This window comes from Streptomyces sp. NPDC014861, assembly GCF_043081625.1.
Taxonomy (GTDB): Bacteria; Actinomycetota; Actinomycetes; order Streptomycetales; family Streptomycetaceae; genus Streptomyces.
On the sequence record NZ_JBIBWV010000014.1, the window covers coordinates 89,146 to 144,380 of the forward strand.

Here is a 55,235-nt window from a genome sequence, read left to right on the forward strand (position 1 = left end):
GCAGCGAGGTGACCTGGTCGAGCCAGAGGTCGGCGAGGCGGACCGCCTCCTCGACGGCGGACTTCTCGGCGGGGCCCACGCTGGCGTCCTTGACGCCGTCGGCGGTGCCCTGCGCGACCACCTGGCGGGCGATCTGCTTGGCCATGTCCCAGTTCACGGGACCGCCCTCGTAGCTCAGCATCTGGCCGAGCTGCTGGAAGGCCGCGCCCAGGTCCGTCGGGTTCATCGCCCCGAACATCGCCGCGAACGGATTGTCCGCTCCGCCCTGGCCGCCGCCCATGCCGGGCAGGCCGCCGAAGCCGAACGGGTTCGCCCCGAACGGGCTGCCGGACCCCTGGCCACCTCCGGTGGGGTCCTTCTTCTTGCCTTCGTCGCCGTCCTCCGGCTCCTCCGGCGGAAGGCCGAATCCGAATGGGGTGTCACTCACAGGTTTCCTCGGCTCCTAGGGCCACCGGCTTCTGCCGGCGGCGACTGCCCACTGCACCACACCAGCGTAGACATCCGGGTCGGATATGGGCTCAAGTCTCCGCCGGGCCGTGCCCTGCGGCAGGATGGACGCCACCTGGTACGCACGCGTCATCCCCGTACGTACTGAAGACAACCTCTGGAGTCGGTCGGTGAGTTCCCCAGATCCGCAGGTTCGCGGAGCGCGAAACCACTCAACCCGGTCCGCCGTGCGCGGCCCCGTCGTCGCGGTCACCGGCGCCGCCACGGGTGTCGGAGCCCTGCTGACCAGGCGTCTCGCCGATTCGGAGGAGATCCGGAAGGTCGTCGCCATCGACGAGCGGCGCGGCGAGGTGCCGGAGGCGACCTGGCATGTCCTCGACGTGCGCGATCCGGCCATCGCGGAGAAGCTGCGGGGCGCCGACGTCGTCGTCCACCTCGCCGTCGACCTCGACCTGGAGACCGACTCCGCCGCCCGGACGGCCTACAACGTGCGCGGCACGCAGACCGTCCTCACGGCGGCCGCCGCGGCCGGCGTCCACCGGGTCGTCCTGTGCACCTCGACGATGGTCTACGGCGCGCTGCCGGACAACGACATCCCGCTGTCCGAGGACGCCGAGCTGCGGGCCACCGCCGAGGCCACCGGCGTCGGCGACCTGCTGGAGATCGAGCGGCTCGGCCGCCGCGGCTCCCGCGCCCACCCCGGCCTCAACGTGACCGTGGTCCGCCCGGCCGTCCTCGTCGGCGGTACGGACACGGCGCTGACCCGCTACTTCGAGTCGCCCCGCCTCCTGGTCGTCGCCGGATCACGCCCCACCTGGCAGTTCTGCCACGTGGAGGACCTGGTCAGCGCCCTGGAGTACGCGGCCCTGGAGAAGGTCGACGGCGAGTTCGCGGTCGGCTGCGAGGGCTGGCTGGAGCAGGAGGAGGTCGAGGAGCTGTCCGGGATCCGCCGCATGGAGCTGCCCTCGGCGGTCGCCCTCGGCGCCGCCGCCCGGCTCCACCGGATCGGCCTCACCCCGTCCCCGGCCGGCGACCTCGCCTACACCATGCACCCCTGGGTGGTCAGCGTCGGCCGGCTCCACGACGCCGGCTGGCGCCCGCGGTGGACCAACGAGGAGGTCCTCGCGGCCCTCCTGGAGGAGGTCCAGGGCCGGCACACGGTCGCGGGCCGCCGGCTGGGCCGCAAGGACGCCACGGCGGCGGGCGCCGCGGGCGCGACGGTGGCCCTCCTGGGCACCGCGGCCCTGGTGCGGCAGATGAGGAAGCGGCGCGGCCTGTAGGACCCTCCTACGGAGGGTCCCGGTCCACCGGTCGAAAGCGCTATTCCGGGATGTCGGCGGCGTGCGGCACCATGGACGGCATGACCACGACGCACGACCACCCGGGCGAGCAGGCCGCGGACGACCCGATCAAGCTGCTCGCCATCCGCGACACCCCGCTCTCGGTCGACGAGGTCTTCCGGGCCGTCGGCGACGACGCGGCGGGCGGGACGACCCTGTTCGTCGGCACCGTGCGCAACCACGACGGCGGCGCCGACGTCGACCGGCTGGGCTACTCCTGCCACCCGAGCGCCGGGGACGAGCTGCGCCGGGTCGCGGAGAAGGTCGTGGCGAACTACCCGGTCCGCGCCCTGGCCGCCGTCCACCGCGTCGGCGACCTCGAGGTGGGCGACCTGGCGGTCGTCGTGGCCGTCTCCTGCCCGCACCGCGGCGAGGCCTTCGAGGCGTGCCGCAAGCTGATCGACGACCTCAAGCACGAGGTCCCCATCTGGAAGCACCAGACCTTCTCGGACGGCACAGAGGAGTGGGTGGGAGCCTGCTGAGCGGTCACCCGGAGGCTGGGGGTCCGCCCCGGACGAAGTCCGGGGGAGGGCGGCGGCCTGCTGAGGGCTCACCCCGAGGCCGGGGGAGGCCCGGGGCCTGCTGAGGGCTCGCCCCGAGACGGAAGACCCCGCACGATGTCCGGCCCCGAGGGCAAGGCGACGCGCCGACGCGGCGTAGCCGAACGCCCGATTTGCGTAACCGGCCCCCAGGCCCGAGCGTTGTTGGCACAGATGCATAATCTGCTGATCAACTCACTGGGGATGGGAGGTCGGGATGGCAGCGCTGGCCTGGTTGCTGATTCCGCTTTTCGCAGTCGTCGGAGCGGCGATATGGGGAAGCTGGGTCCAGAGGAGCAAGACCATAGGTGACGTGGCCGAGCTCGCCGGCTACGCCCGCTTCAGGGACGCCATGGAGCGTTCCCACCCGACGACACCTGATTCCGCCCCGCTCCGCCCGGTCCCCGAACCGGCCTCCGCCGAGTCCTGACGGCCCGATCGCCGTCCGGCGGACGGACCGCCCCTGGGGTGCGCGCACAGGCGAGTCCCGTACTGTCGTTCCATGCCACGCCGCACCGCGACGATGCTCGCCTCCACCCTGGTCCTGATCTGCCTGCTCATCGCCGGCGTCCTGATCCCGGTGCCGTACTCGGAGATGAGCCCCGGACCCACGGTCAACACGCTGGGCGAGGCACGCGGCGAGCCGGTCCTCCAGATCTCCGGCCGCAAGACCTACCCGACCGACGGCCACCTCAACATGACCACGGTCAGGGTCACCAGCGCGGACTACAAGATGAACGCCGTCGAGGCGGTCTACGGCTGGCTCACCCACGACAACGTGATCGTGCCGCACGACACCCTCTACCCGGACGGGAAGACGGAGGAGGAGTCGAGCCAGGAGAACGCCGAGGAGTTCAGCCAGTCGCAGGAGAGCGCCAAGGTCGCGGCCCTCGACGAGCTCGGCATCCCCTTCACCACCCGCGTCGTCGTCGCCTCCGTGGTCAAGGACTCCCCGGCGGAGGGCACCCTCCACGCCGGTGACGTCATCAAGGCCGTCGACGGGACGGCGGTCACCGAGCCGGCCGACGTCGCCGCCCAGGTCACCAAGCGGAAGCCGGGCGACCGGGTCGTGTTCACCGTCGTCCCGGCGAAGGAGGCGGCGGCCGCCGAGAAGGCGCACAAGGAGGCCACCGTCACCCGGAAGGTGGCCATCACCACGGTGAAGTCCGAGGAGGGCGACCGGGCGATCGTCGGCATCCAGGCCGGCACCGACCACGTCTTCCCGTTCACCATCGACATCAAGCTGGCCGACGTCGGCGGCCCGAGCGCGGGCCTGATGTTCGCCCTCGGCATCGTCGACAAGCTGACCCCGGAGAGCCTGACCGGCGGCAAGTTCGTCGCGGGCACCGGCACCATCGACGACGACGGCAAGGTCGGCCCGATCGGCGGCATCCAGATGAAGCTGGTCGGCGCGCGGAACGCGGGCGCCGAGTACTTCCTCACCCCGGCCGACAACTGCGCCACCGCCGCAGGGGACACGCCCGACGGGCTCACCCTGATCAAGGTCGACACCATCGACGACGCGACGACGTCCCTGGAGAAGGTCCGCAAGGGCGACACGGCGTCCCTGCCCACCTGCTCGAAGGGCTGAACCGGTACGGGACCCCGGCCGGGGCCCCGTACCCGTACGGCTCAGGCCTCGAAGGTCGCGGCCAGCGCGTCGGCGAGCCCCGGCACCAGGTCCGGGCCGGTCAGCACCTCGGTCGGCGAGTCCTTCTCGCGCAGCCGGATCGCCGCCTCCCGGGCCCCGGTCCGCAGCACGGCCACCGTCATGCGCACCTCCTGCCGGTCCGGGTGCCGGGCCACCCACTTGTTCAGCGCGGCGCCGCTCAGGTCCTTGGGGACCTGGGCCTCCGCCGACGGCGGCAGCATCAGCCGCTCCACCGTCAGGGCGCAGCCGGCGACCCCGTCCGGCCAGGCGATGGTGCCGAGGAACTCGTCCAGCGGCTTGCCCGCCGGGATCTCCTCCTGCTCGATCGGGGTGTAGGCGGTGGTGTCCTGGCCGAGCTTCAGCGAGGGCGCCTGAGCCCGCAGCCGGGCGGTGTCGACGAGGGCGAAGAGGCGGGCGGGGCGGTCCCAGCCGAGACCCGAGGCGTACTCGTCGATCTCGAGCACCGCGCGGGTGAGGGGACTGGAGGCCATCGGCGGGCCCGAGGGGGAAAGGTTGGACATGACCAATATCCTGCCTCCTCTTCCCCCGGAGACGGGAACTAGGTAAAGCCTCAGTAAGTTGCACCAGTGGGCTCTACGATCGCGGGGCCCGCTTTCCGACGCATCAACACCGAGGGGCGCACGTTGGCTTTCCAGATGCCTGACCGTGGCGGAGGCCCGTCCGGGCCAAGGATCAGAGTCGGCCGGCCGTCCCGGCGGGCCCGCACCCTGCTGATGACACTGGGCGTGCTGGCCGTCCTGGCCATGGCGTTCGTGATGTTCGCAGGGTTCTGGACGGACTGGCTCTGGTACCGCTCGGTCCACTACTCGTCCGTGTTCACCACCACCCTGTGGACCAAGATCGGGCTGTTCGCGGTCTTCGGCCTGCTCATGGCCCTCGTCGTCGGCCTCAACATCTGGCTGGCGTACCGGCTGCGGCCGCCGCTCAGCGCGATGTCGCTGGAGCAGCAGAGCCTCGACCGGTACCGGATGGGCGTCGCCCCCTTCAAGAAGTGGGTGCTGCTCGCGGTCACCGCCCTCGTGGGCCTGATCGCCGGCGCCTCCGCCTCGGGCCAGTGGCGTACCTGGCTCATGTGGATCAACGGCGTCGACTTCGGCGAGAAGGACTCCCAGTTCGGCAAGGACGTCTCGTTCTACGCCTTCGACCTGCCCTGGTACCGCTTCCTGCTGGCCTTCGGCTTCGCCGCCGTGGTGCTCTCCCTGATCGCCGCGGCGATCACGCACTACCTGTACGGCGGACTGCGGGTGACCAGCCCCGGCGCCCGCGCCACCGCCGCCGCCACCGGCCACCTCTCGGTGCTGCTCGGCGTCTTCGTCGCGCTGAAGGCCGTGGCGTACTGGCTCGACCGGTACGGCCTCGCGGTGAAGTCCAGCGACTTCAAGGCCACCGGCAACTGGACCGGCCTGCGGTTCGTCGATGCCAACGCCTACCTCCCGGCCAAGACGATCCTCTTCTGCATCGCCGTCATCTGCGCCCTGCTCTTCTTCGCCACCCTGTGGCGCCGCACCTGGCAGCTGCCGGTCATCGGCTTCGGCCTGATGGTCCTCTCCGCGGTGCTGATCGGCGGCCTGTACCCGGCGATCGTGCAGAAGTTCCAGGTCCAGCCGAACGAGCAGGCCAAGGAAGCCCCGTACATCCAGAAGAACATCGACGCGACCCGCAAGGCGTACGCGATCGACGAGACCAAGCTGGAGAACTACTCGGGCAAGTCGACGGTCAAGGCCAAGGACAAGCTGCGCGCGGACGCCGACACGGCGGCCGCCTATCGCGTCCTCGACCCCAACATCGTCTCGCCGACCTTCCAGCAGCTGGAGCAGAAGCGGAAGTACTACCAGTTCCCGACGACGCTCGACGTGGACCGCTACAAGGGCCAGGACGTCGTCATCGGTCTGCGCGAGCTGAACATCCGCGGCATCCCGAAGCGGAACTGGATCAACGACCACTTCACGTACACCCACGGCTACGGCGCCATCATGGCCCGCGGCACCCAGACCGACGCCAACGGCTCCCCGGTCTTCACCGAGTCGGGCCTCCCGACCACCGGTGAGCTCGGGAAGTACGAGCAGAAGATCTACTACGGCGAGAAGACCGACCAGTACTCGATCGTGGGCGGCCCCCAGAAGGAGCTGGACTACGAGGAGAACGGCGAGAAGACCACCAGCTACGAGGGCAAGAGCGGCGTCAGCCTGGGGAGCGCCTTCAACCGCGCCGCGTACGCGGTGGCCTTCAGCGAGCCGCAGATCCTCTACTCCGGAGCCATCGGCGACGGCTCGCGGATCCTGTACAACCGCACGCCCAAGCAGCGCGTCGAGGCCGTCGCCCCCTGGCTGACGATCGACGGTGACGCCTACCCGGCGGTCGTGAACGGCCGGATCCAGTGGATCGTCGACGCCTACACGACCACCAACGGCTACCCGTACGCCTCGCGGACCACGCTCGGCGACACCACGGCCGACTCGCTGACCGTCGGCAACCAGCAGCGCGCCGTCGTCGCCCAGCAGAACCAGGTCAACTACATCCGCAACTCGGTGAAGGCCACCGTCGACGCGTACGACGGCACGGTCAACCTCTACCAGTGGGACACCGAGGACCCGGTCCTCAAGACCTGGATGAAGGCGTTCCCCGGCACGGTGAAGGCCAAGGCGGACATCGACGCGGACCTCCTGGAGCACCTGCGCTACCCGCAGGACATGTTCAAGGTCCAGCGCGAGCTGCTGACCCGCTACCACGTCACCGACCCGGCCCAGTTCTACAGCGGCTCGGACGCCTGGCAGGTGCCGGACGACCCGACCAACAAGGACAACGTGGCCGTGCCGCCGTACTACCTGAGCATGAAGATGCCCGGGGACGCGGAGCAGCGCTTCTCGCTGACCACGACGTTCACCCCCAACGGGCGGCCCAACCTGGGCGGCTTCATGGCGGTCGACGCCGACGCCACCAGCAAGGAGTACGGCCGGCTGAGACTCCTCAGGGTCACCGAGGACGTGCCGGGACCGGCGCAGGTGCAGAGCAAGCTCAACGGTCTGCCCGACGTCGCCACCTTCGTCCGCGACATGAAGGGCGCCGACTCGGACATCCAGTACGGCAACCTGCTCACCGTGCCCCTCGACGGCGGGTTCCTGTACGTCGAGCCGGTCTACGCCCAGGGACGGAACGCGCTCTACCCGCTCCTGAAGAAGGTCGCGGTGTCGTACGTGGACGCCGACCAGCCGGACGGCGACACCACCAAGGACACCACGGTGTTCGAGAACAACCTCACGGACGCCCTCAACGCGGTCTTCGGGGTGGAGGGCACGACCCCGCCGACCACGCCGCCGGGCACCGAGCAGCCGCCGTCCACCCCGCAGCCGCCCGCCTCGGCGGACGCGGCCCTGAAGGCGGCCATCGCGGACGCTCAGGAGGCCTACGACGCGGGCGAGGCGGCCCTCGCGAAGGGCGACTGGGCGGCCTACGGCAAGGCCCAGGAGGACCTCCAGGACGCCCTGGAGAAGGCCGCCGAGGCCGGGGCCAAGATCAAGCCCCAGCAGGGCTCCGGCAGCTGACCTGCGGGATTCACCCCGCGTCGTGATAGTGTTACTTCATCGACGCGGGGTGGAGCAGCTCGGTAGCTCGCTGGGCTCATAACCCAGAGGTCGCAGGTTCAAATCCTGTCCCCGCTACTGACACGAGGGCTCGGATCCATAAGGATCCGGGCCCTCGTCGCGTGTCGAGGTGACGGGGGACACCGAAGGGCGGTACGGAAGGGGCGAGTTGAGGTGTCTCGTGTTTGACTTGTCTCTCTGTGGGCATGTCGACAAAACGCTGAGGTGACCTCAAGGGCTGCGGTATACCGGGTGTGCGCGGGTTGCGGGTGGTGCGACGATGGTATTTATGGGGGACAGGGCAACTCTGTTGGAGACAGGGCGGTTTGTGCAGCGGCACGCCAGAAATGCCGCGGACGAGATCATCGAGGCAGTGCCGGCCGTCGATGAGGTCGTCGACACCGCCGCCCGGACCGAGACCCTCCCGGACGCCGGGCCGGACACCGAGTCCGAGACCGAGGCCGAGACCGAGGGCCGCCACCGGAAGGCCGCCGAGCGCGGTGACACCGACGCCATGAGCGCCCTCGGCGCCCTGCTGCTGCGCCGCGGCGACCTCGACGGCGCCGAGCCCTACCTGCGCGGCGCCACCGCCGAGGGCGACCGCGCCGCCGCCAACAACCTGGGCGTCCTCCTCCACCAGCGCGGCTACCCCGACGAGGCCGCCGGCTGGTGGCGCGTCGCCGCCGTCGCCGGCTCCGCCCCGGCCGCGCACGCGCTGGGCCGCCACCACCGCGAGCGCGGCGACGAGCCCGCCGCAGAGTACTGGCTCCGCCAGGCCGCCGAGCAGGGCCACGCGCTGGGGGCGTACGCCCTCGCCGAACTCCTGGAGCACCGCAGCGACGTCGGCGCCGAGCGCTGGCTGCGCGCCGCCGCCGAGCAGGGTCACCGCGAGGCCGCGTACCGCCTCGCCCTCGCCCTGGAGCGGCGCGCCACCGAGACCCTCCGCGGCCCGCACGCCCTCGGCCCCGCCGCCTCCACCGGCCGCGTCGGCCTCGCGTACGACACGGCGGGCCGGCTCCGCGCGGCCGACCCCCTCAGGACCGGCGACCGCGCCCCCGCCGTCCCCGCCGCGCGCCCCGGGACCGCCTCGCCCCGGACCGGGGAGGACGCGGGCACCGGCCCCCTCGGAGAGGCCGAGCAGTGGTTCCGGCAGGCCGCCGCCCGGGGCCACCGGCGGGCCGCACTGCACCTCGGCGCCATCCTGGAGCACCGCGGCGAGCTCAAGGAGGCCGGACGCTGGTACCTCAGCTCCGCCAAGGAGGGCGAGGCCAAGGCCGCCTGCGCCCTCGGCTTCCTGCTGCGCGACGCCGGCGACGAGGAGTCCGCCGCCGTCTGGTGGCTGCGCGCCGCCCAGGACGGCGACGGCAACGCCGCCAACGCGCTCGGCGCCCTGCACGCCGCCCGCGGCGAGCAGCAGACCGCCGAGCGCTGGTACCGCGCCGCCATGGACGCCGGCGACGTCAACGGCGCCTACAACCTCGGGCTGCTCTGCGCCGCCCAGGACCGCCTCCCGCAGGCCGAGCAGTGGTACCGCCGGGCCGCCTACGCCGGCCACCGCGAGGCCGCCAACGCGCTCGCCGTGCTGCTCCTCCAGGCGGGCGACGCGGGCGGCGCCGAACCGTGGTTCTCCAAGGCCGCCGAGGCCGGCTCCGTGGACGCCGCCTTCAACCTCGGCATCATCCACGCGGGCCGCGACGACGACCGCGCCGCGCTCGCCTGGTACGAGCGGGCCGCCGCCGCCGGGCACACCGAGGCCGCCCTCCAGGTCGGCATCGCCGCCCTGCGCGACGGCGACGAGCAGACCGCGGAGCGGCACCTGCGCTGCGCCGCGGGCGGCGGCAGCCCCGAGGCGGCCTTCCGGCTCGCCACGCTCCTCGACGCCCGCCGCCCCGACCCCGGCCCGGTGGTCCTCGGCGCCCCCGTGGACCAGAAGACCGAGTGCGAGGAGTGGTACGAGCGGGCCGCCCAGCAGGGACACCGGCGCGCCCAGGTGCGGGTCGGCATGCTGGCCGCCGGCCGGGGCGACCTCACCGGGGCCGCCCGCTGGTACCGGGAGGCGGCCGAGGCCGGCAGCCGCAACGGCGCCTTCAACCTCGGGCTGCTCCTCGCCCGCGAGGGCAGCGAGCGCGAGGCCGCCCTCTGGTGGACCAGGGCCGCCCGGGCCGGGCACGGTCGCGCCGCGCTCCGGCTCGCCCTGCTCGCCGCGCGCCGCGGCGAGCTGTCCGAGGGCCGCAAGTGGTGCGCCCGCGCGGTCGAGCTCGGCCCGGCCGAGGTCGCCGAGCGGGCGGCGCGACTCAGCGAGGCCCTGCACCAGGAGCTCACGGCGTAGAAGCGATTTGCTCCTGTCACGGCAAGCCCGTAAGGTGGTGTTCACCGACGCGGGGTGGAGCAGCTCGGTAGCTCGCTGGGCTCATAACCCAGAGGTCGCAGGTTCAAATCCTGTCCCCGCTACTCAGTAGCCCGAAGGCCCGGATCGTCTCCGTACGATCCGGGCCTTCGGCGTTCCCGGCGCGGTCGCGGGTCGCGCGTCGCGGGCATGAGAAAAGGGCGTTCCTTCCGGAACGCCCTTTCGTCGGTAAGGTCGCCGTGCCGCCGGTCAGGCCGCGGCGCAGTTCGGGCAGAGGCCCCGGTACGTGACCTCGACGTTCGAGATCGTGAAGCCGAAGCGCTCCGCGTCCGGCAGGTCCCGCAGCGGATCGCCCGCAGGGTGGACGTCCCGGATCGCACCGCAGCCGGCGCAGACCAGATGCTGGTGCGGCCGGTGGGCGTTGGGGTCGTACCGCTTGGCGCGCCCGTCGGTGGCGACCTCGAGGACCTCACCGAGCGTGACCATCTCGCCCAGCGTGTTGTAGACGGTCGCGCGGGAGATCTCGGGCAGGCGCTCGACGGCGCGGGCGTGGACCTCGTCGGCGGTGAGGTGCACATGGTCGCCGTCGAGGACCTCGGCGACGACACGGCGCTGGGCGGTCATCCGCCAGCCGCGTCCGCGCAGCCGTTCCAACAGGTCGCTCATGAGGGCCAGGGTAACAGCGGGCCGAAACGGGGCGGAGTGGGCATCCACCCCGTGGACCCGGCCGGGGGAGGCGGGGCGGGGTCAGTCCGCCACGCTGTGGGCGGGGAGCCAGCAGCGGATGATGTCGCGGACCGAGACCATGCCGACGGGCCCGAGGTGGTCCAGGACGACCAGGTGCCGGAAGCCGCCCCGGGTCATCGCCTCGGCCGCCTCCTCCAGCGTCCAGCCGGGCGCGGCGAAGACGACCTCGTGGGTGGTGTGGGAACCGGCCGTCTCGCGGTCCGGGTCCTCGCCACGGCCGAGGGAGTTGAGGACGTCGCGCTCGGTGAGGATGCCGATCCCGGTGTCGCCGTCGAGGACGACGGCCGCGCCGACCCGGCGGGCGGACATCAGCCGGGCGGCCTGCCGGAGAGTGTGGGCGGGGCCGATCGTGAGGACCACCGTGCTCATGGCGTCACGGACGAGCATGGATGGAGCCACCTCCTCGGTGGACCGCCCGCGAGGCGGTTCACAAACGCACAAGTGGGGGACTCTCAGAGTCGCACCGGGAGCGGGGCCCGACAAGGGGGCGCACACGGCGCCCCCGGGAGCGGTCGGGGGCGCGCCCGCGCGCCCACCGCCGCTCCGCGCGCCCACGACCTGTCCGGCCGTATCCGGACGGGGTGCGCTACTGCCCCAGGTGCCCCAGCAGCGCCTCGTGGAGCAGGCCGTTCGAGGCCGCCGCGTTGCCGCTGTGCGGGCCGGGGACGCCGTCCAGGCCGGTGTACGAGCCGCCGGCCTCCTGCACCACGATCGCCACCGCCGCCATGTCCCACAGCGACAGCTCCGGCTCCGCGCACAGGTCCACCGTGCCCTCGGCGACCATCATGTACGGCCAGAAGTCGCCGTACGCCCGGGTCCGCCAGCACGCGCGCGTGAGGTCCAGGAAGGCGTCGAGCCGCCCGCGCTCCTCCCAGCCGCTCAGCGAGGAGTACGCGAACGACGCGTCGGCCAGCGAGGCCACCTGCGAGACGCCGATCCGGGTCCCCGCCTCGGGGCCGGTGCCGGTGAAGGCGCCCAGGCCCTTCGCCGCCCACCAGCGGCGGCCCAGTGCCGGCGCCGACACCACGCCGACCACCGGCTGGAAACCGGTCTCGCCCTCCTCCATCAGCGCGATCAGGGTCGCCCACACCGGGACCCCGCGCACGTAGTTCTTGGTGCCGTCGATCGGGTCGATCACCCAGCGGCGCGGACCGGAGCCCTCCACGCCGTACTCCTCGCCCAGGATCGCGTCCTCGGGCCGCTCCTTGTGGAGTCCCGCGCGGATCAGCTCCTCGGCGGCCCGGTCCGCCTCGCTCACCGGGGTCATGTCCGGCTTCGTCTCGACCTTGAGGTCCAGCGCCCGGAAGCGGGCCGTGGTGGCCGCGTCGGCGGCGTCCGCGAGGGCATGGGCAAGACGCAGGTCATCGTGGTAATCGGCCATGCCCGGCACTCTAGCGCCGCCCGGCGGAGCGCCGGTGAACCGTCCATGGACGGCACCCGGCGATCACCCCCGCCCCACCGGCCGCGCTCTTGACAGCGCCCGCGCGCCTGCCGACTCTGGGGGACCACCGTCCGGCCCGGAGTCGCCCATGCCGACCGCCCGCGAGGCCCTCCTCGACGCCGCCCACGCCGCCCTGGCGCGCCATGCCTGGTCCGCCGTGCGGATGGCCGACCTCGCCGCCGCCGCCCGGGTCTCCCGGCAGACCCTCTACAACGAGTTCGGCAGCAAGGAAGGGCTCGCCCGCGCCCTCGTCCGCCGCGAGGCCGACGCCTACCTCGACGGGGCGCGCCGGATGCTCGCCGCGCCCGAACCGCCCGCGCGCACCCTCGCCGCCGTCGCCGAGTGGACCGTCGCACGCGCCGGCGACCGGCCGATACTGCGCGCGCTGCTCACCGGCGCCTGGACCGAGGGCCTGCCCCGGCCCCGCCCCGCCCGGCCGGGCGCCCGCCCCGCCCCCGTACCCGCGCAGCGGCGGGCCGACGCCGGGCCGCCGGCGCCGGGGGAGCTGCTCGCGACGACCGCGCGCTGCGCGGGGGAGCGGTGGGCGGCCGGCTGCGAGCTCGCCCTGCGGCTCGCCGTCAGCCACGTGGTCGCGCCGGCCCTGCCGCCGGAGGGTCAGTGCGCCGAGCCGGACAGCTGGAGTCCGATGACCCCCACGATGACCAGCGTGATCGAGACGATCTTGAGTGTGGAGACCAGATCGCCCAGGAACACCATGCCGTAGATGGCGGTGCCGGCCGCCCCGATCCCGGTCCACACCGCGTACGCCGGACCCACGTCGAGCTTCTTCAGGGCGAGCGTGAGCAGCCCGAAGCTGCCCAGGGCGAAACAGGCGAACGCGATCGTCGGCCACAGCCGGGTGAACCCGTGCGAGAGCTTCAGGCAGACCGCGAAGCCCGTCTCCAGGATCCCGGCGACCACCACCAGCAGCCACGCCATCGTTCCTGCCTCCCACCCGGTCGGATTGCTCGCACTTGTGCGTGTATGTCCATACCGGCCTCGGGGGAGGCGTAAACACCGGGGCCGCCCCGGTGGGACGGCTCAGTCGCCTTCGTGGCGCTCCCGGGTGGCCAGCAGCCGCCGGAGCGAGAAGAGCCGCGCCGGGTCGGCGTGCCCCTCCGCCACCCAGGCGTCCAGGGCGCACTCGGCCTCGTCGTGGCTGCACGCGCGCGGGCAGTTCTCGGTGCCCGGCACGAGGTCGGGGAAGGCGAGGATGACCCGGGACGGATCGACGTGGTGCAGCCCGAAGGAGCGCACGCCCGGCGTGTCGATGACCCAGCCGTCCACCACGTCCAGCGGCAGCGCGAGCGCCGAGGTGGTGGTGTGCCGGCCGCGCCCGGTCACCGCGTTCACATGGCCGGTGATCCGCCGCTTGTCCTCCGGCACCAGCGCGTTGACCAGCGTGGTCTTGCCGACGCCCGAGTGGCCGACGAAGGCCGTCACCCGCCCGTCCAGGTACTCCCGCACCCGGTCCGCCGCCCCGCCGTCGTACAGCTCCTCCCGGTTCACCACCACGTGCGGGATGTCCAGGTCGCCGTAGAGTTCGAGCAGCTTCTCCGGGGACGCCAGGTCCGACTTGGTCAGCACCAGGAAGGGCTCCAGGCCGCCGTCGTACGCGGCCACCAGGCAGCGGTCGATCAGCCGGGGGCGCGGCTCGGGGTCGGCGAGCGCGGTGACGATCGCGAGCTGGTCGGCGTTGGCCACCACGACCCGCTCGTACGGGTCGTCGTCGTCGGCCGTGCGGCGCAGCAGCGAGTCCCGCTCCCCGATCCGCACGATCCGGGCCAGCGTGTCCTTCTCACCGGAGAGGTCGCCCACCAGGGAGACCCGGTCCCCGACCACGGCCGCCTTCCGGCCCAGCTCGCGGGCCTTCATCGCCATCACGGTGCGGCCCTCGACCAGGCAGGTCAGCCGACCGCGGTCCACGGTGAGGACCATGCCCTCGACGGCGTCCTCGTGCTTCGGCCGGATGCTGGTGCGGGGCCGGGTGCCCTTGCGGTTGGGCCGCTGGCGGATGTCGTCCTCGTCGGTGTGCTTGCCGTAGCGCCGCATGGTTCAGGCCCCGAGCATTTCGGTCCACATCCCCGGGAAGTCCGGCAAGGTCTTGGCGGTCGTCGCCACGTCCTCGATCTCCACGCCCGGCACGGCGAGGCCGATGATCGCGCCCGCGGTCGCCATCCGGTGGTCGTGGTAGGTGTGGAAGACGCCGCCGCGCAGCGGGCGCGGGCGGATGCGCAGCCCGTCCTCGGTCTCCGTGACGTCACCGCCCAGGCCGTTGATCTCCCGGGTGAGCGCCGCGAGCCGGTCGGTCTCGTGGAGCCGCAGGTGCGCCACCCCGCGCAGGGTGGAGGGCGAGTCGGCGAGGGCGGCGACGGCCGCGATGCCGGGGGTCAGCTCGCCGACCTCGCCCAGGTCCACGTCGATGCCGTGGATCCGGCCGGTGCCGGTGAAGGTGAGGCCGGCGTCGGTGAGCTCGCAGACACCACCCATCTCGGTGAAGATCCGGCGCAGCTCGTCACCGGGCTGGGTGGTGCGGGCCGGCCAGTCGGGGACCGTCACCCGGCCGCCGGTGACCAGCGCGGCCGCCAGGAACGGCTGCGCGTTCGACAGGTCGGGCTCGATCACGAGGTCCCGGCCGCGCAGCGCGGAGGGGGTGACCCGCCAGACGTCCGGCTCGCCGCCGTGCTCCGGCTCGTCGACCTTCGCGCCGACCGCGCGGAGCATGTCGACGGTCATCCGGATGTGCGGCATCGACGGCAGCCGGCCGCCGACGTGCCGTACCTCCACGCCCTGGTTGAAGCGGGCGCCGGAGAGCAGCAGCGCGCTGACGAACTGGGAGGACGAGGAGGCGTCGATCTCGACCGTCCCGCCGTCCAGGCCGCCGGCGCCGTGCACGGTCATCGGGAGGGCGCCGCGGCCCTCGTCGTCGATCCGGGCGCCGAGCGCGCGCAGGGCGTCGATCACGCCGTGCAGCGGGCGCTCGTGGGAGCGGGGGTCGCCGTCGAAGCGGACCGGCCCGTCGGCGAGCGCGGCGACCGGCGGGAGGAAGCGCATGACGGTACCGGCGTTGCCGACGTCGACCGGGGCGGAACCGCGCAGCGGGGCGGGGATGATCCGCCACGCCTCGCCGGTGCCGTCCGGGCCCACGCCCTCCTCGATCCGCACCCCCAGGGTGCGCAGGCCCTCGGCCATCAGGAGGGTGTCGCGGGAGCGGAGCGGGCGGCGGACCCAGCCCGGCTCTGCGGCGAGCGCGGCCAGGACGAGGGCGCGGTTGGTGACCGACTTCGAGCCCGGCACGGTCACGGTCGCGTCGACGGGGCCGCTCGCGTACGGGGCGGGCCAGAGCTCCTGGCCGGCGGGGGCTGCGGGGTGCGACGGATCGGGGTGCGCGGGGGAAGCTGCGGTCATGCCCTCACTGTACGGGGGTGTCAGAAGCCCAGAAGCCAGGTGGCGCCGCCGATCAGGCAGGAGAGGGACACCGTGTGGAAGAAGGCCAGCCACACCCCGGCGGGCACGTGGGTGAGCCGGGAGAGCTGGTCGGCGTCCGAGTCGGGGGCGCCGCCGTGCCGGCGCTTCGACTGGAGCTCGAAGGGCGGCCGCACCCCGCCGAGGAGCAGGAACCACACCACCGCGTACGCGAACACGGCCCGCACCTCCGCGGGCGCCAGCCAGGACACCAGGACGAAGAGCGCGCCGGTGAGGACGACGGAGAGGATCCCGTACGCGTTGCGGACCATCACCAGCATCGCGAGGAGCAGCGCGCTCGCCGCCCACAGCAGCACGGTGACCCGGCCGGCACCGAGCAGCGCGGCCCCGCCCAGGCCCAGCAGCGGGGCGGCCGTGTATCCCGCGGCCAGGGTGAGGACGACGCCGAGGCCGGTCGGGCGGCCACGGGTGACGGTGAGACCGCTGGTGTCCGAGTGGAGCCGGATCGCCTCCAGGCGGCGGCCGGTGGCGAGCGCGACCAGGCCGTGGCCGCCCTCGTGGGCGATGGTGATCGCGTTCCGCGCGAGCAGCCAGAGACGGCGGGGCACGGTGACGGCGAGCGCGGCGACGCCGGTGGCGATCACCAGCCACTCGGCCGGGGCGGCCTGCGGGCTGAAGAGGTCCATCCTTCGGTCCGCTCCTCTCGGGCTCGGGGATCGTGGCAGTGTGGCACGTATGTGCGGACGTTATGCGGCGAGCCGGCGGCCCGAGGATCTCGTGAGCCTCTTCGGGATCGAGAAGTGGGAGCCGGAGGAGACCCTGGACCAGGACTGGAACGTGGCCCCCACCAAGGAGGTCCACGCGGTGCTCGAACGCCCTCTGAAAGACGCGGGGACGCGCCGGCCGGTTCGCCAGCTGCGCGCCCTGAAGTGGGGACTGGTCCCGTCCTGGTCGAAGTCGCCGGAGGGCGCCGCCCGGATGATCAACGCCCGGTCCGAGACCGTGCACGAGAAGCCCTCCTTCAAGCGCGCCCTCCAGGCCCGCCGCTGCATCCTGCCCGCCGACGGCTATTACGAGTGGGTGACCGGCGCCGCCGAGCGCGACCTGGAGGTGGAGGGGAAGAAGAAGCGGCCCAGGAAGCAGCCGTACTTCGTGACCCCGGCGGACGGCTCGGTCTTCGCCATGGCCGGTCTCTACGAGTTCTGGCGCGACCCCGCGCTGCCGCCCGAGCACCCGGGCGCCTGGTGGGCCACCTGCTCCGTGATCACCACCGAGGCGGAGACCGGGCCGCTCGGCGTGGCCCCCGCGGAGGGCCCCGGCTCGCTCGCCGAGATCCACCCGCGGATGCCGCTGATGCTCACCGAGGACCGCTGGGACGCCTGGCTCGACCCGGCCACCACCGGACCCGACGAGCTGCGCGCCCTGCTCGCCCCGCCGCCGGGGGGTCTGATGCGGGCCTATCCGGTCTCCACCGCGGTCAGCAGCGTCCGCAACAACGGGCCCGAACTCCTCACCGAGCTGGCGGGACCCGAGGTCGGCACGCTGTTCTGAAGCGCTCCCGGCGCGGGCCGGGGCGGCAGGATGGGGACGTGACGAAGATCGAGACCGTTTCCACCGACGCCGGTGAGGCGCGCATCACCTGGCACACGGCCCCGGAGGCCCGCCGCGTCCTGGCCCTCGGCCACGGCGCGGGCGGCGGCATCGAGGCCCGCGACCTGGCCGCCCTCGCCGCCGCGCTGCCTCCCCGGGGCGTCACCGTCGCCCTGGTCGAGCAGCCGTGGCGGGTCGCCGGGAAGAAGGTCGCGCCCGCGCCGAAGACCCTCGACACCGGCTGGCGCGGCCTCTGGCCGGCCCTCGCCGCCCCCGGCCTGCCGGTCGTCGCGGGCGGTCGCAGCGCCGGCGCCCGGGTGGCCTGCCGGACCGGCGCCGAGCTGGGCGCCGTCGCCGTCCTCGCGCTGAGCTTCCCGCTCCACCCGCCGGGGAGGCCGGAGAGCTCGCGCGCCGCCGAACTCCTCTCCGCCGGACTCCCCACACTCGTCGTCCAGGGCGGAAACGACCCCTTCGGGAAGCCGGACGAGTTCCCGTCCGGCGGCTCGTACGAACTCGTCGGGATCCCGTACGGGGACCACGGCTTCGCGATCCCCAAGCGGGCCCCCGTCGACCAGGACGAGGCCGTCGGACGGATCGTCGAAGGCGTCGCCGACTGGCTCGCGGCCCTGCGCTGAACCCCGCCGGAGGCCCGGGAATGCGGCGGCCGGGACCCGTGTTGTGGAGAGCGTCGGTGTGAGAACGAGAGAGGGAGTCCGTCGCATGGGTTCGACCATCTGCCCGGAGCGGGTCAGGTCCGCGGAGCTCGACTGGACCGTGCTGCCCGCCCCCAAGGCCGCCCCCCTTCGGGCGGCGGGCGGAGCCGATCCTCGTCTATCCTCCGAGACGAGCGGGTCCGGCACCGGCCCCGTCACCACGCTGGAGGAGGTGGGTCCGGTCACTGGGACCGACACAGGGACCGACGACGGCCCCGAGGAGACGACCGAGGAGCGCAACGCGCGCTTCGAGCGGGACGCTCTCGGCTTCCTCGACCAGATGTACTCGGCCGCGCTGCGGATGACGCGCAACCCCGCGGACGCCGAGGACCTGGTGCAGGAGACCTACGCGAAGGCGTACGGCTCCTTCCACCAGTTCCGCGAGGGCACCAACCTCAAGGCGTGGCTGTACCGGATCCTCACCAACACCTTCATCAACTCGTACCGCAAGAAGCAGCGTGAGCCCCAGCGCAGCGCCGCCGAGGAGATCGAGGACTGGCAGCTCGCCCGCGCCGAGTCGCACATGTCGACCGGTCTGCGCTCCGCCGAGTCGCAGGCGCTCGACCACCTGCCCGACTCGGACGTGAAGGAAGCGCTCCAGGCGATCCCCGAGGAGTTCCGCATCGCGGTCTACCTCGCCGATGTCGAGGGCTTTGCCTACAAGGAGATCGCCGACATCATGGGGACCCCCATCGGTACGGTGATGTCCCGCCTGCACCGGGGCCGCCGCCAGCTCCGCGGCATGCTCGAGGACTACGCCCGCGAGCGTGGCCTCGTCCCCGCCGGCGCCGGAGAGTCGTCCAAGGATCTGAAAGGCGCGGACTCATGAGCTGCGGAGACCCGCACGAGACGGATTGCTCGGAAGTCCTCGATCATCTCTACGAGTTCCTCGACCGGGAGATGCCCGACGGCGAGTGCACCAAGTTCGAGGTGCACTTCGAGGAGTGCTCCCCGTGCCTGGAGAAGTACGGCCTCGAACAGGCGGTGAAGAAGCTCGTGAAGCGCTGCTGCGGCAGTGACGAGGTCCCCACCGACCTGCGGGCCAAGGTGATGGGCCGGATCGACCTGATCCGCGGCGGACACGTCGTCCCCGAACAGGACATCGTCGCCCCGGAGTCCCCGGCCGCGCAGACCCCGGCCGCCGCCCAGGAGTGACCTCGCACGGATGCGCGAGGGGTCACCCGCGCATCCGTCAGTTTGTATCACCCGATGGTAGGAATCGACGGCGGCCCGCCTTCCGTGGCCGCCGTCCTCGCTAGCGTGACCGCGTGACGGTCGTGAAGCCCCTCCCGCGAACGGCCCGCGCGTACATCGTCTGCGCCGCCCTCGGCGCCGGAGCGTGCGCCCTGCCCGCGCTCCTCCCCCCGTCGCCCACCCCCTGGGCGACGGCCGGACTCCTCGCCGCCCTGTACGCGCTCTGCGAGCTGCCCGCCCGCTGCCGCCTCCTCGGCCGCACCCTCCGCGACCCCGTCCCCCTGGGCAGCGGGTCCTTCTTCCCCGTCCTCCTCGCCGCCGCCCTGCTGCTGCCCCCGGCCGCCGCCGCGCTCGCCGCCCTCCCCGGCGGCCTCCTCGCCCGCGTCGCGGAACCCCCCGCCGGCTGGCGCCGCGTCTGGCACGCCGCCGCCCCCGCCCTCGCCGTCTGGGCCGCCGCCCACACCGCCGGCGCCCTCGGAGCCCGCACCGCCCTCGGCACCGGCACCGACCGCCCCGACATGCCCCACGCGCTGCTCCCCGCCCTCGCCGCCGCCCTCGTCTTCTGCCTCGTCCTCACCGCTCTCGACGGCGGCATCCGCGCCACCGCCGACGGCCTCCCGCTCCGCACCGCCTGGCGCGGACTCCTCGGCCGGGCCCTCGCCCCCCACCTCGTCCACGGCCTCGCCGGACTCATGATGGGCGTCCTCTGGCGCAGCGCCCACGGCCCCGCCGCCGCCCTCCTCGTCCTGCTGCCCATGTACCTCTCTTTCCGGGTCTTCGCTCAGTACCACCACGAGCGCGCCGCCCACCAGGCCACCATCAGGGCCCTCGTCCAGGCCGTCGACATCAAGGACAGCTACACCCGCGGCCACAGCGAACGCGTCGGCCACGCCTCCGTCCTGATCGCCCGTGAACTGGGCATGGACGGCGACCGGCTCGACACCGTCCGCTTCGCCGGCATCCTCCACGACGTCGGCAAGCTCGGCGTTCCCACCCGCGTCCTCCGCAAGGACGGCCCGCTCACCCCCGAGGAGCGCCGGATCATCGAACTCCACCCCGAGTACGGCCACGAGATGATCCGCGGCATCGGCTTCCTCGGCGAGGCCCGCGACGCCGTCCTCCACCACCACGAGCGGATCGACGGCAGCGGCTACCCCTACGGGCTGCGCGGCGAGGAGATCCCCGAGTGCGCCCGGGTCGTCGCCGTCGCCGACGCCTTCGACGCCATGACCTCCACCCGCTCCTACAGCCGCGCCCGGCCCGTCGCCACCGCCCTCGCCGAACTGGAGCGGTGCGCCGGCAGCCACTTCGACCCCCGGATGGTCGCCGCCCTGGTCCGCGCCCTGGCCGTACACGGCTGGCAGCCCGCCGTCACCGCCGACGAACCCGGCACACAGGTCCCCGCACCCCGCACCCGCGCCTCGGGACCACTCGCCGCCAAGACCCAGGAGCCCGCGTGAGACCGGGCACGGCCACCGTCGGCGCCGTCCGCGCCGCCGCCCTCCTCCTCGCCCTGACCGCCCTCGCCGACACCCTCTGGCACGGAGTCGCCGAACCCGGCAACGCCCTCGCCTTCGGCACCCTCGTCGCCCTCGGCGAACTGGCCCGCAGGAGCGCCCACCCCGAAGCGGGGGCACCTCCCGTGCGCGCGGCCCCACGGAGGAGCGAGCCCGCCCCGCTCGCCGCGGCCGCCGCCCTCGCCTACGCCCTCCTCGGCGACGACGCCGGCGCCACCACCACCCACGGCGTCCTCCAGGTCGTCGCCGTCGCCTGCGCCGGCGGGCTCGCCGGGATCGTCCCCCACATCGCCCGCGGCCGGGGCCCCGACCCCGACCAGCTCGCCCGCCGGGTCCTCGCCGTCGGCTTCGCCGCCCTCTGCTTCCAGCCGCTCTACAACGCGGGCGCCGTCACCGACCGGCTCGGCCTCGGCGCCGCCTACGCCCTCTTCCTCCTGCTCGTCCTCGTCCTCACCGGACTCTGCGACGCCGTCCTGGCCGCCCTGCTGCTCCGCGCCCGCACCGGATACCCGTACGGCCCCCTCCTCCGCGACGAACTGCGCGCCCTCCTCGGCATCGGCTCCGCCGTCTGCGCCACCGGCGTCGTCATGGCCCTCGGCGTCACCGCCGCCGGACTCTGGGCGCTGCCCCTCCTCGCCGTGCCGCTGCTCCTCACCCAGATCTCCTTCCGGCGGTACGCGGCCGTCCGCACCGTCAACCGGCAGACCATCGCCTCCCTCGCCCGGGCGACCGAGATCGCCGGCTGCACCCCGCCCGGCCACGCCCGCCGGGTCGCCGCCCTCTCCACCGCCGTCGGGCGCGAGCTGGGCCTCGGCGGCGCCGAGCTGACCGTCCTGGAGTACGCCGCCCTCATGCACGACATCGGCCAGCTCTCCCTCGTCGACCCCGTCGCCGGCGGCGCCACCGCGCTGCTCCCCGCCGAGGACCAGCGGCGGATCGCGCTCCTCGGCGGCGAGGTGGTCCGGATGACGGGCGTCCCCGCCGCCGTCGCCCAGGTCGTCGAGCGCCAGGCCGACCCGTACCGCGAGCAGTCCCTGCCCGCCCGGATCGTCCGCGCCGTGAACGCCTACGACGACCTCGCCGGCGAGGGAGCGGCCGCCGCGCTGGAGGCCCTGGAACGGCTGCGGCTCGGCACCGCCCGCGACTACCACCCCGAGGTCGTCGCCTGCCTGGCCAGGGTCCTGGCCCGCGGCGGAACCCCTGGGGTGACCTCGGTCCCCACGGGGTAACCCATGGGTAATGAGCGCGCGTCCGACCGGGCATGGTTGGATGCGAACAAGAGGGTGAAGCGATCGGGCAGGCGGGAATCGTGAGGATCTTCGGGAAGGTACGGCATCGGCCCTCCGCCTCGTGGCGGCAGGCCACCGACCGCGCGTTCACGCTGATCGGCGACGGACGGTACGAGGACGCGGGCGCGCTGCTCACCCGGGCGGCCGATCTGGAGCCCTGGCTCTCCGAGTCCTGGTTCAACCTGGCGCTGCTCCACAAGTTCCGGCACGACTGGGAGCAGGCCCGCGCCGCCGGACTGCGGGCCGTGGCCCTGCTCGACAAGGAGACCGGCGCCCCCGACTGGTGGAACGTCGGCATCGCCGCCACCGCGCTCCAGGACTGGCCGCTGGCCCGCCGCGCCTGGCAGGCCTACGGACTGAAGGTCCCCGGAGCCTCCTCCGCCACCGGCGAGCCCGCCGGGATGGAGCTCGGCAGCGCGGCCGTCCGCCTCTCGCCCGAGGGTGAGGCCGAGGTCGTCTGGGGCCGCCGGCTCGACCCGGCCCGCATCGAGGTCCTCTCCATCCCGCTGCCGTCCTCCGGCCGCCGCTGGGGCGAGGTCGTCCTCCACGACGGCGTCCCGAACGGCGAGCGGACCACCACCGCCGGCCCCTCCTACCCGGTCTTCGACGAGATCGAGCTGTGGGCCCCGTCGCCCGTCCCCACCTGGGTCGTCCTCCTGGAGGCCGCCACCGAGGCCGACCGGGACGCCCTGGAGCACCTCGCCGCGGAGGCGGGCTTCGCCGCCGAGGACTGGTCCTCGTCGGTACGGCTCCTCTGCCGGGCCTGCTCCGAGTCGACCATGCCCAGCGCCGAGGGCGAGGGCGACCACGTCGACCCGCACGACCACAGCGAGCCCGGCCACCCCGGCCCGCTCGGCCACCGCTCGCCCGGCGAGCTGTGGGTGCCCGAGCGCGAGTGCGGGATCGCCGCCCCGGCCGATCTCGTCCGCGGCCTCCTGGACGGCTGGGTGGCGGACAACCCCGACAGCCGGGAGTGGCGCGATCTCGAAGAGGTCTGCTGAGCCTTCGGCCCCGGCCCCGTAGGCTGTCCCCGACGGATTCGGGTATTTCAGGAAGGCGCGGCGGCACATGGCGCAGCAGGAGACGGGCGAGCAGATCTTCACGGGCTACGCCCTGGACGACGACGGCTACATCGTGGACACGCAGGAGTGCGAGGAGCGCGAGCTCGCCCACCGCGAGCGGGGCACCTCCCGCCCGATCACGGTCGTCGGCAATCCGGTGCTGCACCACGAGTGCAAGGACGTCACCGAGTTCGGTCCGGAGCTCGCGGCCCTGGTCGACGACATGTTCGCCAGCCAGAAGACGGCGGAGGGCGTCGGCCTCGCCGCCAACCAGATCGGCGTCGGCCTGAAGGTCTTCGTCTACGACTGCCCCGACGACGAGGGCGTCCGCCACACCGGCCACGTGGTCAACCCGGTGCTCCAGGAGCTCCCGGCCGACCGCCGCCACCTCGACGACTCCAACGAGGGCTGCCTCTCGGTCCCCACCGCCTACGCGGCCCTGGCCCGCCCGGACTTCGCCGAGGTCCACGGCCAGGACCTCCTCGGCAACCCCATCAAGGTCCGCGGCACCGGCTACTTCGCCCGCGCCCTCCAGCACGAGACGGACCACCTCTACGGCTTCCTCTACATCGACAAGCTGTCCAAGCGCGACCGCAAGGACGCCCTGCGCCAGATGGAAGAGGGCACCCCGCGCTACCCGGTCGTCGCCAACGACTGAGTCCCGGACGTGTGAGAGGGCCCCGCACTCCAGGAGTGCGGGGCCCTCTCACATGTCCGGACGGACCGGGTCCTAGAAGTCCTCGTCCAGGTCGACCGAGCCCTCGACCGCCACCTGGTAGGCGGAGGGGCGGCGCTCGAAGAAGTTGGTGAGTTCCTGGACGCCCTGGAGCTCCATGAAGGAGAAGGGGTTCTCGGAGCCGTAGACCGGCGGGAAGCCGAGGCGGACCAGGCGCTGGTCGGCGACGCACTGGAGGTACTCGCGCATGGACTCGGTGTTCATGCCGGGCAGGCCGTCACCGCACAGGTCGCGGCCGAACTGGAGCTCCGCCTCGACGGCCTCCCTCAGCATGTCGGTGACCTGCTGCTGGAGGGCGTCGTCGAAGAGCTCCGGCTCCTCCTTGCGGACCGTGTCCACGACCTCGAAGGCGAAGTTCATGTGCATGGTCTCGTCGCGGAACACCCAGTTGGTGCCGGTCGCCAGGCCGTGCAGCAGGCCGCGCGAGCGGAACCAGTAGACGTACGCGAAGGCGCCGTAGAAGAACAGGCCCTCGATGCACGCGGCGAAGCAGATCAGGTTGAGCAGGAAGCGGCGGCGGTCGGCGGCCGTCTCCAGCTGGTCGATCTTCTCGACCGAGTCCATCCACTTGAAGCAGAACTGCGCCTTCTCGCGGATGGAGGGGATGTTCTCGACGGCGTCGAAGGCCGCCGCGCGGTCGTCCGGGTCGGGCAGGTAGGTGTCCAGGAGGGTCAGATAGAACTGGACGTGCACGGCCTCCTCGAAGAGCTGGCGCGAGAGGTAGAGCCGCGCCTCGGGGGAGTTGATGTGCTTGTACAGCGTCAGGACCAGGTTGTTCGCCACGATCGAGTCGCCCGTCGCGAAGAACGCGACCAGCCGGCCGATCATGTGCTGCTCGCCGGGGGTGAGCTTGGCGAGGTCGGCGACGTCCGAGTGGAGGTCGACCTCCTCGACGGTCCAGGTGTTCTTGATGGCGTCCCGGTAGCGCTCGTAGAAGTCCGGGTAGCGCATCGGGCGGAGGGTCAGCTCGAAACCGGGGTCCAGGAGGTTCTTGTGCTCGTTGGTGCTCATTACTGGCAGGCCTCGCAGGACTCGGGGTTCTCAAGGGAGCAGGCGACCGCGTCGGGGTCGGCGGCCTGCTGGACGGGGATGGGGGCGGCGGCGGTGGCGGACGCCTGGGCCGCGCGGGCGATCCGGGTCGCCGGGCGGGAGCGCAGGTAGTACGTCGTCTTCAGGCCCTGCTTCCAGGCGTACGCGTACATCGACGACAGCTTGCCGATGGTCGGCGTCTCCATGAAGAGGTTCAGCGACTGCGACTGGTCGAGGAAGGGGGTGCGGTCCGCCGCCATGTCGATCAGGCCGCGCTGCGGGATCTCCCACGCCGTGCGGTACAGGTCGCGGACCTCGGCCGGCACCCAGTTGAAGCCCTGCACCGAGCCGTTGGCCTCGCGCAGCGCCTCGCGGGTCTGCGCGTCCCACACGCCGAGCGCCTTCAGCTCGTCCACGAGGTACGAGTTGACCTGGAGGAACTCGCCGGAGAGCGTCTCGCGCTTGAACAGGTTGGAGACCTGCGGCTCGATGCACTCGTAGACGCCGGCGATGGAGGCGATGGTCGCCGTCGGGGCGATGGCGAGCAGCAGGCTGTTGCGCATGCCGGTGGTCGCGATCCGCTCGCGCAGCGCGGCCCAGCGCTCGGGCCAGGTGAGCTCGACGCCGTAGTGGTCGGGGTGGAGCACGCCCCGCGCGGTACGGGTCTTCTCCCAGGCCGGCAGCGGACCGCTGCGCTCGGCGAGGTCGGCGGAGGCCTCGTACGCGGCGAGCATGATGCGCTCGGCGATCCGGGTGGAGAGCGCGCGGGCCTCGGCGGAGTCGAAGGGCAGCCGCAGCTTGAAGAAGACGTCCTGGAGGCCCATCGCGCCCAGGCCGACCGGGCGCCAGCGGGAGTTGGAGTTCCCGGCCTGCTCGGTCGGGTAGAAGTTGATGTCGACGACCCGGTCGAGGAAGGTGACCGCGGTGCGGACGGTCTCGTCGAGCCGCTCCCAGTCGATGGTGCCGCCGGAGACGAAGGCGCCGAGGTTGACCGAGCCGAGGTTGCAGACGGCCGTCTCGCCGTCGTTCGTGACCTCGATGATCTCGGTGCAGAGGTTGGAGGAGTGGACGACCGTGCCGGGCTCGGCGGTCTGGTTGGCCGTACGGTTCGAGGCGTCCTTGAAGGTCATCCAGCCGTTGCCGGTCTGGGCCAGGGTCCGCATCATCCGGCCGTACAGGTCGCGGGCCGGCATGGTCCGGCGGGCCAGGCCCTTCGCCTCGGCGGCGCGGTAGGCGGCGTCGAACTCCTCGCCCCACAGGTCGACCAGCTCGGGCACGTCGGCGGGGGAGAAGAGCGACCACTCGGCGTCCGCGTTCACCCGGCGCATGAACTCGTCCGGGATCCAGTGGGCGAGGTTCAGGTTGTGGGTGCGGCGGGCGTCCTCGCCGGTGTTGTCGCGGAGCTCCAGGAACTCCTCGATGTCCGCGTGCCAGGTCTCCAGGTAGACCGCGGCGGCGCCCTTGCGCCGGCCGCCCTGGTTCACCGCCGCCACGGAGGCGTCGAGCGTCTTCAGGAACGGCACGATGCCGTTGGAGTGCCCGTTGGTGCCGCGGATCAGCGAACCGCGCGAGCGGATCCGGGAGTAGGACAGGCCGATGCCGCCGGCGTGCTTCGACAGGCGCGCGACCTGGTGGTAGCGGTCGTAGATCGAGTCCAGCTCGTCCTGCGGGGAGTCCAGCAGGTAGCAGGAGGACATCTGCGGGTGGCGGGTGCCGGAGTTGAAGAGCGTGGGGGAGGAGGGCAGGTAGTCGAGCCGGCTCATCAGCCGGTACAGCGCCGCCACCTCGTCCAGCGCGCGGAGCGAGTCGTCCTCGGCGAGGCCCGCAGCCACCCGCAGCATGAAGTGCTGCGGGGTCTCGATCACCTTGCGGGTGATCGGGTGGCGCAGCAGATAGCGGGAGTAGAGCGTCCGCAGGCCGAAGTAGCCGAAGCGGTCGTCGCCGGCGAGGTCGATCAGCGCGTCCATGCGGTCCGCGTGCAGCGCGACGAAGGCGGCGGTGCGGTCGGCGATCAGGCCCTCGCGGTGGCCGGTGGCGACGGAGGCGGAGAAGCAGACGGCGCCCTGGGAGGCCGCCTCCTCGGCGATGGTGAGGGTGAGCAGCCTCGCGGCGAGCCGCGAGTAGGAGGGGTCCTCGGCGATGAGACCGGCGGCGGCCTCGGTGGCCAGTTCGCGCAGCTCCGCCTCGTCCGAACCGGCGTGCCGGCCCCGCAGCGCGGCGGCGGCGACCCGACCGGGGTCGGTGTCGGTGAGGTCGGCGGTGAGGTCGGTCAGGGTCCGCAGCAGCACGGTCCCGGGGCCGTCGCTGTCGATCGCGGCGGCCTCGGTGGCTGACGGACCCGCAGGCGCGATGGTCACGTGGGGGCTCTCCCTCGCTCTCGGACCGGGCCGCGGCGGGGGAGGGGCGGGCGGGCACCCGTACGCGCGGATGCGCCCGCGTCCACCGGCCCATTCCGCGAGGCCCGGACGTCGTCGGCACCCGGAACGGTCGTACCGGGCGCACTGCCGGCAGGTGCTCGGACTCTCTCCGTGGACAAGGGCACACGAAGTACACCGTTGCGGGACAGTTCCGGATTCACACCGGATTCCCCTGCGGCGACAGCGAGGACGAGCATACATGTGGGGGGCGCCGATCGCGGCACCCCCCACATGTTGTGTCGGTCCGTGGACTACAGCTCCAGGGCGTAGGTTCGCAGAGAGTGTTCGGGGATGGGCTGCCAGTCCCGCTCGGGGGTGCGCACGAAGCCCATCCGTTCGTAGATCCGGTGCGCCGACACCATCTTGCCGTCCGTGGAGAGCACGATCCTGGCGCAGTCGGGCAGGGCGCGCGCCCGGTCCACGCAGGCGCGCACGAGGGCCTCCCCGACGCCCCTGCCGCGGGCCGCCGGCGCGACCACGAGCATCCGGAACTCGGCCTCGCCGGGGACGGCGATGTCGGCCCAGGGGGTGCCGCCGGGGGCGAAGGTCACCCCGCCGACGATCCGGTCCTCGGCGTCGGTGGCGACCAGCACCTCGCTCTCGCGCGCCCGGCGGGCCGTGTCGCGGAGCACGTCCAGGTAGAAGTCGTCCTCGCCGTGCAGCAGCAGCCCGTCGTTCAGATAGGTGAGCCCGGTGAGGTCACCGAGCTCCTCGTGCTCCTCGGGCCGTACCGCCCTGATCGTGAAGTCCATGCGTCCCAGTCTGCCGCGCGGCCACGCGAGAGGGGCCCGGGTTTTCCCGGGCCCCTCTCGCGCGCGCGTCCGCGGCTCAGTGGGTGGCGGCGCCGACCTTGGGGAGCTCGGTGCTGACGCCCGCGTCGCCGGCGTCGGCCGTGTAGTCCGACGGGGAGGTCTCGTCGATGCCGTCCGGGGCCTTGGCGGCCCGGAGGACGAAGGTGAGGACCACCGTGACGACGACGTTGAGGACGAAGGCGGTGAGGCCGATGTAGCCGATCTCGCCGATGCCCGGGATCTCCGCCGAGGAACCGCCGAAGTGCTTCTGGGTCGGGCTGGCGACGCCGTACGCGGCGACCGTGCCGTAGATCATGCCGACCGCCCAGCCGGCGATCAGCGCCCAGCGGTGGAACCAGCGGGTGAACAGTCCGCCGACCAGGGCCGGGAAGGTCTGGAGGATCCAGATGCCGCCGAGCAGCTGGAAGTTGATCGCGACCGTTTTGTCCATGGTGAGGACGAAGGCGAGCGCGCCGACCTTGACCAGGAGCGAGACCAGCTTGGAGACCTTGGTCTCCTGCTCCGGGGTGGCGTCCTTCTTGATGAAGTCCTTGTAGATGTTGCGGGTGAAGAGGTTGGCCGCGGCGATCGACATGATCGCGGCCGGGACGAGCGCGCCGATGCCGATCGCGGCGAAGGCCACGCCGGCGAACCAGTCCGGGAACATGTTCTCGAACAGCTGCGGGATGGCGAGCTGGCCGTTGGCGACCTTCACTCCGGCGGCGATCGCCATGAAGCCGAGCAGCCCGAGCAGGCCCAGCATCAGCGAGTACAGCGGCAGGATGGTGGTGTTGCGGCGGATGACCTCGCGGCTCTTGGAGGAGAGGGTCGCCGTGATCGAGTGCGGGTACATGAAGAGCGCGAGCGCCGAGCCGAGCGCGAGCGTCGCGTACGTCCACTGGCTCGCCTCGCCCGGGACCAGCGAGCCGCGCGGTTTGTCGGTCGCCGGGTTGATCGTCGCGTACGCCTCGCCGGCCTTGGCGAAGATCTCGTCGAAGCCGCCGAGCTTGATCGGGATGTAGATGATCGCCACCGCGATGACGATGTAGATCAGGGTGTCCTTGACGAAGGCGATGAGCGCCGGGGCGCGCAGGCCCGAGGAGTACGTGTACGCCGCGAGCACGCCGAAGGCGATGAGGATCGGCAGGTCCTTGATGAACCAGTGGGTGTCCTCGCCGCCGCCGACGCCCATCACGTCCAGGACGGCCTGGATGCCGACGAGCTGGAGCGCGATGTACGGCATGGTGGCGAGGATGCCGGTGAGGGCCACCGCCAGGGACAGGCCCTTGGAGCCGAAGCGGCCGCGGACGAAGTCCGAGGTGGTCACATATCCGTGCTTGTGCGAGACGGACCAGAGCCGCGGCAGGAAGGTGAAGATCAGCGGGTAGATCAGGATCGTGTACGGCACGGCGAAGAAGCCGGCCGCGCCCGCCGCGTAGATGGCCGCGGGGACGGCGACGAAGGTGTACGCGGTGTAGATGTCGCCGCCGAGCAGGAACCAGGTGACCCAGGTGCCGAACGACCGTCCGCCGAGGCCCCATTCGTCGAGGCTGTTCTCGTTCTCGGCCCTGCGCCACCGGGAGGCGAGGAAGCCCATGACCGTGACGGCCAGGAAGAAGAAGATGAAGACGGCGAGTGCCACGCCGTTGACGCCGTCCTTCATCGCGCGTCACCTCCCTTGCGGGCGCGCTGGTCACGCTGCCACAGCTTGTACGCGACCATCGTGAGCGCGGTCGACACCACCACCCAGAGCATCTGGTACCAGTAGAAGAACGGGATTCCGGCGAGGACCGGCTCGGTCTTCGCGTACGAACTCACCCAGAGCATCGCCACGAACGGGGCTGCCAGGCACAGGGCTATGACGATCCTGGTCGGGGTGATGACCGGTTGTTTCCCGGTTGCGGCTTCTGACATGGTGAAAGCGTCCCCTTGGTGATCAGCGTTCAATGCCGAGGAAATGTAGGGGACTGTTTTCCCGAACGGAACCCCTCACCGTTGCACGGCTCGGCGGGGCCGTCGGTTCAGGCGATTTCCCGCCAGGTCAGAGCCAGCCCTCCTTCACCGCCCGGACACCGGCCTCGAAACGGCTGCGGGCGCCGAGCCGGGACATCAGCTCCGAGCTCATCCGGCGCACCGTGCGCAGCGAGACGCCGAGCCGACGGGCGGCGATGTCGTCGGTGCAGCCGATGCCCAGGAGCATGACCAGTTCGCGTTCCTGGGGGGAGAGGTCGTGGGCGTCGCGGCGGGGCGCCTCGCCGAAGGGGGTGCCGGCCTCCCACAGGTGGTCGAAGAGGACGGCGAGCGCGTGGACCAGTCCGGGGCTGCGCACCTCCAGGGCGCCGGCGCGGCCGTCGCCGGGGTCGACGGGGACGAGGGCGGCCTCCCGGTCGACGATGACCATGAGGAGCGGGACGACGGGCACGGTCCGGGCCTCGCCGCCGAGTTCGCAGTACCAGCGGACGTAGTCGACGGTGGGCTGGTCGTTGCGGAAGCTCTCCTGGTAGATGGAGCGGATCCGGACGCCGCGCTCCAGCGCGAGCTGGTCGAGGGGCTGGCTGGCGTCCATGGTGTCGGGCAGCTGCGCCCCGCCGACCAGGAGGGAGAGGCATTCCTCCCGGGCGCCGGCGGCGAGCGATTCGAGCCGCCGGCGCACCGCGTCCAGGCCGGTGACCCGCTCCACGACGTCGTGGGAGGGGCTCGGTCCGCCGGTGTACGTGGCGAGGATGTCGGCCACCGCGCGCTCGGCCCGCTCGACCTCGCGGCGGCGGCGGCCCAGTTCGGCCTCGGCGCGGGCGAGGAGGAAGGAGAAACTGACCTCGGGGCTGAACGGCACGGGGGTGCCGGACTCGTCCTCCATGGCGACGAGCCGGGCCTCGGCGAGCAGGCCGAGGGCCTCGCGGACCCGCTCCTGGGGCCAGTCGAGCCGGGCGGCCAGGCCGGCCACGCCCTCCTCGGGATGGTCGAGCATGAGTCGGTAGACGGTCTCCGCCGACCGCTGGATTCCCAGCGCCTCCAACAAGGCGTTTCCCCCCGGTCAAGACCCTGTGTGCGTCTGCGTGTCTGTGCGTCTGTGCGTCTGTGCGTCTGTGTGTACGAGCGTCTGCGCGTCCGCGGGGCCGGGCGCCGGTGTGTCCGAGCGTCCGAGCACGCCGCGCGAGCCTGGCGATCGTATGTCGTCACCACGCTCAGGTATAGACCAATGAGACTTCCCGCGTTAGTACGTCAGGTCGCGGTGACGCGGTGCAACAAACTGCTGCGGGGCGGGAGTTCGTGCTCCAGGATGGACGGGGGTTGGTCTAGTCCAACCCTCGTCCGTCTTCCGCCGCTCCATCGAAAAGGACCGCACCCCATGGCGATCCCGCAGCGCACCATCGTCCTCGGCGCCCTCCCCTTCGGCACCAGCGTCGACGAGGCCACCTCGTTCGCGATCCTCGACCGCTTCACCGAACTCGGCGGCACCGTCGTCGACACCGCCAACAACTACGCGTACTGGCTCGACGGTGCCACCGGCGACGAGTCCGAGGTCACCATCGGGCGCTGGCTCGCCGCCCGGGGCAACCGCGACTCCGTCGTCCTGTCCACCAAGTGCGGAGCCCGCCCCCTGCCCGGCACCGACGAGTGGGAGGGACTCTCCGAGAAGGTCGTCAGGACCGCCCTCGACGGCAGCCTCGCCCGCCTCGGGACCGACCGCGTCGAGGTCTTCTGGGCCCACGTCGAGGACCGCGCCGTCCCGATGGAGGAGACCGTCGGCGCCCTCGCCGACCTGGTCGACGAGGGCAGGGCCGGCGAGCTCGGCGCCAGCAACCACGCCACCTGGCGCGTCGAGCGCGCCCGCGCCCTGGCCGGCGACCGCCCCCGCTACACCCACCTCCAGAACCGCCACTCCTACCTGCTGCCCCGCTTCGACAAGGCGCTGCCGTCCACGGCGCACGTCCACGCCACCCGCGAGCACCTCGACTACGCCCGCGCGGAGCAGCTGCCCGTCTGGGCCTACAGCTCTCTGCTCTCCGGCGGCTACACCCGCCCCGAGATCGGCATCCCCGACGCGTACGACCACCCGGGCACCCCGCCCCGGCTCGCCGCCCTCGCCGAGACCGCCCGCGAACTCGGCGCCACCGTCAACCAGGTCGTCCTGGCCTGGCTGCTCGGCGGCGAGCAGCGGATCCTGCCGATCGTCGGCGCCAGCCGCGTCGAGCAGATCGAGGAGGTCATGGGGGCCCTCACGCTGACGCTCGACCCCGAGCAGCGCCGCCGCCTCGACGAGGCCGGCGCCTGACCGTCAGCTCGCGTCCGCCCGGACCGCCACGGGGGCCGGGGAGACCAGCAGCTCCTGCCCCCGGTGGTCCGACAGACCGCCGGGGTCGGTCAGCGCGTACCGGTGCACGCGCAGCCCGCCGCCGGTGAACGTCCAGTCCAGCCGCCACAGCGGCAGCGGGCCGGGCCCCCAGCTCACCGGAAGCGCCGAGGACGAGGCGGCCACCGCGTCGGAGAACGCGCCCCGCAGCCCGTCCAGATCGCCCATCGCCGGAGTGGTGTTGAAGTCCCCCGAGATCAGCAGCGGACGCGGGTTCGCGCGGGCGTCCGCGAGCAGCGCCGCGAAGTGCTCCTTCCGCACCGCGTCGGTCTCCCGCACCACCCGGTAGAAGCCCCGGCTCAGCGGCGACCGCTCGATGTCCAGCTGCACCGGGACGTGCACGTTGTAGAACGACACCACCCGCCCCGCCACGTCGACATCGGTCCGCAGCACCTTGTTCCGCTCGAACCGCTCCCGCCACGGCACCGACCGGTCGTCCGCCGCCTGCCCCGGGCCGACGGGCGGCGTGGCCACCACAGGGAAGCGCGAGAGCGTCACCAGCTCGCCCCGCGCCACCACCCGGTAGCCGGGAAAGGCGGCGCGCAGCGCGGCCAGCCGGTCGATCTCCGTGTGCGTCCCGTCCCGCCACGCCAGGTACTCCTGGAGCAGGTACACGTCCGCGTCCTTCGACCGCAGGAAGCGGTGGAAGGCGGCCGGGTCGTCGGTGGTGTCCCAGTACAGGGTGTTCCAGGAGAACACCCGCAGCGCGCCCGCCGGGGCCGGCGGCGGACCGCCCCCCGGCACCAGCGCGCCCCAGTGCACCCCGGCCCGTCCGGCGCCGGCGAGCAGCAGCACCACCAGCGCCGCCGCCAGCCACCGGCGCCGCACCCGGTCCCGTACGCCCGCGCAGAGCGCGAGGAGGGCCAGCGGCACCGCGAGGAAGGCGATCGGGGGAGCGAGGTCCGGCAGCAGCCACGGCCACCACGCCCCACTGAGGAACAGGCCCGGCACGGCGAGCAGCGCCCACCCCGCCACGGCCACCGCGAGCACCCGCGGGAAGGTCGTCCGAAGATTCACGACCGGGAACGCTAGCAGCCCCCAAGTCGGCTGATGCGCAGGAGAGTTGACCGTCTCGAACTGCGAGAAGAGGCGATACGGGAACGATACGCGACCCATACGCGGACCCGGTGTGCTCCTCCCATGACGCAAACCGTGTCGGTCGTCATACCGGCCTACAACTCCGCACGCACCCTCGACGCCTGCCTCGGCTCCGTGTACGCCCAGACCCACCCCGTCCACGAGGTCATCGTCGTCGACGACGGCTCCACCGACGCCACCGCCGAGATCGCCCGCCGCCACCCCTGCACCCTCCTCGGCGACGGCGCCAACCGGGGCGTCTCCGCCGCCCGCAACACGGGCATCGCCGCCGCCACCGGGGACGTCCTCTTCTTCCTCGACTCCGACGAGGCCCTCACCCCCGGCTCCGTCGAAGCGGCCCTGGAGATCCTCCGCGCCGACCCCGCCTGCGGCTGCGTACACGGTGTCATCGCCCCCGAACCGCTCGTCGACGACGGACCCGTCGAGTGGTACAAGACCCTCCACGCCTACTGGTGGCGGGCCCGCGGCGCCGGAGTCGTCGAGACCGCCTTCTTCGCCCAGGCGGCCGTCCCCCGCGAGGTCTTCGACCGCGTCGGCGGCTTCGACGAGTCGCTGCGGGACTCCGAGGACCTGGAGTTCAGCGACCGGCTCGCCCCGCACTACCGGATCGTCCTCACCGAGCGGGTCATGGCCCACCACGACGAGGAGCACCGGCTCGGCCCGCTCCTCGCCGAGACCTACCGGCGGGCCCTCCTCCTCGTCCCCGCCCTGCGCTCCGCGAAGGCCGGCGGCCGCACCAACCTCACCGCCAACACCCCCGCCTCCGTCCTCGCCGCCGCCCTCCTCCTCGGCTCCCCGGTCCTCGGCGCGCTCCTCGCCCTCCTCGGCGCGCCCGGCGCCTGGCCCGCCCTGCCGGCCGCCACCGGACTCCTCGCCTTCTGCGCCGCCAACGCCGGGCTCGTCCGCTTCGCCGCCCGCCGCCGGGGCCTCGCCTTCGCCCCCTTCTTCACCGCCGTCCACCTCGCCTGCCACGCCGCCCTCCTCGCGGGGGCCGCGGTCGGGGCCGTCCGGGGCGCGCCCGCCCCCACGACCCCGGCGACGCACGCCGCGGCGAAGGCGGGCACCCCGTGATCGACCGCATCCGCCGCTGGCTCACCCCCGTGGTGGTGGTCGCCGCCCTCGTCGGCGTCTTCCTCCTCGTCAAGGACCAGGGCGCCGAGGCCGCCCGCGCCTTCGTCCGCGCCGACGCCGTCCCGCTGCTCGCCGCCTCCGTCCTCGCCAACATCGCCGGACTCGTCCTCGCCGTCCACGCCTGGCGCGTCCTCATCCCCGGCGACCACCCGATCCGGGGCCTGCTCGCCGCCAAGATCTACTTCCTCGGGCAGCTCAGCAAGTACGTGCCCGGCCGCGTCTGGGGCGTCCTCACCCACATCGCCCACGGCCGCGCGGCCGGCGTCCCCGGCGCCCGCATGACCTCGGCGTACGTGCTCAGCCTCGCCCTCACCCTGCTCACCGGCGCCGCCGTCGGTCTCGCCGCCGCGCCCGCCGCGCTGCCCGGCCACTGGTACTGGCTCTGCCCGCCGGTCCTCGTCTTCCTCGCCGGGGTCGTCCGGCCCGCGATCATCACCCGCCCGGTCACCTGGCTCACCCGGCTCGCCCGCAGGCCCGTCGACCCGCCGCCGGACGCCGCCGTCCGCCGGGCCGTCCTCCTCGCGCTCGCCTCCTGGACGGCCTCCGGCCTCCACCTGTGGTTCCTGCTCCTCGCGATCGGCGCGCCCCCGTGGTCCGGGCTCGGCGCGGCCGTCGGCGGCTTCGCCCTGGCCACCGTGGTCAGCAGCCTCGCCGTGATCGTCCCCGACGGCTGGGGCGTCCGGGAGCTCACCCTCACCGCCGCCCTCGCCACCGTCCTGCCCGGCGGCCTCGCCGCCGCCGCGGCCCTCGCCAGCCGCCTGGTCTGTGTCCTCGCCGAACTCGGCAGCTCGGCGGTGGTCCTGGCCTGGTCCCGGCTCCGCGGAATCCCCGACGCCCCGCCCGCCGCGCCCCCCACGGAGCCGCCCCACCGGCCCGACACCCCCGCGGCACGGGCCCCCCACGCCCCCGCCCCGGCCGGCACCCCCCTCCCCGAGTACGCCGCCGTCCCCCACGCCCACCCGTACTGCCTCACCACCCCGATCGGAGAGAACGCCCATGTACACCCTTGACGAAGCCGAGCGGTTCGACATCGACCAGGTCCACGACCTCTACCGCCGCTACGTGAACAAGAGCCAGGTCTCCCTCATGACCTCCTTCGGCTTCGGCCGCGAGCTGGTCAGGAGCGCCGAGGGGGCCCACCTCACCCTCACCGACGGCCGCCGCGTCCTCGACCTCACCGGCGGGGTCGGCGTCCTCAACCACGGCCACAACCACCCCCGCATCCTCGCCGCCCGCGAACGCTTCGCCCGCGACAGGCGGATGGAGGTCCACAAGACCTACTTCTCGCCCTACCTCGCCGCCCTCGGCCACAACCTCGCCGAGATCCTCCCCGGCGACCTCAACATGGCCTTCCTGCCCAACTCCGGCGCCGAGGCCGTCGAAGGCGCCGTCAAGCTCGCCCACAAGTTCCACAACGGCAAGCGCCACACCGTCCTGCGCGCCGACTGCGCCTTCCACGGCAAGCTCCTCGGCTCCGGCGGACTCACCGGCCAGGCCCAGTTCGGCTTCCCCACCATCCCCGGCATCGACACCTTCCGCTACAACGACCTCGACTCCGTCCGCCGCGCGGTCGCCGCCCACAAGGGCGACGTCTACGCCCTGCTCATCGAGCCCTTCAGCGCCTCCACCATCCAGGAGTGCTCCGAGGAGTTCCTGCGCGGACTGCGCGAGATCTGCGACCGCGAGAAGATCATCCTGATCTTCGACGAGATCTACACCGGCTGGGGCAAGACCGGCTCCCTCTTCCACTTCATGCGCTACCCCGGCCTCCTCCCGGACGTGCTCACCACCTCCAAGTCCTTCGGCGGCGGCAAGTCCTCCATCTCCGCCTACATCGCCCGCGAGCCGGTCTTCCGCAAGGTGTACGACAACCTCGGCGACGCGCTGATGAACTCCACCTCCACCACCTACTACGGCTTCGGCGAGGAGTGCGCCACCGCTCTCGAAGCCGTCAACATCGCCGTCGAGGACGACTACCCGGCCCGCGCCCGCGCCCTCGGCGCCGTCCTCCAGCCCGGCCTGGAGCGGCTCGCCAAGCAGTACCCCGACGAGATCGGCCGCGTCGCCGGAGCCGGCGCCCTCTGGGGCGTCTTCATCGAGGGCGGCCCGAAGATCCTCGACCTGGTCGCCAAGCTCGCCCCCGGCGGCATGGCCCGCGACCCCCGCTTCAAGACCAAGCTCGTGACCTGCGCCGTCATCAACGCGCTCTACCAGGACCACGACATCTACACGTACTACACGCTCAACGGGCTCAACCCGCTGATCATCGGCCCCTCCCTCGTCACCGAACCCGAGGAGGCCGAGCGCGTGGTCGACGCCCTCGACGACGTCCTCTCCCGCGGCCTCACCGGCCTCGTCGCCCGTTTCATCAAGCAGAAGGTGAGCTCCCAGTGGTGATCACGATCACCGGCGCGGCCGGCATGCTCGGCTCCCGGCTGGCCGAACGACTCCTCGCCGAAGGCCACGAGGTGCGCGGGGTCGACCTGCGCCCCGGCCCCGGTGTCGTCCTCACCGGCGACATCCGCGACCGCGAGCTGATGGACCGGGCCCTCGACGGCGCCGACGTCCTCGTGCACGCCGCCGCCGCCCTGCCCAGCTACCCCGACGAGCAGATCCGCTCGATCATCGTCGGCGGCACCCGGAACGTCTTCGCCGCCGCGGCGGCGGCCGGCACCCCCCGGGTCGTCCACATCTCCTCGACCGCCGTCTACGGCCTGCCGACCATCGTGCCGACCCCCGAGGAGTACCCGCGCGAACCCGTCGACACCTACAGTCGCGCCAAGGCCGCCGCCGAGGAGATCGCCGAGCGGTACCGGGCCGAGGGCATGTGCGTGCCGATCCTCCGCCCCAAGACCTTCGTCGGCCCCGGCCGCATGGGCCTCTTCTCGATGCTCTTCGAATGGGCCGAGGAGGGCCGCAACTTCCCCGTCCTCGGCAAGGGGAACGTCAAGATCCAGATGTTCGCCGTCGACGACCTCGTCGACGCCGTCGTCACCGTCATCCACGCCGAGGACGACATCGCCAACGACACCTACAACCTCGCCGCCGCCGAGTTCGGCACCCTCCGCGAGGACTTCCAGGCTGTCCTCGACGCGGCCGGCCACGGCAAGCGGGTCGTCGGCCTCCCCGCCCGGCCCGCGCTCGCCCTGCTCAGCGTCCTCCAGCGACTCAAGCTCTCCCCGGTGTACGGGCGCCTGCTCCACAAGCTCATGGACGACTCGTACGTCAGCATCGACAAGGCCAAGGCCCGCCTCGGCTTCACCCCGCGCCACTCCAACGCCGACGCCGTGCTGCGCACCTACGACTGGTGGCGCACCGCCCGGCACACCGCCCCGGCGGCGGGCGCGACCGGACGCACCAGCCGAGACCCGTGGAAGCAAGGCCTGCTGTCCACCGCGAAGATCTTCTTCTGAAGGGCCGTGCGATGAACCAGCTCACCCGCACCACACCGCACCGGACCGCGGCGGCCGTCTCCGAGCCCGCCGAACCCTCCGCCCTCCCGCAGGCCGGCGCCGCGGACCCCGCGCCCACTCCCGCGCCGGCGCCCGCCCCCGCGAACGGCTCCGGGGCCGACCCCGAACCGGCCGTCCCGCACACCCCGACCGTTCCGCCCGATCCCTCGGCACGCGGCCGGCGCGGCCTGCCCGCCCCGCTCGCCCTCCTCCGCCCCGGACAGTGGCCGAAGAACCTCCTGGTCGTCCCGCTCGCCCTGCTCGACGGCGGCTGGAGCGGCGGCGGCGCGGCCCGTGTCGGCCTCGCCCTCGGCGCCTTCATCCTCGCCTCCTCGCTCGTCTACGTCCTCAACGACATCGCGGACGTCGAACGCGACAAGCGGCACCCGGTCAAGCGCCACCGCCCGCTCGCCTCCGGCCGGATGAGCATCCCGGCGGCCTGGGCGACGGCCGCCGCCCTCGCCGCCCTGCTCGTCCCCGCGCTCTACCCGCTCGGCCCCGGCGGCGCCCTCGTCGTCGGCGCCTACCTCGCGGTGAACGGCGCCTACAGCTGGAAGCTCAAGCACGTCCCGCTCATCGACGTCTTCGTCGTCGCCACGGGTTTCGTGCTCCGCCTCCTCGGCGGGTACGAGGCCACCGGCCGGCCCGCCGGGATGTGGCTCGTCCTCACCGTCCTCGCCTTCTGCCTGGTCCTCATCCTCGGCAAACGGCGCCACGAGCTGAGCGTCTCCGGCACCGGCCACCGCCCCGCCCTCGTCGGCTACTCGGCACACTTCCTCGACCTCGTCCTGGTCCTGTGCTCCGCCCTCGCCGTCGTCGGCTACCTGCTCTACCTGCGCACCGAGTCCGGCTTCGGCCCCTACGCCCTGCTCACCGTGGTCTGCGCGCTGCTCGCCCTCTTCCGCTACCTCCAGGTCGTGGTCGTCGACGGCGGCGGCGGCGAACCGGTCAAGACCCTGCTGCGGGACCGCGTGATGCTCGTCAACGCGGGCGTGTGGGGCGCCCTGCTCCTGCCCCAGCTCGCCGTCTGACCCCGCCGACCCCGCACCCCGCGCCTTCCGCGAACCCCTCCCGCCCACAAACCGCCGAGGAAGCCCCGATGTCCGCACCCCTCGTCTCCGTCGTCGTCCCCATGTACAACGACCGCCGCACGGTCGACCTCTGCCTGCGCTCCGTCCTGGCCCAGACCCACCCGAACATCGAGGTGATCGTCGTCGACGACGCCAGCACCGACGGCTGCGCCGAGATCGCCGCCACCCACCCCGTCCAGCTGGTCCGCGTCACCGAGAACGGCGGCCCCGGCGCCTCCCGCAACGAGGGCGTCCGCCGTGCCCGCGGTGAGATCGTCTTCTTCCTGGACGCCGACCTCACCATGCACCCCGAGGCGGTCGCCGAGGCCGTCGCGCTCTTCGACGAGCATCCGGAGTACGGGGCCGTGTTCGGCGTCCCCGACAAGGAACCCCTCTTCCCCGAGCCGCTCGTCGGCCAGTACCGCATCCTCCAGTACCACTACTGGCGCAAGAGCGCCGAGGGCGACGTGAGCGGCGGCTTCTACGCGCTCGGCGCGGTCCGCAGACCGGCGTTCATGGAGGCCGGCTGGTTCAACACGGCGCTGCGCCAGACCGAGGAGATCGACCACGCGGAGCGGCTCGCCGCCCGGTGGCCGATGCTGCTCACCTCGCGGATCCGGGGACGGCTCTCCGACGAGAGCCGGATGAAGCCGCTGCTGCGCAAGGCGTTCGTCCGCAGCCGGCTGCGGGTGCCGTTCTACTTCGACCGGGGCCGGGCCATGCAGGGCATGGAGACCGGCGGCCGGGCCGCCGCCTCCGCCCTCGGCGGGCTCGCCGTCGCCGCCCTGCCGCTCGCCGCCGTCTGGCCCGCCGCCGCCCTGCCGGTCTCGGCGGCGGCCCTCGCCGGCTCGGTCCTGGCCGACTTCGGCCAGTACCGCTTCGTCGCCAGGGAGCGCGGCCTCGCCTTCACGGCCTTCTTCACCGGCGCCCACCTGCTGGTCAACACCGCCGTGGTCGCCGGCCTGGCCACCGGACTCGCCCAGTACGCGACCAGCGGCCGCTTCCGCCGCATGTACGAGCCGCGCGAGGCGCTGGCATGAGCGGCGCGCCCACCCCGCTCCGTACACCCGGAGAGGCCGGAGGAGCCGGAGCGGCCGAACCGTCCGGAGGGGCGGGGAGGCCAGGAGCGGCCGAACCGTCCGGAGCGGCCGAACCGCCCGGAGGGGCCGAGTCGTCCGGAGCGGCCGAACCGTCCGGAGCGGCCGGGACCTCCGCCGCCGCCGGCCAGGACCGGGCCGCGACGTCCGTCACGCGCCCGGAGCCGGGCCGGCCCGGCCGGATCCGGCGGATCGCCCGGGGGACACGCCTCTGGTACGGGCGGGCCGTCGTCACCGCCGCCGTCCTCTGGCTGGTCTACGCCGTCGTGCGGTGGCTGGTCAGCGGTCGCTGGCACTGGTCGATCATGCTGGACGTCGTCCCCCCGCTGATCCTCCTCGGCACCCCGCTCCTGCTGCTGGTGGCCGCCGCCGCGGCCTGCGGGCGCCGCCGCCCGGTCGCCGCCGCCGTCGCCGGCGCGGCCCTCATCCTCGCCCTGGTCACCGGGTCGGGGCTCAACTGGCCCGCGCTCTGGCGCGAGCCGGGCCCCGTACCGGCCGGCGCCCTGCGGGTGGTCTCGCTCAACACCCAGTACTGGGCGATGGCGACCGGCTCCGACCGGCTGATCGCCCTGCTCCGCAGCCGGAACGCCGACGTGTACCTGCTCCAGGAGCACGTCGGCTGGACCCCCGGCCTCGGCGAGGGGGGCTACTGGCCGCTCGAGGACGACGCCGAACTGCGCCGCGCCTTCCCCGGCTACCACATCGCCCGCCGGGGCGAGCTGCTCACCCTCTCCCGCTTCCCGATCGTCGCGCAGAGCCCGGTGGGACCCGGCCCGGCGCTCACCTTCGGCGAGCCGCCCGACTTCGGGCAGGTGTTCGCGCGGGAGAAGGTGCTCCGCACCGACCTCGCGGTCGGCGGCCGGGTGCTGAGCACGTACAACGTGCACATCACCGTGCCGCTCGCCCTCGACAACCTCAACCCCTTCACCGACTTCGACCACGACAGCTATCTGCGCCGCAAGCACGCCTGGCGGCAGGCCGAGTTCGAGGCCCTGGAGCGGGACGTGGCCGGCAACACCCACCCGGCCGTGATCGCGGGGGACTTCAACGCCACGGCCGCCATGCGCCCCCTCGACGAGCTGCGGCGGGTGGCCCGGGACGCCACCCCGGCGAACCCCTCCTTCCTGCCGCTGAGCTGGAAGTTCGCCTCGCTGGGGGAGTTCGGGGAGGACGAGTTGTTCAACCGCGACCTGCCGTTCTTCCGGGTCGACTGGGCCTTCACCAAGGGCGACACGACCCTCCACCGCTACGACTTCCTGCCCACCGACGGGATCTCGGAGCACCGGATGCAGGAGCTGAGGCTCTCGCTGTGACGGCCCCCGCCCGTCCGGTCACGCCGAGAGGCACTCCATCCGCTCGCCCAGCAGGATCGACCGCTCCAGGGCGCTGAGCTGCGAGCCCGGCTCGATGCCCAGCTCGTCGACGAGGGTCATCCGGATCCGCCGGTAGGCGGCGAGCGCCTCGGCGGTCCGCCCGGACCGGTGCAGGGCGAGCATCAGCTGGCCGTGCAGCTGCTCCCGGAAGGGATGGGCGACGGTCAGCGCGATCAGCTCCCCGATCACGTCCGCGTGCCGGCCGAGCGCCAGCTCCAGGCGCAGCTTCTCCTCCGTGGCCCGGATCCGCAGCTCCTCCAGCCGCAGCACCCCCGGTTCGAGCGCGGGGGTGCTCTCTCCGGCGAGGACGGGGCCCGTCCACAGGGCGAGCGCGTTGCGCAGCTCCAGGACGGCCTCGGCGCGCCGGCCGTTCTCGGCGAGGTCCTTGGCGCGGGCGGTGCGGGCCTCGAAGACCGCGGAGTCGAGCTGGTCGGGCCCGATCCGCAGCCGGTAGCCGTACGACAGGGTCTCGATCGCCTCGGGCGAGCCGGCGGAGGCCAGGGCGCGGCGGAGCGCGGAGACGCAGATGCGGATCTGGGTGCGGGCGCTGGCCGGGGGCCGCGGTCCCCAGACGGCCTCGACCAGGGTCTCGGCGGAGACGGCCCAGTCGGGTTCGAGGGCGAGGGCGGCCAGGACGGTCCGGGCGCGCCGGCCGCCGAGGGGCACCGCTCTGGTGTCGACGGTGGCCCGCAGCGGGCCGAGCACATGGAGGAACACGGCGAAGTCTCCCCGTTCGTTTCTCGGTCAGGTGGTCCGGGTGGTCGCGGCAGGGGTGCTCAGAGGAGGCGGCAGTCGGCCACCGTGTAGCCGCGGAGTTCGGGCGGGTCGGCGGAGAGCATGCGCCGGCAGATGTCGAGGGCCCGTCCGATGGCGTCGAGTTCGTCGGGGCAGTCGACGCAGAGGGCGATCCGGACGGAGCCGCCGGCGACGAGGGCGCGGGTGGTCTCGACGGGGTCGGTGGGGTGCACGGCCTGCCGCAGGGTGTGCAGGACGCCGCTGGAGGTGGGCGGGGCAGTGTCCGCCACGATGGGTGCGGACAGCGAGATGCCGATGAGGTAGATGGCCGGATCCGAGTGGTGCGGGCCGGTCAGCCCCAGGAGAAGCCGTCGCCGGAGGCGGTAGGGGTCGGCGTGGGGGCGGCGGCCGGAGCGGGAGCCGTGGCGGCGGCCGGGGCGCCGGCGGCCGGGGGAGCGGTCTCGGCGGCGGCGAACAGGCCGGCGGCGACGGCGAGCGGGGCGAGGGCGGTGACGAGGGCGCGGCGGGCGGACGTGGGCATGGCGGAGGACCTCCGGTGGGAGCGGTTCGCGGGATGTGTGTCGTTACGCCCCTCGGTGGGGCTCTTTCGACGTGTTCCAGCTTGCTCGGCCGGGGTCGGGTCTGTCAGTGGCTCAGGGGTGGCATCAACCGACCGGGCGCTTGGCGCCAGCTCGGTACCGCCGTGTCCGCACGGCTCCGACCTGATGTTTCGCGGGTGGTGTCACGTTCCTGCCGGACTGAAGGTGCAAGGCGGTAGCCGGCCTTCCGCGAGGCCGCGGAAAGAGGAGGAGGGGCCCGCCGGATCGGCGGGCCCCTCCTCCTCTTTGTCGGTGTCGTCCTCCGGCGCTCAGCCGTTGGGCCGCTGGAGCCGCGCGACGAACTTGTAGCGGTCGCCGCGGTAGACGGAACGCACCCACTCGACCGGTTCGCCCTGGGCGTCCAGGGAGTGGCGGGAGAGCATCAGCATCGGCAGGCCGACGTCGGTGCCGAGCAGTCCGGCCTCGCGGGGGGTGGCGAGCGAGGTCTCGATGGTCTCCTCGGCCTCGGCGAGGTGCACGTCGTAGACCTCGGCCAGGGCGGTGTAGAGCGAGGTGTACTTGACCAGCGAACGGCGCAGCGCGGGGAAGCGCTTGGCCGAGAGGTGGGTGGTCTCGATCGCCATCGGCTCGCCGTTCGCCAGCCGGAGGCGCTCGATGCGGAGCACCCGGCCGCCGGCCGTGATGTCGAGCAGCCCGGCGAGGGTGTCGTCGGCGGTCACGTAGCCGAGGTCGAGGAGCTGCGAGGTGGGTTCGAGGCCCTGCGCGCGCATGTCCTCGGTGTACGAGGTGAGTTGGAGCGACTGGGAGACCTTCGGCTTCGCGACGAAGGTGCCCTTGCCCTGGATGCGCTCCAGCCGGCCCTCGACGACCAGTTCCTGGAGGGCCTGGCGCACCGTGGTGCGCGAGGTGTCGAACTCGGCCGCGAGCGTGCGCTCCGGCGGCACGGGGGTGCCCGGCGGAAGGGTCTCCGTCATGTCGAGGAGGTGCCTCTTCAGCCGGTAGTACTTGGGCACGCGCGCGGTGCGGGTGCCCGCCCCGCCCTCTGTCTCCGTGCTGCCCGCCTCCGTGGCCATGGCCTGCCTTCCCGACTGTGCTGCTGCCGTCACCGGCTCCTCCGTCTGTCGCGGCTCACATGGTGGCACGGACCGGTCACGGGTCGTCGGCCTCCCTCAGGTGTCGGTCCGATAACGGACGCGACTGCCCTTCTTATACACCCTTGACACCCCCAAAGGTCTAGGCCAAGCTCCGGGTACTGGTCTAAACCATTAAAGACCAGGTCCCAGCCCCACGAGCACTACCTGACGTATGTCTTCGCGCGGTGGGCAGGGGTTGCAGGCATCCCTGAGGAGGGTGGCGTGAAGCGCAAGCTCATCGCGGCGATCGGCGTCGCGGGCATGATGGTCTCTATCGCTGCGTGTGGTTCCGACAGCGGTGACAAGAACAAGGACAAGGCCGAGGGCGGCAACAAGTCGCTCACCGTCTGGGTCATGGACGGTTCCGCTCCCAAGGAGTGGATCGACGGTGTCAACAAGGAGTTCGAGGCCGCCCACCCCGGCGTCAAGGTCAAGGTCGAGGTCCAGCAGTGGACCGACATCCAGACCAAGGTCACCACGGCCCTCTCCGAGGACACCCCGCCGGACGTCCTGGAGCTCGGCAACACCCAGACCACGGGTTACGCCGTCTCCGGCGGTCTGGCCGACCTCTCCGGCGACAAGGAGAAGCTCGGCTACAACAACTGGAGCAAGGGCATGCTGCCCTCGGCCGAGCTGGACGGCAAGCTCTACGCCGCTCCGTGGTGGGCCGCCAGCCGCGTCGTGATCTACGACAAGGCCGCGTACAAGAAGGCCGGCGTCACGCCGCCGAAGACCCGCACCGAGTGGGTCGAGGGTCTCAAGAAGCTCAAGGCCGCCGACGCCAAGTCGCAGCCCATCTACCTGCCCGGCCAGAGCTGGTACGTCCTCGCCGGCTTCCTGTGGGACGAGGGCGGCGAGCTCGCGGTCAAGGACGGCGACAAGTGGAAGGGTGGCCTGGCCACCCCGCAGGCCGCCGCCGCGATGAACTTCTACAAGGAGCTGCAGTCCTACTCGACCGCTCCGAAGGACAAGGACGAGGCCACCCCGCAGCAGTCCGTGGACGTCGTTCCCAAGGGCGGCGTCGCGTCCTGGATCGGTCTCGGCTGGGAGGCCGGCGGCGCGATCGCCGCCATCGAGAAGGCCGGCAAGAAGTCCGACTTCGGCTACTTCCCGATCCCGGGCAAGACGGCCGACAAGCCGGGCTCCGTCTTCTTCGGCGGCTCGAACCTCGCCGTCGCCGAGCGCTCCCAGAACCAGGAGCTCGCGAAGGAGTGGCTGGCCTTCGTCACCAACAAGAAGCAGCTGGAGTCGTACGGCACCGCCAACAAGGGCGGCATCATCCCCGTCGACACGTCCGCGCAGGTCACCCCTGAGGCCGGCTCCTTCGCCGAGGCCATGGTCAAGGTCGCCGAGGTCGGTCGCATCACCCCGATCACGGGCGGCTGGGCCAACGTCGAGACCGAGCCCAACCCGATCAAGGGCTACATGACCAAGGTCCTGAAGGGCGAGGACCCGCAGAAGGCCGGCGAAGAGGCCGACAAGGTCATCGCCGAGCGCATCAACGAGAAGTAATCCCACCCCGGTGGCGTGGCCGGCTTCCCCCGGCCACGCCACCAGGGCGTTGCAGTGATTGCGGCCCGCTCCCCCGGGCCGTGCCCCGGTGGGCGCGGGAGCCCCAGAACCGCGAGGAAGAAGACCATGACCGTGGACTCCCAGGGGACGGCGACCGCCGGTTCCCAGGACGCGCCCGGGAGGGCGGCAGGGAAGTCGCAGACTCCGCCACCCCCTTCCGGCGCGAAGGAATCCCTTCAGCCCTCGCGCGGCAGGCGTTCGCTGCCCGGTGGGCTACTGCCGTACCTGCTCGTCACGCCCGCCCTGCTGTCCATGGCGGTGCTGCTGCTCTACCCGCTCGTCAGCAACCTGATCCTCTCCTTCCAGTCGGTCAACCGGCGTGAACTGATCCGCCGAGAGACCCCCTGGGTCGGCTTCGACAACTACACGGAGCTGCTGAGCGACCCCGACTTCTGGACCGTCGTCCTCCGCTCGGTCCTCTTCACCGCCGCCAACGTCGCCCTGATCATGGCGATCGGCACCGGCATCGGCCTGCTCCTCAACCGCCTCGGCAAGAAGATGCGGCTGGTGCTCTCCCTGGCGCTCGCCTTCGCCTGGGCCATGCCCATCGTCGCCTCCGTCACCATCTTCCGGTGGCTCTTCGACGAGCAGTACGGCGTCGCCAACTGGCTGATGCGCACGCTCGGCTTCTCCGGCTACGAGCAGCACAACTGGTTCGAGACCAGCTTCTCCACCTTCGTGATCATCACGGCGCTCGTCGTCTGGGGCTCCGTCCCCTTCGTCGCCCTCAACATGTACGCCGGCCTCACCACCGTGGGCTCCGAGCTGTACGAGGCGGCCCGCATGGACGGCGCGAGCGGCTGGCGGACCTTCTGGGCCGTGGTCTTCCCGAACCTCAAGCCCTTCTTCATGATCACCACCTTCCTGGAGATCATCTGGGTCTTCAAGGCGTTCACCCAGGTCTACGCCATGAACCAGGGCGGCCCCGACCGCGCCTCCGAGACCCTCCCCGTCTTCGCGTACATCGAAGGCATGAGCCAGCAGCACTACGGCGTCGCGGCGGCCATCTCGATCCTCACCATCGTGATGCTCCTCGTGGCCATGTCCTTCTACTTCCGCCTGATCCTGAAGCAGGAGGACGAGCAGTGAGCACCACCGCACAGACCCCCCAGGCGCGGACCCCGCAGAAGCTCCGCACCCGCAAGCCGCTGACCGTCGGCACCGTGGCGAAGAACGCCGCCGCGATCGTCCTCTCGGTGATCTTCGTCTTCCCGGTCTACTGGATGTTCTCGTCCTCGCTGAAGCCGCAGAGCGAGATCCTGACCAAGGACCCGGTCTTCTTCTTCACGCCGACCTTCGAGAACTACTCGACGGCCACCGGGGTCGACCTCTTCTGGACGTACGTCACCAACAGCCTGATCGTCACGGTCGGCGCCGTCGTCCTGGCCCTGCTCGTCGCCCTCGCCGCGAGCTTCGCGATCGCCCGCATGAAGTTCAAGGGCCGCAAGGGCATCGTCCTCATCGTCATGATGGCGCAGATGGCCCCCTGGGAGGTCATGGTCATCGCGATGTACATGATCGCCCGTGACAACTCGATGCTGAACAGCATCCCGCTGCTCACCGCGATCTACTTCGTGATGGTCCTGCCCTTCACCATCTGGACCCTGCGCGGCTTCATCGCCGCCGTTCCGGTCGAGCTGGAGGAGGCGGCCCAGATCGACGGCTGCACCCGCGGCCAGGCCTTCCGCAAGGTCATCTTCCCGCTGCTCGCCCCGGGCCTGATGTCCACCTCGCTCTTCGGCTTCATCACGGCCTGGAACGAGTTCGCCATGGTCCTCGTGCTCAACAAGGACAAGACGAACCAGACCCTGACGCTCTGGCTCACCCAGTTCCAGACCGCGTTCGGCGACGACTGGGGCGCCACCATGGCCGCCTCGACGCTCTTCGCCCTGCCCGTGCTCATCGTGTTCCTCTTCCTCCAGCGCAAGGCCGTCGGCGGCATGACCGCCGGCGCGGTGAAGGGATAACGGCGCCCCATGACCACACTCCTGCACGGCTCGGACACCCTGACCCGTGACGCGCTCACGGTGCTCCAGCCCGGCTTCGTCGGCACCACCGCCCCCGACTGGCTGCTCCGCCGGATCGGCGAGGGCCTGTCGTCGGTCGGCCTCTTCGGCCGGAACGTCGTCAGCCCCGACCAGCTCGCCCGCCTCACCGCCCAGCTCCGGGCCGAGCGGGACGACGTCCTCGTCGCCATCGACGAGGAGGGCGGCGACGTCACCCGTCTGGAGGTCAACGACGGCTCGTCCTTCCCGGGCAACTACGCCCTGGGCCGGGTCGACGACGTCGAGCTGACCCGGGCCGTCGCCCGCGAGCTCGGCCGCCGGCTGATCGCCTGCGGCATCGACCTCAACTGGGCCCCCTCGGCCGACGTGAACTCCAACGCCGAGAACCCCGTCATCGGCGTCCGCTCCTTCGGACCGGACCCGGATCTGGTCGCCCGCCACACCGTGGCGTACGTCGACGGCCTCCAGGCGGTCGGGGTCGCGGCCTGCACCAAGCACTTCCCCGGACACGGCGACACCAACGTCGACTCGCACGACGCGCTGCCCCGGATCGATGTGGACCTCGCCACACTGCACGCCCGTGAGCTGGTGCCTTTCCGCGCGGCCATCGCCGCGGGTACCAAAGCCGTCATGAGCGCGCATATCCTGCTTCCCGCGCTCGACACCGAACGTCCGGCCACCCTGAGCCCGCAGATCCTCACCGGTCTGCTCCGCCAGGAGCTGGGCTTCGACGGTCTGATCGTCACCGACGGCATGGAGATGCAGGCCGTCGCGGCGACCTACGGCATCGAGCGCGGGTCCGTCCTCGCGATCGCCGCGGGCGCCGACGCCATCTGTGTCGGTGGCGGGCTGTGCGACGAGGACACCGTGCTGCGGCTGCGCGACGCGCTGGTCGAAGCGGTACGGAGCGGTGAACTGCCCGAGGAGCGGCTGGCCGACGCCGCGGCGCGCGTGCGCGCCCTGGCGGCCTGGACCCAGGCGCACCGGGCGAGGGGGGCCGGCTCGGTGCCGGGCGCGGCAGTGCAGGAGGGGACCGCGCCCGGTGCCGACATCGGACTGGTGGCGGCCCGCCGCGCCCTGCGGATCACCAAGGGCGCCGAGCTCTACACCCCGGTGTCGAGCGCTCCGTTCGTCGCCTCGTTCACCCCGGTCGCCAACTTCGCGGTCGGCGACGAGACCCCGTGGGGCGTCGCCGCCGAGCTGGACCGGCTGCTGCCGGGCACGGAGTCCGGTTCCTTCGACGCCGAGGCCACGGTGGAGTCCGTGCTCGCGGCGGCGGGGGAGCGGCGGATCGTCGCGGTCGTCCGTGACCTGCACCGGCACCCGTGGATGACCGCGGCCCTCGACGGCCTGGTCGCCGTCCGCCCGGACACCGTGGTCGTCGAGATGGGGCTCAACGAGGCCGAGCCGCGCGGGGCCCTGCACATCGCGACCCACGGCGCCGCCCGGGTCTGCGGCCGGGCCGCAGCGGAGGCCGTGGTCGGCACCGGCGTCTGACGCCCGGAGGAGTACGTGAGAGGGGCCCGGCACCTGGGAACAGGTGCCGGGCCCCTCTCGCGTGCGCCCCGGCGGGGATCAGATGCCCTGCCAGGAGGGCTTGTTCGCGTAGGTGTGGCGGAAGTAGTCCGCGAGCTTCAGCTTGGAGGCGGCGGCCTCGTCCACGACCACGGTGGCGTGCCGGTGCAGCTGGAGCGCGGAGGCCGGCACGAGCGCGGCGACCGGGCCCTCGACGGTCTGCGCCACGGCCTCCGCCTTGCCCTCGCCGGTGGCGAGCAGCACCAGGTGGCGGGCCTCCAGGATGGTGCCGATGCCCTGGGTGATGACGTGGTGCGGGACCTGCTCGATGTCGTTGTCGAAGAAGCGGGCGTTGTCCACCCGGGTCTGCTCGGTCAGCGTCTTGATCCGGGTGCGGGAGGCGAGCGAGGAGCAGGGCTCGTTGAAGCCGATGTGCCCGTCGGTGCCGATGCCGAGGATCTGGAGGTCGACGCCGCCGGCGTCGACCAGCGCCTTGTCGTACGCCTCGCAGGCGGCCTGGACGTCCTCGGCGGAGCCGTCGGGGCCCATGAAGTGGTCCTCGGGGAGGCCGAGCGGCTCCACGACCTGGCGCAGGACGGTCGAGCGGTACGACTCCGGGTGCCCGGCCGGCAGGCCGACGTACTCGTCCAGCTGGGCGATGCGCGCCCGGGAGGCGTCCACGGAGCCGGCCCGGACCTGGGCGGTCAGGGCGTCGTAGATCGGGATCGGGGTCGAGCCCGTGGCCACGCCGAGCAGCGCGTCGGGCTTGCGGCGCAGGAGGTCGGCGATGCCGTCCGCGATGAGCTCTCCGCCCGCCTTGGCGTCCTTGACGATGACAACTTCCACGCTGTGCCTGCCGATCTGGTGAGGGGCTGGGGAGGGGCCATGTGGTATAGACCAATCAAAGTCCCAATCTAGCAGAGTGAGGCCCGTCTCCCCATGCCGTTCCGCACCCCGGACGGCCCGCGCCGCCCGGCCCCTCTCCATGGTCGACCGCCCCCGCCCCACCAGCCACCCGGGCCACCCCGCCCCTCCTCCGCCCGCCCCGCCCCACCCCCTCATGGCCCCGGTCCGGCCCCTCCTCGCCCGGGGGGGGGGGGGCCGCCCCTTCCTCGCCCCCCGGCCCCCTCCTCCGCCCGGGCCGCCCGCTCCTCCCGCTCCTCCCCGCCCCACTTCGGCCCCTCTTCGATCCCTCTTCGGTCCCCCTTCGGTCCCTTCCGCGCCCGGGGCCAGCTCAGGCCAGGGAGCCTCCCGTGGCGTCGATCCAGGCCCCCGTCACCCAGCGGGCCTCGTCCGAGGCGAGGAACGCCACCACGTCGGCTATGTCCGCCGGACTCCCGACCCCGCCGAGCGCCGAGTGCGCCGCCGCCCCGGCCCACGCCTCCTCGCTGCCGCGCAGCCATCCGGCGTTGACGTCCGTGTCCACGATCCCGGGCGCCACCGAGTTGACCGTGATCCCGCGCCCGCCGAGCAGCTTCGAGAGGTCGCGGGTGAAGACGTCCAGGGCCGCCTTCGACATGGAGTAGGCGATCAGGTCCGGCATCAGCGCCGTCCTGCTCAGCCCGGTCGACACGTTGACGATCCGGCCACCGTCCCGCAGTCGCTCCGCGCCCAGCCGCGCGAGGAAGAACGGCGCCTTCGTGTTCACCGCGAAGACCCGGTCGAACTCCTCCTCGTCGATCGCCCCGAAGGGGCGCGAGGCCGCGATGCCGGCGTTGTTCACCAGGATGTCCAGCCCGTCCGCCCGCGCGTCGAAGGCGGCCCAGAGCGCCGCGGCGTCCCCCGGCACCCCCAGCTCCTGCCCGATCGCGAACGCCTCGCCGCCCGCGGCCTCGATCGCCGCGACCGTCTCCTTCGCCGCGGCCTCGTTGCTCCCGTAGTGCACCGCGACCCGTGCGCCGTCCCGGCCGAGCCGCTCGGCGATCCCCCGCCCGATGCCCCGGCTCGCGCCCGTGACCAGTGCCGTCTTCCCCGTGAGCACGCCCATGGCGACGCCCCCCTCATTTCCTAGTGGTCGTTACAGAAAAACCGTACCCCATGATCCCTAACGCGCGCTATAGAATTCACCCCATGGCGACGAAACAGCGCGGCCGCCCCCGCTCCTTCGACCGGCCCACGGCCCTGGAGCAGGCGACGATGGCCTTCTGGGAGCGGGGCTACGAGACCACCTCCGTCTCCGACCTGACCCGGGTCATGGGCATCAGCGCCCCGAGCCTCTACGCGGCCTTCGGTGACAAGCGGACGCTCTTCGAGGAGGTCGTGGCGGAGTACGCGCTCTCGCACGGAGCCTTCGGCGCCCGGGCCTTCGCGGAGGAGCCGACGGCCCGCGCCGGCGTCGCGCGGATGCTCCGCGAGGCCGCCCTCCACTTCACGGAGCCCGGCCATCCCCGCGGCTGCCTGGTGATCTCGGCGGCGATCAACTGCTCCACCCCCGAGGTGGAGGAGTCCCTGCGGGCCCGGCGGAACGCCAACCTGGCCGGCATCGAGGACCGGATCCGCCAGGACGTGGAGTCCGGGGAGCTGCCCGCCGCCACCGACCCCCGCGTGCTGGCGCGCCTGAGCGGAGCGGTGCTCCAGGGCATGTCCCAGCAGGCCCGCGACGGGGCGACGGCGGAGGAGCTGACGGCGGTGGCGGAGGCGGCGATGCTCGCCTGGCCCCCGTCCTGACGGCGCGGGCTCCGCGAACCGGCCTCAGAACGACCGCGGGCCGCGGCGCCTGGCGGGACCCTCAACCCGCCCGGCACCGCAGCCCGGGTGTGCCCGGCCGGGGGTGTGCGGACCCTCGGCCGTGAAGGGAGGTCTCGGCGCAGTCAGGGCAGAGAGCGCCGGGTACCTCGTCCATCCTCCTGTGCGGGGAGGATGGAGGCTGTGTGGAGTTCGATGCGTCCATTGTGGACTAGACCATTCTTGTCTGTCCATCCACCTGAACGCGGTGTTTCCGGGCCCATCCTCCAACACGCGGCCCCGAAGAGCCAGGTTCACCAGCCGTTAATTCCGCGGGTACGCTCGCACCGTGCCCTCCATGAACGACCTCGTCCGCCAGCACACCGCCCTGAGCGACTCCGACCTGGAGTGGCTCCACCTGCTGGTGTCGGAGTGGCAGCTGCTCTCCGACCTCTCCTTCGCCGACCTCGTCCTGTGGGTCCCCACCCTCGACGGCACCCGGTACGTCTCCGTCGCCCAGATGCGGCCGAACACCGGCCCCACCTCCTACCAGGACGACATGGTCGGCCACCTCGTCCCGCGAGGCCGCCGTCCGCTCCTGGACGCGGCCCTGGACGAGGGCCGGATCGTCCGCGAGGGCGACCCCGAGTGGCGCGAGGAGGTCCCGGTCCGGGTCGAGTCCATCCCGGTGCGCCGCGAGGGCCGGGTCCTCGGTGTGATCGCCCGCAACACCAACCTGCTGACCGTCCGCACCCCCTCCCGGCTGGAGCTCACCTACCTCCAGTCGGCCTCCGACCTCGCCCAGATGATCGCCGCCGGCTCCTTCCCCTACCCCGGCGAGCAGTCCGACATGGACTCCCTGCCGCGGGCCGGAGACGGGCTGGTCCGCCTGGACGCCGACGGCATGGTCCAGTACGCCTCGCCCAACGCGCTCTCCGCGTACCACCGGCTCGGCCTCGCAGCCGATCTGGTCGGCCAGCACCTCGGCCAGATCACCGCCGAACTGGCCCCCTCCCGAGGCCCGGTGGACGAGGCGCTGGTCAAGCTCGCCTCCGGCTACGCCCCGAGGAACTTCGAGGTGGAGGGCAGCGGCGGGGTCATCCAGCTGCGGGCCATCCCGCTCAAGCCCAAGGGGAGCCGGATCGGCTCCCTGGTCCTGCTCCGGGACGTCACCGAACTGCGCCGCCGCGAGCGTGAGTTGATCACCAAGGACGCCACCATCCGGGAGATCCACCACCGGGTGAAGAACAACCTCCAGACGGTGGCCGCCCTGTTGCGCCTCCAGGCCCGCCGGATGGACTCCGACCGGGGGCGCGAGGCGCTCAACGAGGCGGTCCGGCGCGTCGGTTCGATCGCCATCGTCCATGAGACGCTGTCCCAGAACCTGGATGAGCGGGTCGAGTTCGACGAGATCGCCGACCGGGTCATCGCGATGGTCGCCGAGATCTCACCGGGCAAGGTCACCTGCCGGCGCAACGGCCGCTTCGGCATCCTGGACGCGGAGGTCGCCACCCCGCTCTCCATGGTCCTCACCGAGATCCTCCAGAACGCCCTGGAGCACGCCTTCGCCCCCGGTGAGCACGGCACGGTGGAGGTCAGCGCGGTCCGCGGCGAGCCCCGACCGGACGCCCGGCTCCTCATCACCGTGCGGGACGACGGCCGCGGCCTGCCCGAGGGCTTCGACCCGCAGAAGGCCGGCAACCTCGGCCTCCAGATCGTACGGACCCTGATGGAAGGGGAGTTGGGCGGCACGTTCGACATGCGGCCCGGCGGTGAGGGCGGCACCAAGGTGGTCCTGGACATCCCGGTGCGCCCGCAGAAGTGAGCCCGTCCCCGTGATGACGTGACCCCGCGATCACACGAACCGTCATCACGGGGATCCTTGTCGACAGGCGTTCCGTGACCACGGACAGCAGCGAGCCCCGGACCGAAGTGAATCGGTCCGGGGCTCGAATGCTGTGGGTTACTGCTGCACTGCTTTACTGCTCTGCGCGCTGCGGCTCGGGGGGCGGTGATTGCGTACACGGTGTACGCGCCGCCTCAGCCTCAGGCTGTGCAGGTGGCTCAGGCGCTGGCGTTGCGCGCCCGGTTGCGGGCGGCACGGCGCTTCATCGCGCGGCGCTCGTCCTCGCTGAGGCCACCCCAGACGCCGGAGTCCTGGCCGGACTCGAGCGCCCACTGCAGGCACTGCTCCATGACGGGGCAGCGGCGGCAGACGGCCTTGGCTTCCTCGATCTGCAGCAGCGCAGGACCGGTGTTGCCGATGGGGAAGAACAGCTCGGGGTCTTCCTCACGACAAACGGCGTTGTGACGCCAGTCCATGGCTGCTACCTCTCTTGGTTATTACGTGCAAGTTGCTTGTGAATGTGAACGCTTTCACGAATCCCTCAACAAGTGAAGGGCCGACTGCCGGATGAACCGGTGTGGTCCTTGGTTTGAGGAGGGGTTCTGGCTTTCAGTGGAGGCCGGTCTTGCGGGCCGTCCCGATCGCCAAGAAGAGACTCGCAAACCTCGGCAGCGGATACAACCCCTTCCGGAAAGTTTTTTTTGATTCCTCGGTGTCGGCTAGGTCACAGCCGTACTTCTAAGGGGTGGATGCGCGCCTAAACGTTCGAGTGCAAGGACTTTCGGCCCTTCCACTCACACAATCACACGCAGTGCACGGCGTACGCCTGTGAACGTCACGCTCGTACGCAGCCCCAGGTGGTCTCCGTCCATCTGGAGGGGGAGGGGCGCCTTCGAATGCAAGGTGAAGTCGGTCAGGTCATGGAGAGTCGTGGCGTGCCTGCCCCGAGGCCCCCGTTCGGGGGTGGAAGTCAGCAGCTGAGTGGCGTACCGGGCCACCGCCGGCGTCGACAGGCGGCTCAGTCCGAGCACGTCGAGCGCGGTCTCGAAGGACGCCTCCGGGGACGCGTACACCGGGCGATTGCCCAGGTAGGTCCAGGGGGAGGTGTTGCAGATTATGGAGAGGACCAGATCCTGCACCGGCTCGGCGCCGGGCCGCTCCAGGGTGATCGTCCCGTGCCGCCGGTTCGGCTCCTCCAGGAACTGGCGGAACACCTGGCGCAGATAGAGCGCGTGGGTGGACCGCTTCCCCCGCTCGCGCTGCTGTTCGACCCGGCCGATCACGCTCGCGTCGAAACCGAGGCCGGCGCAGAAGGTGAACCAGCGTTCCGGCACCTCCTCGTCCGGCGTCCCCGGGGTTCCCGACGCGAGCCCGAGGCTCACCGTCCGGGCTCTCCGCTCGCGGAGCGCGTCCAGCAGGGCGCCGGTCGCCTCCACGGCGTCGTTCGGCAGCCCCAGCGCGCGGGCGAAGACATTGGTCGAACCGCCCGGCACCACCGCCAGGCCCGGCAGCCGCTCGGGATCGGGGCCGTGGTGCAGCAGTCCGTTCACGACCTCGTTCACCGTGCCGTCGCCGCCGAGGGCCACGACCAGGTCGATCTCCCCCGACTCGGCCGCCCTCCGGCCGAGGTCCCGGGCGTGCCCGCGGTACTCGGTGGAGACGGCCTCCAGCTTCATCTCGCTGGCCAGCGCGTGGATCAGCACGTCACGGGTGCGGGCACTGGTGGTGGTGGCTGCCGGGTTGACCACGAGA

53 protein-coding genes, 2 tRNA genes and 1 riboswitch (2 of these 56 only partly in view) are annotated in these 55,235 nt (G+C 72.3%); of the genes, 31 read left to right on the forward strand and 24 right to left on the reverse strand.

The features are described 5' to 3' along the window. Positions 1-427, reverse strand: partial view of a zinc-dependent metalloprotease gene (locus tag ACF1BN_RS25095; protein WP_392333841.1) — the beginning only. It extends 1,004 nt beyond the left edge of the window; only the first 427 of its 1,431 coding nucleotides appear in the window; it begins with the start codon at positions 425-427; its stop codon lies beyond the left edge, outside the window. Between the two features lie 190 nt (positions 428-617). Between ACF1BN_RS25095 and ACF1BN_RS25100 the strand changes: the two genes are divergently transcribed. The 4 genes from ACF1BN_RS25100 (at position 618) to ACF1BN_RS25115 (ending at position 3,917) form a co-directional block, all read left to right on the forward strand. After that, entirely contained in the window at positions 618-1,727 is a 1,110-nt protein-coding gene (locus ACF1BN_RS25100) for an SDR family oxidoreductase (protein ID WP_392333842.1), read from the forward strand. 80 nt (positions 1,728-1,807) lie between these two features. After that, complete coding sequence (locus tag ACF1BN_RS25105) at positions 1,808-2,269, forward strand: molybdenum cofactor biosynthesis protein MoaE (RefSeq protein WP_392333843.1); 462 nt, start codon at positions 1,808-1,810, stop codon at positions 2,267-2,269. A gap of 274 nt (positions 2,270-2,543) precedes the next feature. Next, on the forward strand, positions 2,544-2,756 hold the full coding sequence (locus ACF1BN_RS25110) for a hypothetical protein (protein WP_392333844.1): 213 nt from the start codon (positions 2,544-2,546) through the stop codon (positions 2,754-2,756). A 72-nt stretch (positions 2,757-2,828) separates the two neighbouring features. After that, a complete protein-coding gene (locus ACF1BN_RS25115) occupies positions 2,829-3,917 on the forward strand; it encodes a PDZ domain-containing protein (protein WP_392333845.1) in 1,089 nt (362 codons plus the stop codon). A 41-nt stretch (positions 3,918-3,958) separates the two neighbouring features. Here the strand turns inward: ACF1BN_RS25115 and ACF1BN_RS25120 are convergent, their stop codons facing one another. Continuing rightward, positions 3,959-4,498 (reverse strand): PPA1309 family protein, encoded by a 540-nt coding sequence (locus tag ACF1BN_RS25120; RefSeq protein ID WP_392333846.1) that lies wholly within the window; start codon positions 4,496-4,498, stop codon positions 3,959-3,961. Positions 4,499-4,633: 135 nt separating this feature from the next. Between ACF1BN_RS25120 and ACF1BN_RS25125 the strand changes: the two genes are divergently transcribed. From ACF1BN_RS25125 to ACF1BN_RS25140, 4 genes are all read left to right on the forward strand, one after another. Next, a complete protein-coding gene (locus ACF1BN_RS25125) occupies positions 4,634-7,540 on the forward strand; it encodes a UPF0182 family protein (RefSeq protein ID WP_392333847.1) in 2,907 nt (968 codons plus the stop codon). Between the two features lie 43 nt (positions 7,541-7,583). Beyond that, a tRNA-Met gene (locus tag ACF1BN_RS25130) sits at positions 7,584-7,657 on the forward strand. A 202-nt stretch (positions 7,658-7,859) separates the two neighbouring features. Further along, positions 7,860-9,908, forward strand: a complete 2,049-nt coding sequence (locus tag ACF1BN_RS25135; protein WP_392333848.1) for a tetratricopeptide repeat protein — start codon at positions 7,860-7,862, stop codon at positions 9,906-9,908. Positions 9,909-9,956: 48 nt separating this feature from the next. Then, positions 9,957-10,030 (forward strand) — tRNA-Met (locus ACF1BN_RS25140). 145 nt (positions 10,031-10,175) lie between these two features. On the opposite strand, the gene ACF1BN_RS25145 is transcribed toward ACF1BN_RS25140, so the two are convergent. The 3 genes from ACF1BN_RS25145 to hisN form a co-directional block, all read right to left on the reverse strand. After that, a complete protein-coding gene (locus ACF1BN_RS25145) occupies positions 10,176-10,592 on the reverse strand; it encodes a Fur family transcriptional regulator (RefSeq protein WP_392333849.1) in 417 nt (138 codons plus the stop codon). A gap of 81 nt (positions 10,593-10,673) precedes the next feature. Further along, positions 10,674-11,060: a cyclic nucleotide-binding/CBS domain-containing protein gene (locus ACF1BN_RS25150; RefSeq protein ID WP_392333850.1), complete on the reverse strand. Its 387-nt coding sequence runs from the start codon at positions 11,058-11,060 to the stop codon at positions 10,674-10,676. A 199-nt stretch (positions 11,061-11,259) separates the two neighbouring features. Next, the gene (gene hisN / locus ACF1BN_RS25155; protein WP_392333851.1) at positions 11,260-12,054 is read right to left on the reverse strand and encodes a histidinol-phosphatase; all 795 of its coding nucleotides are present in this window, start codon (positions 12,052-12,054) and stop codon (positions 11,260-11,262) included. 148 nt (positions 12,055-12,202) lie between these two features. Here hisN and ACF1BN_RS25160 point away from each other — a divergent pair, with 148 nt between their 5' ends. Next, on the forward strand, positions 12,203-12,838 hold the full coding sequence (locus ACF1BN_RS25160; RefSeq protein WP_392333852.1) for a TetR/AcrR family transcriptional regulator: 636 nt from the start codon (positions 12,203-12,205) through the stop codon (positions 12,836-12,838). Here the strand turns inward: ACF1BN_RS25160 and ACF1BN_RS25165 are convergent. From ACF1BN_RS25165 to ACF1BN_RS25180, 4 genes are all read right to left on the reverse strand, one after another. After that, entirely contained in the window at positions 12,730-13,053 is a 324-nt protein-coding gene (locus tag ACF1BN_RS25165) for a multidrug efflux SMR transporter (RefSeq protein WP_150209631.1), read from the reverse strand. The genes ACF1BN_RS25160 and ACF1BN_RS25165 overlap by 109 nt on opposite strands. A 102-nt stretch (positions 13,054-13,155) precedes the next feature. Next, a complete protein-coding gene (rsgA, locus tag ACF1BN_RS25170; RefSeq protein ID WP_392333853.1) occupies positions 13,156-14,166 on the reverse strand; it encodes a ribosome small subunit-dependent GTPase A in 1,011 nt (336 codons plus the stop codon). Between the two features lie 3 nt (positions 14,167-14,169). After that, positions 14,170-15,522 (reverse strand): 3-phosphoshikimate 1-carboxyvinyltransferase, encoded by a 1,353-nt coding sequence (gene aroA / locus ACF1BN_RS25175; RefSeq protein WP_392333854.1) that lies wholly within the window; start codon positions 15,520-15,522, stop codon positions 14,170-14,172. 20 nt (positions 15,523-15,542) lie between these two features. After that, entirely contained in the window at positions 15,543-16,226 is a 684-nt protein-coding gene (locus tag ACF1BN_RS25180) for a M50 family metallopeptidase (RefSeq protein ID WP_392333855.1), read from the reverse strand. A 49-nt stretch (positions 16,227-16,275) separates the two neighbouring features. On the opposite strand from ACF1BN_RS25180, the gene ACF1BN_RS25185 reads away from it, so the two are divergent. The 8 genes from ACF1BN_RS25185 to def all read left to right on the forward strand — a co-directional run bounded on the left by ACF1BN_RS25185 (position 16,276) and on the right by def (position 23,562). Then, the gene (locus ACF1BN_RS25185; protein WP_392333856.1) at positions 16,276-17,091 is read left to right on the forward strand and encodes an SOS response-associated peptidase; all 816 of its coding nucleotides are present in this window, start codon (positions 16,276-16,278) and stop codon (positions 17,089-17,091) included. 38 nt (positions 17,092-17,129) lie between these two features. Continuing rightward, the gene (locus ACF1BN_RS25190) at positions 17,130-17,765 is read left to right on the forward strand and encodes an alpha/beta family hydrolase (RefSeq protein ID WP_392333857.1); all 636 of its coding nucleotides are present in this window, start codon (positions 17,130-17,132) and stop codon (positions 17,763-17,765) included. 250 nt (positions 17,766-18,015) lie between these two features. Beyond that, positions 18,016-18,672 (forward strand): sigma-70 family RNA polymerase sigma factor, encoded by a 657-nt coding sequence (locus tag ACF1BN_RS25195; RefSeq protein WP_376598868.1) that lies wholly within the window; start codon positions 18,016-18,018, stop codon positions 18,670-18,672. Further along, positions 18,669-18,998, forward strand: a complete 330-nt coding sequence (gene rsrA / locus ACF1BN_RS25200; RefSeq protein WP_392333858.1) for a mycothiol system anti-sigma-R factor — start codon at positions 18,669-18,671, stop codon at positions 18,996-18,998. The genes ACF1BN_RS25195 and rsrA overlap by 4 nt, the downstream gene beginning before the upstream one ends. 122 nt (positions 18,999-19,120) lie before the next feature. Beyond that, positions 19,121-20,497 (forward strand): HD-GYP domain-containing protein, encoded by a 1,377-nt coding sequence (locus tag ACF1BN_RS25205; protein WP_392333918.1) that lies wholly within the window; start codon positions 19,121-19,123, stop codon positions 20,495-20,497. Next, positions 20,494-21,783, forward strand: a complete 1,290-nt coding sequence (locus ACF1BN_RS25210) for an HD-GYP domain-containing protein (protein WP_392333859.1) — start codon at positions 20,494-20,496, stop codon at positions 21,781-21,783. Before ACF1BN_RS25205 ends, ACF1BN_RS25210 begins: the two co-directional genes overlap by 4 nt. A gap of 80 nt (positions 21,784-21,863) precedes the next feature. Continuing rightward, complete coding sequence (locus ACF1BN_RS25215; RefSeq protein WP_392333860.1) at positions 21,864-22,844, forward strand: tetratricopeptide repeat protein; 981 nt, start codon at positions 21,864-21,866, stop codon at positions 22,842-22,844. A gap of 67 nt (positions 22,845-22,911) precedes the next feature. After that, on the forward strand, positions 22,912-23,562 hold the full coding sequence (gene def / locus ACF1BN_RS25220) for a peptide deformylase (protein ID WP_392333861.1): 651 nt from the start codon (positions 22,912-22,914) through the stop codon (positions 23,560-23,562). A gap of 72 nt (positions 23,563-23,634) precedes the next feature. Here the strand turns inward: def and ACF1BN_RS25225 are convergent, their stop codons facing one another. The 6 genes from ACF1BN_RS25225 to ACF1BN_RS25250 all read right to left on the reverse strand — a co-directional run bounded on the left by ACF1BN_RS25225 (position 23,635) and on the right by ACF1BN_RS25250 (position 30,896). Beyond that, the gene (locus tag ACF1BN_RS25225) at positions 23,635-24,651 is read right to left on the reverse strand and encodes a ribonucleotide-diphosphate reductase subunit beta (protein WP_387274447.1); all 1,017 of its coding nucleotides are present in this window, start codon (positions 24,649-24,651) and stop codon (positions 23,635-23,637) included. Next, positions 24,651-27,026, reverse strand: a complete 2,376-nt coding sequence (locus ACF1BN_RS25230) for a ribonucleoside-diphosphate reductase subunit alpha (RefSeq protein WP_392333862.1) — start codon at positions 27,024-27,026, stop codon at positions 24,651-24,653. Before ACF1BN_RS25230 ends, ACF1BN_RS25225 begins: the two co-directional genes overlap by 1 nt. Positions 27,027-27,157: 131 nt before the next feature. Beyond that, positions 27,158-27,296, reverse strand: a riboswitch (cobalamin riboswitch). Positions 27,297-27,337: 41 nt separating this feature from the next. After that, the gene (locus tag ACF1BN_RS25235) at positions 27,338-27,838 is read right to left on the reverse strand and encodes a GNAT family N-acetyltransferase (RefSeq protein WP_392333863.1); all 501 of its coding nucleotides are present in this window, start codon (positions 27,836-27,838) and stop codon (positions 27,338-27,340) included. 76 nt (positions 27,839-27,914) lie between these two features. Beyond that, entirely contained in the window at positions 27,915-29,540 is a 1,626-nt protein-coding gene (mctP, locus tag ACF1BN_RS25240; RefSeq protein WP_392333864.1) for a monocarboxylate uptake permease MctP, read from the reverse strand. Then, positions 29,537-29,791: a DUF3311 domain-containing protein gene (locus ACF1BN_RS25245; protein WP_392333865.1), complete on the reverse strand. Its 255-nt coding sequence runs from the start codon at positions 29,789-29,791 to the stop codon at positions 29,537-29,539. Before ACF1BN_RS25245 ends, mctP begins: the two co-directional genes overlap by 4 nt. Positions 29,792-29,918: 127 nt before the next feature. After that, complete coding sequence (locus tag ACF1BN_RS25250) at positions 29,919-30,896, reverse strand: LuxR family transcriptional regulator (RefSeq protein ID WP_392333866.1); 978 nt, start codon at positions 30,894-30,896, stop codon at positions 29,919-29,921. Between the two features lie 330 nt (positions 30,897-31,226). Here ACF1BN_RS25250 and ACF1BN_RS25255 point away from each other — a divergent pair, with 330 nt between their 5' ends. Next, positions 31,227-32,153: an aldo/keto reductase gene (locus tag ACF1BN_RS25255; RefSeq protein ID WP_392333867.1), complete on the forward strand. Its 927-nt coding sequence runs from the start codon at positions 31,227-31,229 to the stop codon at positions 32,151-32,153. A gap of 3 nt (positions 32,154-32,156) precedes the next feature. Here ACF1BN_RS25255 and ACF1BN_RS25260 read toward each other — a convergent pair whose 3' ends face one another. Beyond that, on the reverse strand, positions 32,157-33,248 hold the full coding sequence (locus ACF1BN_RS25260; protein ID WP_392333868.1) for an endonuclease/exonuclease/phosphatase family protein: 1,092 nt from the start codon (positions 33,246-33,248) through the stop codon (positions 32,157-32,159). 123 nt (positions 33,249-33,371) lie between these two features. Between ACF1BN_RS25260 and ACF1BN_RS25265 the strand changes: the two genes are divergently transcribed. The 7 genes from ACF1BN_RS25265 to ACF1BN_RS25295 all read left to right on the forward strand — a co-directional run bounded on the left by ACF1BN_RS25265 (position 33,372) and on the right by ACF1BN_RS25295 (position 41,392). After that, positions 33,372-34,400, forward strand: a complete 1,029-nt coding sequence (locus ACF1BN_RS25265) for a glycosyltransferase family 2 protein (RefSeq protein ID WP_392333869.1) — start codon at positions 33,372-33,374, stop codon at positions 34,398-34,400. Next, positions 34,397-35,470 carry a lysylphosphatidylglycerol synthase domain-containing protein gene (locus ACF1BN_RS25270; RefSeq protein WP_392333870.1) on the forward strand — a complete coding sequence of 358 codons (1,074 nt, stop codon included), beginning with the start codon at positions 34,397-34,399 and terminating at the stop codon, positions 35,468-35,470. The genes ACF1BN_RS25265 and ACF1BN_RS25270 overlap by 4 nt, the downstream gene beginning before the upstream one ends. Then, complete coding sequence (locus tag ACF1BN_RS25275; RefSeq protein WP_376598943.1) at positions 35,457-36,857, forward strand: aspartate aminotransferase family protein; 1,401 nt, start codon at positions 35,457-35,459, stop codon at positions 36,855-36,857. The genes ACF1BN_RS25270 and ACF1BN_RS25275 overlap by 14 nt, the downstream gene beginning before the upstream one ends. Beyond that, positions 36,851-37,873 carry an NAD-dependent epimerase/dehydratase family protein gene (locus ACF1BN_RS25280; RefSeq protein WP_392333871.1) on the forward strand — a complete coding sequence of 341 codons (1,023 nt, stop codon included), beginning with the start codon at positions 36,851-36,853 and terminating at the stop codon, positions 37,871-37,873. Before ACF1BN_RS25275 ends, ACF1BN_RS25280 begins: the two co-directional genes overlap by 7 nt. 11 nt (positions 37,874-37,884) lie before the next feature. Then, positions 37,885-38,943: a UbiA prenyltransferase family protein gene (locus tag ACF1BN_RS25285; RefSeq protein ID WP_392333872.1), complete on the forward strand. Its 1,059-nt coding sequence runs from the start codon at positions 37,885-37,887 to the stop codon at positions 38,941-38,943. 68 nt (positions 38,944-39,011) lie between these two features. Next, positions 39,012-40,022, forward strand: a complete 1,011-nt coding sequence (locus ACF1BN_RS25290; RefSeq protein ID WP_392333873.1) for a glycosyltransferase family 2 protein — start codon at positions 39,012-39,014, stop codon at positions 40,020-40,022. Continuing rightward, positions 40,019-41,392 carry an endonuclease/exonuclease/phosphatase family protein gene (locus tag ACF1BN_RS25295; protein WP_392333874.1) on the forward strand — a complete coding sequence of 458 codons (1,374 nt, stop codon included), beginning with the start codon at positions 40,019-40,021 and terminating at the stop codon, positions 41,390-41,392. The genes ACF1BN_RS25290 and ACF1BN_RS25295 overlap by 4 nt, the downstream gene beginning before the upstream one ends. Before the next feature lie 18 nt (positions 41,393-41,410). Here ACF1BN_RS25295 and ACF1BN_RS25300 read toward each other — a convergent pair whose 3' ends face one another. From ACF1BN_RS25300 to ACF1BN_RS25315, 4 genes are all read right to left on the reverse strand, one after another. Continuing rightward, entirely contained in the window at positions 41,411-42,169 is a 759-nt protein-coding gene (locus tag ACF1BN_RS25300) for a BTAD domain-containing putative transcriptional regulator (RefSeq protein WP_392333875.1), read from the reverse strand. A gap of 59 nt (positions 42,170-42,228) precedes the next feature. Next, positions 42,229-42,477 carry a hypothetical protein gene (locus ACF1BN_RS25305; protein WP_392333876.1) on the reverse strand — a complete coding sequence of 83 codons (249 nt, stop codon included), beginning with the start codon at positions 42,475-42,477 and terminating at the stop codon, positions 42,229-42,231. 62 nt (positions 42,478-42,539) lie between these two features. Next, on the reverse strand, positions 42,540-42,728 hold the full coding sequence (locus ACF1BN_RS25310; RefSeq protein ID WP_392333877.1) for a hypothetical protein: 189 nt from the start codon (positions 42,726-42,728) through the stop codon (positions 42,540-42,542). 327 nt (positions 42,729-43,055) lie between these two features. Further along, positions 43,056-43,820, reverse strand: coding sequence for a GntR family transcriptional regulator (locus ACF1BN_RS25315; protein ID WP_392333919.1), 765 nt, complete (start codon positions 43,818-43,820; stop codon positions 43,056-43,058). A gap of 282 nt (positions 43,821-44,102) precedes the next feature. Here ACF1BN_RS25315 and ACF1BN_RS25320 point away from each other — a divergent pair, with 282 nt between their 5' ends. The 4 genes from ACF1BN_RS25320 (at position 44,103) to ACF1BN_RS25335 (ending at position 48,955) form a co-directional block, all read left to right on the forward strand. Next, the gene (locus ACF1BN_RS25320; protein WP_392333878.1) at positions 44,103-45,392 is read left to right on the forward strand and encodes an extracellular solute-binding protein; all 1,290 of its coding nucleotides are present in this window, start codon (positions 44,103-44,105) and stop codon (positions 45,390-45,392) included. 126 nt (positions 45,393-45,518) lie between these two features. After that, positions 45,519-46,541: a carbohydrate ABC transporter permease gene (locus ACF1BN_RS25325; RefSeq protein WP_392333879.1), complete on the forward strand. Its 1,023-nt coding sequence runs from the start codon at positions 45,519-45,521 to the stop codon at positions 46,539-46,541. Between the two features lie 59 nt (positions 46,542-46,600). Continuing rightward, on the forward strand, positions 46,601-47,419 hold the full coding sequence (locus ACF1BN_RS25330) for a carbohydrate ABC transporter permease (protein ID WP_392333920.1): 819 nt from the start codon (positions 46,601-46,603) through the stop codon (positions 47,417-47,419). Positions 47,420-47,428: 9 nt separating this feature from the next. Continuing rightward, a complete protein-coding gene (locus ACF1BN_RS25335; RefSeq protein WP_392333880.1) occupies positions 47,429-48,955 on the forward strand; it encodes a glycoside hydrolase family 3 protein in 1,527 nt (508 codons plus the stop codon). A 78-nt stretch (positions 48,956-49,033) separates the two neighbouring features. Here ACF1BN_RS25335 and nagB read toward each other — a convergent pair whose 3' ends face one another. After that, positions 49,034-49,819: a glucosamine-6-phosphate deaminase gene (gene nagB / locus ACF1BN_RS25340; protein ID WP_392333881.1), complete on the reverse strand. Its 786-nt coding sequence runs from the start codon at positions 49,817-49,819 to the stop codon at positions 49,034-49,036. A gap of 388 nt (positions 49,820-50,207) precedes the next feature. Further along, the gene (locus ACF1BN_RS25345) at positions 50,208-50,960 is read right to left on the reverse strand and encodes an SDR family oxidoreductase (RefSeq protein WP_392333882.1); all 753 of its coding nucleotides are present in this window, start codon (positions 50,958-50,960) and stop codon (positions 50,208-50,210) included. Between the two features lie 83 nt (positions 50,961-51,043). Here ACF1BN_RS25345 and ACF1BN_RS25350 point away from each other — a divergent pair, with 83 nt between their 5' ends. Together ACF1BN_RS25350 and ACF1BN_RS25355 are read left to right on the forward strand one after the other, a co-directional pair. Further along, entirely contained in the window at positions 51,044-51,640 is a 597-nt protein-coding gene (locus ACF1BN_RS25350) for a TetR/AcrR family transcriptional regulator (RefSeq protein ID WP_392333883.1), read from the forward strand. A 355-nt stretch (positions 51,641-51,995) separates the two neighbouring features. Then, positions 51,996-53,462, forward strand: a complete 1,467-nt coding sequence (locus ACF1BN_RS25355; protein WP_392333921.1) for a sensor histidine kinase — start codon at positions 51,996-51,998, stop codon at positions 53,460-53,462. 239 nt (positions 53,463-53,701) lie between these two features. Here the strand turns inward: ACF1BN_RS25355 and ACF1BN_RS25360 are convergent, their stop codons facing one another. Both ACF1BN_RS25360 and ACF1BN_RS25365 read right to left on the reverse strand, forming a co-directional pair. Further along, complete coding sequence (locus ACF1BN_RS25360; protein ID WP_003953983.1) at positions 53,702-53,959, reverse strand: WhiB family transcriptional regulator; 258 nt, start codon at positions 53,957-53,959, stop codon at positions 53,702-53,704. A 318-nt stretch (positions 53,960-54,277) separates the two neighbouring features. Further along, positions 54,278-55,235 carry the 3' portion of a diacylglycerol/lipid kinase family protein gene (locus tag ACF1BN_RS25365; RefSeq protein ID WP_392333884.1) on the reverse strand. 11 nt of this gene lie beyond the right edge of the window, so the window shows 958 of its 969 coding nt (coding positions 12-969); the start codon falls outside the window, past its right edge — the gene reads right to left on this strand; it ends in the stop codon at positions 54,278-54,280.

Bases quoted from the DNA above. Each gene is read 5' to 3' on its own strand.
- ACF1BN_RS25105 (WP_392333843.1), top strand. From the start codon at position 1,808: ATGACCACGACGCACGACCACCCGGGCGAGCAGGCCGCGGACGACCCG.
- ACF1BN_RS25110 (WP_392333844.1), top strand. From the start codon at position 2,544: ATGGCAGCGCTGGCCTGGTTGCTGATTCCGCTTTTCGCAGTCGTCGGA.
- ACF1BN_RS25115 (WP_392333845.1), top strand. From the start codon at position 2,829: ATGCCACGCCGCACCGCGACGATGCTCGCCTCCACCCTGGTCCTGATC.
- ACF1BN_RS25120 (WP_392333846.1), bottom strand. From the start codon at position 4,498: ATGTCCAACCTTTCCCCCTCGGGCCCGCCGATGGCCTCCAGTCCCCTC.
- ACF1BN_RS25125 (WP_392333847.1), top strand. From the start codon at position 4,634: ATGCCTGACCGTGGCGGAGGCCCGTCCGGGCCAAGGATCAGAGTCGGC.
- ACF1BN_RS25135 (WP_392333848.1), top strand. From the start codon at position 7,860: ATGGTATTTATGGGGGACAGGGCAACTCTGTTGGAGACAGGGCGGTTT.
- ACF1BN_RS25145 (WP_392333849.1), bottom strand. From the start codon at position 10,592: ATGAGCGACCTGTTGGAACGGCTGCGCGGACGCGGCTGGCGGATGACC.
- ACF1BN_RS25150 (WP_392333850.1), bottom strand. From the start codon at position 11,060: ATGCTCGTCCGTGACGCCATGAGCACGGTGGTCCTCACGATCGGCCCC.
- hisN (WP_392333851.1), bottom strand. From the start codon at position 12,054: ATGGCCGATTACCACGATGACCTGCGTCTTGCCCATGCCCTCGCGGAC.
- ACF1BN_RS25160 (WP_392333852.1), top strand. From the start codon at position 12,203: ATGCCGACCGCCCGCGAGGCCCTCCTCGACGCCGCCCACGCCGCCCTG.
- ACF1BN_RS25165 (WP_150209631.1), bottom strand. From the start codon at position 13,053: ATGGCGTGGCTGCTGGTGGTGGTCGCCGGGATCCTGGAGACGGGCTTC.
- rsgA (WP_392333853.1), bottom strand. From the start codon at position 14,166: ATGCGGCGCTACGGCAAGCACACCGACGAGGACGACATCCGCCAGCGG.
- aroA (WP_392333854.1), bottom strand. From the start codon at position 15,522: ATGACCGCAGCTTCCCCCGCGCACCCCGATCCGTCGCACCCCGCAGCC.
- ACF1BN_RS25180 (WP_392333855.1), bottom strand. From the start codon at position 16,226: ATGGACCTCTTCAGCCCGCAGGCCGCCCCGGCCGAGTGGCTGGTGATC.
- ACF1BN_RS25185 (WP_392333856.1), top strand. From the start codon at position 16,276: ATGTGCGGACGTTATGCGGCGAGCCGGCGGCCCGAGGATCTCGTGAGC.
- rsrA (WP_392333858.1), top strand. From the start codon at position 18,669: ATGAGCTGCGGAGACCCGCACGAGACGGATTGCTCGGAAGTCCTCGAT.
- def (WP_392333861.1), top strand. From the start codon at position 22,912: ATGGCGCAGCAGGAGACGGGCGAGCAGATCTTCACGGGCTACGCCCTG.
- ACF1BN_RS25225 (WP_387274447.1), bottom strand. From the start codon at position 24,651: ATGAGCACCAACGAGCACAAGAACCTCCTGGACCCCGGTTTCGAGCTG.
- ACF1BN_RS25235 (WP_392333863.1), bottom strand. From the start codon at position 27,838: ATGGACTTCACGATCAGGGCGGTACGGCCCGAGGAGCACGAGGAGCTC.
- mctP (WP_392333864.1), bottom strand. From the start codon at position 29,540: ATGAAGGACGGCGTCAACGGCGTGGCACTCGCCGTCTTCATCTTCTTC.
- ACF1BN_RS25245 (WP_392333865.1), bottom strand. From the start codon at position 29,791: ATGTCAGAAGCCGCAACCGGGAAACAACCGGTCATCACCCCGACCAGG.
- ACF1BN_RS25255 (WP_392333867.1), top strand. From the start codon at position 31,227: ATGGCGATCCCGCAGCGCACCATCGTCCTCGGCGCCCTCCCCTTCGGC.
- ACF1BN_RS25265 (WP_392333869.1), top strand. From the start codon at position 33,372: ATGACGCAAACCGTGTCGGTCGTCATACCGGCCTACAACTCCGCACGC.
- ACF1BN_RS25275 (WP_376598943.1), top strand. From the start codon at position 35,457: ATGTACACCCTTGACGAAGCCGAGCGGTTCGACATCGACCAGGTCCAC.
- ACF1BN_RS25285 (WP_392333872.1), top strand. From the start codon at position 37,885: ATGAACCAGCTCACCCGCACCACACCGCACCGGACCGCGGCGGCCGTC.
- ACF1BN_RS25290 (WP_392333873.1), top strand. From the start codon at position 39,012: ATGTCCGCACCCCTCGTCTCCGTCGTCGTCCCCATGTACAACGACCGC.
- ACF1BN_RS25295 (WP_392333874.1), top strand. From the start codon at position 40,019: ATGAGCGGCGCGCCCACCCCGCTCCGTACACCCGGAGAGGCCGGAGGA.
- ACF1BN_RS25310 (WP_392333877.1), bottom strand. From the start codon at position 42,728: ATGCCCACGTCCGCCCGCCGCGCCCTCGTCACCGCCCTCGCCCCGCTC.
- ACF1BN_RS25315 (WP_392333919.1), bottom strand. From the start codon at position 43,820: ATGGCCACGGAGGCGGGCAGCACGGAGACAGAGGGCGGGGCGGGCACC.
- ACF1BN_RS25325 (WP_392333879.1), top strand. From the start codon at position 45,519: ATGACCGTGGACTCCCAGGGGACGGCGACCGCCGGTTCCCAGGACGCG.
- ACF1BN_RS25335 (WP_392333880.1), top strand. From the start codon at position 47,429: ATGACCACACTCCTGCACGGCTCGGACACCCTGACCCGTGACGCGCTC.
- ACF1BN_RS25345 (WP_392333882.1), bottom strand. From the start codon at position 50,960: ATGGGCGTGCTCACGGGGAAGACGGCACTGGTCACGGGCGCGAGCCGG.
- ACF1BN_RS25350 (WP_392333883.1), top strand. From the start codon at position 51,044: ATGGCGACGAAACAGCGCGGCCGCCCCCGCTCCTTCGACCGGCCCACG.
- ACF1BN_RS25355 (WP_392333921.1), top strand. From the start codon at position 51,996: ATGAACGACCTCGTCCGCCAGCACACCGCCCTGAGCGACTCCGACCTG.
- ACF1BN_RS25360 (WP_003953983.1), bottom strand. From the start codon at position 53,959: ATGGACTGGCGTCACAACGCCGTTTGTCGTGAGGAAGACCCCGAGCTG.